This is a genomic window from Stakelama portus, from assembly GCF_003171655.1.
GTDB classification, from domain to species: Bacteria; Pseudomonadota; Alphaproteobacteria; order Sphingomonadales; family Sphingomonadaceae; genus Sphingomonas; species Sphingomonas portus.
Window position 1 is genome coordinate 346,029 of record NZ_QFZL01000002.1, and the last position, 57,671, is coordinate 403,699.

Consider the following 57,671-nt stretch of genomic DNA (forward strand, 5'->3'; position numbering starts at 1 on the left):
CCCCCTGATCGGTGCCGACATCGACGCGACCGGCGAGGCGATACACCAGCCCTTCGATGTTCGGCAGATTGACCGAAACATTGATGCGCGCGGGCAGCGTGCAGATCAGATATTCGCCGGAGGTACCAATGATCGTGCGGTTCGAACCGTCACCTTCGGTCAGGCCCTGCGGATCGGCGATCGTCGGGCAGGCATTTGCCGGCGTGACCACCGGCGTCGGGGTCGGCGTCGGAGTCGGGGTGGGCGTGGCAGGCGGGTTGTTGATGATGACATTGCCGCCGGTTCCCGGCGAAGCGATGTCGCTTGCGCCGTCGCACGCCGAAAGGGCGGCGCCCGCGCAGGTGGTCATCAGGATAAGGCTGAGGCGTTTGATGCTGGCCATAAATTCTCCGTTCCGAGTCGGGGCCGACTGGCTGAAAGACGCATTCGGTCGGATCGACTCGGATGCCCCCGGCCGATCACGGAACCGGCGCCTAGGGGCGGCAGGTGACGCCGCCGTGCGGCTTCAGGGTCTTCTCGGAGACTCTTTGGTTACCGGTTTGTGACACCGGCCCGGGGAATGGCGGAAACGTGCGCGCAATGCCGTTTTGTCCGACGCGGCACGCCGCGCCCTGCGCAAAGGGAAATATCGCTTTCCCGCCGCACGTGCCTTTTGCGTAACAAGCGGCCCAGGCACTCAACCCGATCGGGCGCCCGACCCGGTCAGGCGCGGCGGATGCAGCGAAAACCGATATGGCTGGTCGAGGAATCGACCATCTGCGGATGACGCGCGGCGGGGCGATAACGCTGGCAATAATTGGCCGCGCAAAGATGCGACCCGCCCTTGATCACGCGCCGCGGCACCCGCACGCCCGGCGTAGCGGGGTCGAAACTGTCGCGCCGCCGCCCGCCGCCGGGATTGCGTTCGGGGGCGCAACAGGATCGCGCCGGTTTCCCCGTCCCGCGCACCTGAAACCAGTCGGCGGTGATTTCCCAGACATTGCCGACCATATCGTAGAGGCCATAGCCATTGGCCGGAAAGGTTCCGACCGGCGAGGTTCGTTCCCATCCGTCGAGCATCTGGTTGGCGAAGGGGAACAGCCCCTGCCAGTAATTGGCGAGCATCGCCCCGTCCGGCGCGAGTTCGTCGCCCCAGGCATATTCCGCGCCTTCGATCCCGCCGCGTGCGGCATATTCCCACTCGGCTTCGCTGGGCAGCGCCTTTCCCGCCCATGCGGCATAGGCTTCGGCATCGGGCGCGGTGACATGGACGACGGGATGATCGTCGAGCCCGGTCAGATCGCTGTCGGGCCCCAGCGGATGCCGCCAGTCGGCGCCATAGCAATATTCCCACCATTGCGACGGATCCGACAGGTCGACCGGAGTCGATGTGCGGCGGAAGACAAGCGAACCGGGCCGCGCATCCGCCGGATCGATATCGGCATAGAGCGCCATGTCGAAGCTTTGCTCGGCAGTTGTTACATGCCCGGTTTCATCGACAAAGCGCGCGAACTGGCGATTGGTCACCGGCGTTTCGTCGATCCAGAACGAATCCACTGCGACTTTGCGGACCGGTGCCTCTTCGGGATAGAAACGGGTCGATCCCATGGAGAAACTGCCGCCCGCAATGTGGCGCATCCCCTCAAATCGGCCGGAGATATCTGCGTCGCTGGTCATCGCCTGTTCTATGAACGGCGCGCATCGCCGCGTCACCCCGCAACGGCTTTTGTAATCGTGGCTGAAACCCGTTACATCGCAGGCTGCACGGGCGCCGGGAGCGGAAATGAGCGGATTACGGATAGAAGAGGCGTGCAAGTCCTTCTCCGCTCGGCAGATACTCGACCGAGTGACGCTGGATATCGCCGACGGATCGTTCGCGGTCGTGGTCGGTCCGTCGGGCTGCGGCAAATCCACGCTGCTGCGCACCATCGCCGGGCTCGAACCGCTCGACCAGGGCGCGATCCACCTGGGTGCGCGCGATATCACCCGCCTGCCCCCGGGCCAGCGCGACATCGCGATGGTGTTTCAATCCTATGCGCTATACCCGCATCTGACGGTGCGCGAGAATATGGCGTTCGCGCTGCGCATGCGGCACGAGCCCGCCAACGCCATCGATCGGGCAGTGCGGCAGGTCGCGGAAATGCTCGATCTTGCCGATGTAATCGATCGCAAGCCGGGCCAGCTTTCGGGCGGCCAGCGCCAGCGCGTCGCGATCGGCCGCGCAATCGTCCGCAAACCCGCCGTCTTCCTGTTCGACGAGCCTCTGTCGAACCTCGACGCCGGATTGCGCGCACGCGTCCGGCTCGATTTCGTGACGCGGCATCAGCAATTGCGCACCACGACGCTCTACGTCACGCACGATCAGGTCGAAGCGATGACGATGGCGGACACGCTGATCGTGATGAACCAGGGCCGGATCGAGCAGATCGGCACGCCTTCCGAGCTATATGCCCGCCCCGCCAATCTGTTCGTCGCCCGATTCCTGGGCATGCCGGAGATGAACCTGATCGCCGGCACCATGATCGAGACACGCGGCGGCATCACGAATGTCATGCTGCCTTCGGGCAAGACGCTTGCCGTGCCGCTCACGGGAGCAGCGTCCGGGCGGGGCGCACGGCTGACCCTCGGCATCCGGCCACAGGATCTGATTGCGCATGGCAACGGCGCGATGCGTATCGACGCCAGCGTCCGGCTGGTCGAACGGATGGGCAGCAGGACCAACATCCATGTCGTTGCCGATGGGATCGGCGCACTGGTCTGGCAGCGTCAGGGCGATTGCGCGCCCGAACCCGGCACGCCCGTGCAACTTTCGATCGATGCGTCCGCGCTGCACCTGTTCGGTGAAGACGGATCGCGACTGAACACCGAAACCCTGAAGGAACATGCATGAGCACCATTCGCGACGTAGCACGCGCCGCGGGCGTTTCGGTCGCCTCCGCCTCGCGCGCGCTCAACGGGCATAGCAACGTCACGCCGGCGATGCGCGAACGCGTGCAGCGCGCGGCACAGGAATTGCGCTATGTCCCGCACAGCGGCGCGCGCAGCCTGACACGGCGCAAGACCGATACGATCGGCGTCATCCTGCCCGATCTGTTCGGCGAGTTTTTTTCCGAACTGGTGCGCGGCATCGATCTGATCGCGCACCGTTCGGGACTGCACCTGCTGCTCAGCAACATGCGCGGCAGCGCCTATGAAACGGCCAGCGCGGTTCAGGCGATGCGCGGGCGGATCGACGGCCTGCTCTTCATGCCGCCCAATGCCAATATCGAGGAGCTGAAAACCTGTCTCGACGGCGTCACGCCGACCGTGCTGCTCAATTATCAGGACCCGGCGCTCAACCTTCCCTGCGTCACGATCGACAATTATGCCGGCGCCTATGCGATGACGCGCCACCTGGTCGAACAGGGCTATCAGAAGATCGTCCATATCTGTGGCCCGGCGCATAATTTCGATGCGCGCGAACGGTTGCGGGGCTTTCGCGACGCGCTGCGCGAACATGCGGGGCAGCGCAATCCGATGATCCTGCCGGGCGATTTTACCGAGGAAGGCGGCAAACATGCCGCCGACATGCTGGTCAGCGGCAAGACCGGCTTCGATGCCGTGTTCGCGGCGAACGACGTCATGGCGGTGGGCTGCATCGCCGAACTGGAGGCGCGCGGGTTGCGCGTTCCCCATGATGCGGCGGTTTCCGGTTTCGACGACATCCCGCTCGCCCGCCACATCACGCCGCAGCTGACGACGATGCAGGTGCATATCGACCGGCTGGGATCGACGGCGATGCTGTTGCTGCTGCGCATGCTGGGCGGCGAGGAACTCGATGCGTCGCAATCCAATGTCAGCGTTCCTTCGCTGATCGTGCGCGGATCCACTGGCCGGCGCGACGCGGCAAAGGCGCCCGGCATCATCGGCTGATGGCGCCGCCGCCCCTTTCCCGCGCCACGCGGCGTCAATTTTGCGGTGGTCTGGCCGCGCTGCCGCTGCTCAGCGGCTGTAGCGGTGCCGCACGCGACCCGATCTCGCTATGGGCGATGGGGAACGAGGCGGCGGCGCTGCCCGACATGCTGCGCATGCTCGCCTTTCCCCATGCCGAGACCGCGATCGACGTACAGGCGCTGCCATGGAGCGCCGCGCATGAAAAGCTGCTGACATCCTTTGCGGGCGGATCGCTGCCCAATGTCGGCCAGATCGGCAACAGCTGGCTTGCCGAACTCGATGCGATCGGCGCGCTGGTGCCCGTGCCCAGCGATGTCGCGCGGCTTGCCGAAGACCAGTTTCCCGCCGTGGTGAACACCAATCGGATCGCGGACCGGCTGGTCGCGATCCCCTGGTATGTCGATACGCGCGTCCAATTCTATCGCAGCGACCTGCTGGCGCGCGCAGGCTATGCGCGGCTGCCGCTCGCATGGCCCAGATGGAAACAGGCGCTGCACGCGTTGAAGAAGCATGCGGGAGACAATGGGTTCGCGATCCTGATGCCGCTCGACGAATATGAGCATTTGCTTACCCTGGCGCTTTCGGCCGGAGCCTCGCTGCTGCGCGAGCAGGATACGCGCGGCAATTTCGCCGAGCCGGCGTTCCTGGAGGCGCTGGGTTTCTACAAATCGCTGTTCGACGAACGGCTGGCGCCCCGTATTTCGGGTACCAACATCTCGAACCGGTGGCAGGAATTCGGGCGCGGCACCTATGCCGTCTATATCTCCGGCCCCTGGACGATCGGCGACATGCGCGCGCGCCTCCCCGCCGCGATGCAGGACAAATGGGCGACCACTCCTGTCCCCGGCCCAAATGGCATCGGCTATGCCGCGCCCGGCGGATCGAGCCTGGCGGTGCTTCGCGGGCATCCCGAGCAGGAAGACCGTTCCTGGAAGCTGATTTCGGCATTGCTGCAGCCCGAGGCGCAGGTGGCGTTCCAGCGCGCGACCGGCGACCTGCCCGCGCGCATGTCGGTATGGCAGGCGGCGGGCCTTGCCGACGATCCCATCGTCCAGCCGTTCGAAACGCAGCTCAACCACGCGCGATCGCTGCCCAAGGTGCCCGAATGGGAGCGGATCGTGACCGAGATGCAGTTCGTCGCCGAACGCATGGTGCGCGGCGACTTCACGGTCGCGGCGGCGGCTGCCGAAATGGATCGCCGCGCCGACGCGCTGCTCGAAAAACGCCGCTGGATGATCGAGCGGGATCGCCTGTCATGATCGTTCCGCAACGCGCCGCCGAAACCCGCGCGGGATGGCTGATGAGCGCTCCGGCGCTCGCCGCGATCTTTCTGTTCTTCCTCGTCCCGGCCTTTGCCTCGCTGTTCCTCAGCCTGACCGATTTCGACATTTACGCGCTCGCGGACCTGCGCAACCTGCGTTTCATCGGGCTGCGCAACTATGCCGATCTGCTGCACAATCCGCTGTTCTGGAACGCGTTTCTGAATTCGGCGCGCTATGTATTGTTCGGCACGCCGCTGGTGGTGGGCATGTCCTTTGCCGCCGCGTTGCTGATCAATCACCGCTATCTGCGCTGGCGGCCGGTGTGGCGCGTGATCCTGTTCGCGCCCTATGTCACCACGCTGGTCGCGACCGCAGTGGTTTGGCGATATCTGTTCAATACCGAATATGGGCTGGTGAACTGGATGCTCGGCTGGGTCGCGCTTGGTCCGATCGACTGGCTGGGCAGTCCCACGGCATCGACGCCGGCGATCCTGCTGTTCGTCGCGTGGAAGACGTTCGGGTACAACATGATCATCTTCCTCGCCGCGCTGCAGCTCGTACCGCGCGAGCTGGACGAAGCCGCGCGGCTCGACGGCGCGGGCCGGATCGGCAGGCTGCGCCATGTCATCCTGCCGGCAGTGGCCCCGGCCTTCCTGCTCGTCACAGTGCTGACCATCGCGTCGATGTTCCAGCTGTTCGCCGAACCCTATGTGATGACCGAAGGCGGCCCGGCGCAATCGACCGTCACCATCCTCTATTTCATGTATGAGGAGGGCTTCAAATGGTGGAATCTGGGGTCGGGTGCCGCCGTCGCGGTGCTGCTGTTCCTCTGCATCTGCGCCGTGACGCTGGTCGAGCTGCTGCTCGTGCGCAGGAACCTGCGATGAAGCCGCGCGAGATGCTGGTCACGGGGCTGGCCGCCTGTGTCGCGCTGTTCACCGCACTGCCGCTGCTGTGGATGGTTTCGGCGAGTTTCATGCAGCCGGGCGAAGCGGCGCATGCGCCACCGCCGCTGCTGCCGTCCTCGCCGACGCTGGCCAATTACGCGCAGCTGTTCCGGAACTACGGCATCGGCACTTATCTGTTCAACAGTCTGGTGATTTCGACGCTGGCGACGCTGCTCGCGCTGATCTTTACCGTGCCGGCGGGATATGCGCTGGCAAAGCTGCGCTTTTCGGGACGGGTCACGATCCAATGGATGCTGGTCGTCGCGATCCTGGTGCCGGGGCAGATCGGGATGCTGCCGCTGTTCCTCGAGCTCAAGTTCCTGGGGCTGGTGAACAGCTATGCCGGGGTGCTCGTACCCTGGCTCGCGGGGATTTTCGGCATCTTCCTCGTCCGCCAATATTGCCTCGCCATCCCGCAGGAGATGATCGAGGCCGCGCGGCTCGACGGGGCATCGGAATTCGCGATCCTGCGCCACATTATCCTGCCGACGCTGGCGCCGATCCTGGTCACGCTGGCGCTGTTCGTGTTTCTGGGCTGCTGGAACGACTTTCTCTGGCCGCTGATCATCCTGTCCGATCAGGATCTTTATACCCTGCCGGTCGCGCTCGCCGCGTTCAGCCGCGAACATGCCGAAGATCTCGAAGTGATGATGGCCGGATCGGTCATCACCACCCTGCCCGTGCTGCTGCTTTTTCTGGTGCTGCAGCGCTTCTATCTCGACGGGTTGCTATCCGGCAGCGTAAAGCAGTGAAACCGGTTTCAGAACGCCGCAATGGAGTGTGCCCAAGCCGATGAGTGCCGGAAGCTTTCCAAAGGATTTTCTCTGGGGCGCCGCGACGGCCGCCTATCAGATCGAAGGGTCACCGCTGGCCGATGGCGCGGGGCCGAGCATCTGGCAGCGTTATACCCATGACGGCAGGATGATGGTCGCCCAGGGCGATACCGGCGATATCGCGGCCGATCATTATCGCCGCTGGGAATCCGATGTGGCGCTGATGCGCGATCTGGGGCTTCAGGCCTATCGTTTCAGCACTGCATGGGGGCGTATTCAGCCCGAAGGACGCGGGCCGGTGAATGCCGCCGGGATCGATTTCTACAGCAGGCTGGTCGACCGGCTGCTCGAAAACGGCATTGCGCCGATGCTGACGCTATTTCACTGGGATTTGCCCGTGGCGCTCGACGATCGCGGCGGCTGGCTCAATCCGGACAGTGCCGACTGGTTCGCCGATTATGCGAGCATTCTGTATCGCGCGCTCGGCGACCGGGTGGCGCACTGGGTGACGCTCAACGAACCCTGGGTGGTCGCCGATGGCGGCTATCTGAACGGTACGGTCGCGCCGGGACATCGCAATGTCTTCGAAGCCCCCATCGCCGCGCACAATCTGATGCGCGCGCATGGCAAGGCGGTGCAGGCCTATCGCGCGATCGGCGATGGCGAGATCGGGCTGGTCGTCAATATCGAACCCAAATATCCCGCCAGCGACAGTCCGGCCGATCTGGCCGCAACTGCCCGCGCCGACGCGCAGATGAACCGCCATTATATCGAACCGGCGCTGACCGGCGCCTATCCGCCCGAACTTGCCGATGTCTATGGCGAAGCCTGGCCCGAATGGCCGGCCGACGACCTGCAGCTGATCCACCAGCCGATCGATTTCATCGGCATCAATTATTACACGCGCGCGGTGGTGCGCGACGATCCGCAAAGCTTCCCGACCCGGAGCGCCGTGGTTCCGCAAGCGGGCGCCACCTATACCGAAACCGGATGGGAAGTGGCGCCCGATGCGTTTCGCGACATGCTGATCGCGATGGCGCGGCGCTATCCCGGCATGCCGATCTATGTCACCGAAAATGGTGCGGCCTTTGCCGATCCGGCGGTGGCCGGGCCGGATGGCGTGCAGGACGGCCAGCGCTGCGAGTATCTGCGCAGCCATATCGCGGCGGTGGGCGAAGCGATCGCGGCGGGCGTCGATATTCGCGGCTATATGGCGTGGTCGCTGCTCGACAATCTGGAATGGTCGCTTGGCTATGCCAAGCGTTTCGGCATCGTCCATGTCGATTATGCGACCCAGAGGCGCACGCCCAAGGACAGTGCCGCGCTCTACAGCCGGATCATCGCGAACAACGGAGTAATCGATGCGTAACCTGATTCGTGCCGCGGCGCTTTTGCTCGCGATGCTGAGTGCGCCCGCCAGCGCGGGCATCAGCGGCGACTCGCTCTCGCTGCAGGTGATGAGCTGGAACATGCGGCTCGACCTCGCTTCGGACGGCGACAATGCCTGGCCGCATCGCAAGGATATGTTCGCGTCGGTGCTGCGCTATGAACAGCCCGATCTGATCGGCATGCAGGAAGTGCTCGATCATCAGAAACGCGATGTCGAGGCCGCCCTGCCCGATTATGCCGTGATCGGCGTAGGGCGCGACGACGGCGCGGCGGCGGGTGAATATTCGCCGATCTTCTATCGCCGCGATCGGTTTGAACTGCTCGATTCAGGCACTTTCTGGCTGTCGGAAACGCCCGACACACCGTCCAAGGGGTGGGATGCGGCCTATCCGCGCATCGCCACCTGGGGGCATTTCCGCGACCGCGACAGCGGCCGGACCTTCTGGATGATGAACACCCATTTCGACCATATCGGCGAAGTCGCCCGGCTGAACAGCGCGCGGATGCTGCGCCGCTGGATGGCGGAGCATGGCACGCACGACGAACTGACCTTCCTGACCGGGGATTTCAACGCGACGTCCGATTCCGCGCCGATGCAGGCGCTGACCGGCGAAGGCGACACGACCGCGCTGATCGATGCGCGCGACGTCAGCGAAACGCCGCCGTTCGGGCCGACCGGCACCTTTACCGGTTTCGACATCACGAAGAATGAGGACGCCGCGATCGACCATATCCTGCTCGGGCGGCCCGCACGAATCCTGCGCTATGGCGTCCTGACCTTTCAGGAGGGCGGCCGCGTGCCGTCAGATCACTATCCGGTGCTGGTGACGATCGACTGGGGCGGGCGCTGACACCCCTGCCCGCTATTCCGCCGGAGCCTCGTCCAGCCAGCCGCCGGTAAAGCCGATCCGGCGCAGCCCGCGAATGATGTGCGGGTTCTTCCGAGTCACTTCCCAGATCAGCCCGGAGCGATGATTCTCGATCATCGCCAGGATCGGCCCCTGGTCGATCCCCAGATAATCGCGGGCGACCCAGCCGTCCTGCGCATCGACGGTGCCGGTGGTCACATTGTCCTGGGTGAAAGTGAAGCTGGGGTTGAACGCGTCCTTGAACCCATATTTGGTGTAGATGCGGTCGCCATAGCGTTCGCGCATCGCCATCAGCGCGGGAATGGTGACTTCGGGCGCGAAGGCAACCGATCCGCCGGCTGCGGTCGGCACCACCGTTCCGTCATCGACCACACGGATCGCGCTGACGCCGCGCGCCGAATAGGTCATGAACGTGCGCGGCGCGCCGTTGACGCTGTGCTTGTCGCGCGATCCCTGCGGGCCGTCGCTCGCCGTCCAGCCCCAGATATCGGACGAATAGCCGACCCAGTTATTCGGATTCTCCGCGCCATAATCGCGCTGGGCGAGCGTCGCGAGACGGCTGTTCCTGAAATAATCCGAGCCCTTGGACCGCATGAATTCGTCCTGGATGCCGCGGAAATCGACCCAGACATGCGAATATTGATGCCCGAACAGCGGTTCGAACTGGAGGAAGGTCTTGCCGTAATAAGTCGCCCAATCGGCTTCCAGATTGGCCGCCCAGCCCTGATCCCATGCATCCTTGTTCACTGCATGGGTCGGCGAACCCAATGCCAGCACATAGACCAGCATGCCTTCGTTATAGCCGACCCAGTCATGCGTCGTGAAACCATTCTCCGGACGCCAGCCCATGGCGATGCCATGGCTGTCGGCCAGGTTGCGTGCCTGCGTGCCGGTGGTGTTGCGCTGTGCCCATTGCCAGTCGACACGGGCATAGATTTTCTCGGCCAGATCGCGGATCTCGGCTTCGACCGGATCGTCGCGATCGAAATATCCCTGCGCGAACAAAGCGCCGCCGAGGAACAGCGTCGTATCGACAGTCGACAGCTCGGTATTGCCATAGCGCGTGCCGTCGTCGTTTTTCAGGAAGTGATAGAAAAAGCCCTTATAGCCTGTGACGCCGGATGCTTCCGGCCCCTGGGGCGCATTCCAGTAAAAGGCGAGGCAGTCCCGGGTACGCCGGGCAGCCTCCGCGCGGCTGACATACCCGCGATCGGCGCCGATGGCATAGGCAGTGAGCGCAAAGCCGGTGGCCGCGACGCTGGAAAAGGGATTGCTGGGCCAGCGATCGGGCGCGAGGCAGCGCTGCGTATCGGTGGTGTCCCAGAAATAATCGAAGGTCCGCCGTTCCAGCTCGGCAACGAATTGCTGCTGGGTTTCGACGGGGTCGGCGGGAGTCGAGGTCGTGGGGCTTGGCGAAACCGCCACATTCCCCGGTGCACCTTGCTGCGCGGTACAGGATGTCAGCATCGAACCGACAGCAAGAGCGGCAATCAAGTTACGCAACGACAAAATGAAGATACTCCGACCCAAAAATAAAAATCGCCGCGCGGCCGTTGAAAGGGAGCCGCGCGGCGAGAGGAGACATGCCTTTAGAAAGCCATGCTGGCGGAAAACTTGAACGTCCGCGGCGGGTTGCCGCCAACCGAGCGGCCACTGATGTCACCAAAGAACGGAGCTGTGGTCGCATTCGCATTGCCGTTGTAGCTGACAAAGTTATCCGTATCGAACACGTTCAGAACGTCGACACGGAAGGTAAGACCCGCCTGATCGCCGATGAAGTGGAACGGGATCGTCTTGCTGAGCGCGAGATCGACCTGACGATAGGCCCACAGATCGCCGAGAATGAACGGATTCTTGTTGTTGCCTTCGGTTACCACGGGCACGCGATCGGCGTTGCTGGAGCCCTGGATGCCGTAAATATAGGGCGGCGAACGCAATGCGATCTTGGTCGCCAGCGTGAAGCCCCAGGGAATGTCGGCACTCGCAGCCAGCACGACGCTGTGCTTGGAGACACCAGCCGAACGCAGCACCGGATAATCGTCGAGCGACGGATAATCGAGCGAGAAATACTCGCCGAACTTCCGGTTCTCCTCAGCCAGCGTGAAGGTATAGACGAAGTTGACGCTCCACGGCGAAGCCTCGGTATAGTCCTTGGTCAGCTTGACGTACGCGGAGTCGGCATCGGTGCTGATACCATTGGTACCGATCAGCATGTTGCCAAAGCCGCTCGGCGCGAAGCCCCATGGCGGATTCCATTGTTCACCTGGCGCAAAGAAGCTGCCGTCCGGACGGCGGTTGCCGAGCAGATAGGCAAATCCATTGCGGCTGGCGATGTGCGAATAGCCGACTTCCGGACGGAAGCTGCCCAAACGGCCGCGAATGCCGAGGCTGAACTGATCCGAATAGGGGATCTTCAGGTCGTTGGAGATGAAGCGCAGTTCGCGTCCGCCCCCACCCGTGCTGGTCGCGAGCTGATCGCGGCCGGCCTGAGTCAGATAGATCGGATCCCAGGCAATGCAGTTCGAACCGGAACAGCTATGGTTGGGATCGCCCGTATTGAAGTTGTAGGTGAGCTGTTTGAAGGCACCCGAAGTGATTTCCTGCTGGAGGAAATCGAACTGGTTGCGATCATAGGAACGGCCATAGCCGCCGAACAACTCAAACCGGTGATCTTCGTCAAGCGCATAGGTGAAGCCGATACGCGGCTGGAACGCGCCATAGAAAGGATGCCGGCTGTCTCCAGTCGAGATATAGTCGGCGATGTTATAATTGGCGTTGTTCAGGTTCGGATAGTTAGCGGGAGACACCGCATCCACTGCGTCCTGCGGATGGACGAAGTTGAGATAGGCCGGAGTTTCTTCATAATCCCAACGCAGACCGATGTTGAGCGTCAGCCGGTCGGTGACATCCCAGTCGTCCTGGACATAGATGCCCAGCTGGAAGTTCTTCGACTTGATCGTACCATCGCCGACGCCTGCCACCGGTACGCCGAAGGTGAGTCGATAAGGAGTTTGGTCGTTGAAACCACCGCCAACGGGGAATTGGGCATTATAGGTATATTGTGCGTTGGTGCTGTTGCGCTGAACCGAATTCAGCGTGACCCATTTCGCTTTCACGCCGGCCTTGATCGTGTGGTTCGACCAGCCGGTATAGGTGAAGTCGTTCTGGATGGCCCAGCCCTTCTGACCCTTGTCCTGATAATTGGCGCTGGCACCGGTGCCGAGCAGGAGCGTGCCGTTCGCAGTCTGGAAAGAATAGCCATTCTCGAATGCTGCCGGCGTGGGGCGCCATGCCGACTTTTCGTAGCTGATGCGAAGATCGTTGATCCAGCCATTGCCGGTATGCTCCCAGCGAAGCAGACCACGCGTTTCGTTGTTTTCGACATTGGTCATGCGCGTCATCGCGTTCTGACCGCCGAAACCATCCTGCTGTTCTTCGCGACGAACCTTGACCGAAAGTTCGATCAGATCGTCCACGGTCGGCGAGAAATCGATCTTGCCGAAGAACAGGTCTTCGTTGAAGTCACGACTATAGCCTCCGAACAACCCCTGATATTCATTCGGGAACTGGGCTACGGTGTAGCCGCCACCGGGTTCCACCTCGGTGGGCTTTTGCTGCCTTTTACCTTCATAGGTTACGAAGAAATGCATGCGGTCCTGAATGATCGGTCCGCCCAGCGCGACACCGAACTGCATGTCCTTTGTCCGGGTCTTCTCGCCACCCCTGTCATCTTCGCTCGGCGTGGTCGAACGCAAGCTCTGGTCGGTGTAATCGAAGAACGCTTCGCCATGGAATTCGTTGGTGCCCGAACGCGTCACGGCCGTGATCGCCACAGAACTGACCTGGTCGAACTCCGCCTTATAGTTGGAGCTGATGACGCGATATTCGCCGATCGCCAGCTGCGGGAACGGATTGCCCGGGCTCGAATCCTGGCCGGTCAGACCGCCCTTGAGGACATAGTCCTTCTGGCCGATGCCGTCGATGTACACATTCGACGTGCGGCTTGCCTGCGCACCGCCCTGGATCGACACATTGCCGTTCGAACCGGTCGAAACGGTAACGCCCGGCGCAAGGTCGGCAAACGCAAGGAAGTTGCGGCTGTTCTGCGGCAGCGTCTGGATCAGGCGCTGGCTTACCGTCGCACCGACTTCGCCGCCTTCCAGCGTCTGGATCTGACCGGCGGTGACGACGATTTCATCGCTGCTCGCCAGTTCCGGCGTCGAGAAATCGAAATTCAGCTGCGCGTCCTGCCCGACCGCCAGCGTGAACTCGTCCGTCGAACGCACGCCGTTCGACGTGGTGATTTCCAGGCGATAACGGCCCGGCTGCAGCGAGGCGAAGGAATAACCCCCGTTCGCAGAGACCGTCGCGGTACGGCGGAAACCCGTATTCACTTCGATGATGGTGACTTCGCTGGCGGTCGTGCCCGCATCAAGCGAAATCGTGCCGCGCAGCGACGCGCTCGACACCTGCGCCGATGCCGGCGTTGCGATGCCGACGGCAAGCACTGCCGCCGCACTGCTGAGGACGAGCGACGCAGCAAGTCGCCCCGCGCGCCGCTTCGCGGGCGCACTGGTCACACTACGAGTCATAATTTTCGGAATCCCCATTTTGTTTCCTCCCCGACGCCGGGCACCTAACGCACCTCGGCGAGTACGATTCGCTCACGGATTCTTGCGTCCGTGCGCGAGTCGATCACTTGCTTCATTTTTCGTTGTAACCGGTTTCAATGTGGCTGTATAGACTTTCGACGCTACAAACGTCGGGAACGTCCGGCGGTGCATGGCGGGCCTTGCCCCGTGCGCGAAACAATCATGATTTAGGGGAGTGGAATTCATGCCCGTCACTGGAAAGGCGCCGTTTGCACTATTGGCGTCCATCGCGTTGCTCGGATCGACTGCGGTCATCCCGGTCACGCCCGGATTCGGACAGGATGCCCCTGCCTCGCAAGCGCAGTCCCCTGCCCGTGCCAGCTGGGAAGCCGCCGATCCGGCGATGGAAAAATTCCTCGACGAACTCATCGCGAAGATGACGCTGGAGGAGAAAGTCGGGCAGCTGACACAGCTTACCAGCGACTGGGAATCGACCGGCCCGACGATGCGCGAAGGGTATAAGAACGATATCCGCGCCGGCCGCGTCGGATCGATCTTCAATGCCTATACCGCTGAATATACACGTGAATTACAGCGTATCGCCGTCGAGGAAACCCGGCTCGGCATTCCGTTGCTGTTCGGATATGACGTCATCCACGGCCACCGCACCATCTTCCCCATCTCGCTCGGCGAAGCGGCGAGCTGGGACATGAAGGCGATCGAACTGGCCGCGCGCATTTCGGCACAGGAAGCGTCGGCAGAGGGCATTCACTGGACCTTCGCCCCGATGGTCGACATCGCGCGTGACCCGCGCTGGGGCCGCGTGTCGGAAGGTGCCGGTGAAGACACCTATCTGGGCAGCCGCATCGCCGAAGCCAATGTCCGGGGCTATCAGGGCGATGATCTGTCGCGCCCCGACACGATCCTGGCGACGGCCAAGCATTTCGCCGCCTATGGCGCCGCAGAGGCCGGCCGCGACTATAACACCACCGACATGTCGATGCGTCGGCTGAACGACGTCTATCTGCCGCCGTTCAAGGCCGCGCGCGACGCGGGCGTTGCAACTTTCATGACTGCTTTCAATGAGTTGAATGGTATTCCTGCAACCGGCAGCAAGATGTTGCTGACCGACATCCTGCGCGACCAATGGGGCTTCAACGGCTTCGTGGTAACCGATTACACATCGATTAACGAAATGATTCCGCACGGTTATTCGGTCGATCTGGCGCAAGCCGCCGAACAGGCGATCAATGCCGGCGTCGACATGGACATGCAGGGCGCGGCGTTTCTCGACCATCTGAAGGAACTGGTCGAATCGGGCCGCGTCAGCGAGGAAACGGTCGATACCGCCGTCCGCCGCGTGCTGGAGATGAAGTACCGCCTCGGCCTGTTCGAGGATCCGTATCGCTACAGCGACGAGGCCCGGCAAAAGGCGACTCTCTATCGCCCCGATTTCCTCGAAGCTGCACGCGATATTGCCCGTCGTTCGATGGTGCTGCTCAAGAATGAAGGCGACACGCTGCCGATCGCGGCGACGGCACGCTCGATTGCGGTGATCGGTCCGCTGGCCGACAGCAAGACCGACATGATCGGCAGCTGGTCCGCCGCTGGCGATCGTCAGACGCGCCCGATCACGCCGCTGCAGGGCATTCGCGAGCGCGCCGGCGACGGCGTCACCGTCACCTATGCCAAGGGCGCCAGCTATGCGTTCGAAGATGGCGACAAGACCGATGGCTTTGCCGAAGCACTTGCCGCCGCGCGCAATTCGGATGTCGTCGTCGCGGTGATGGGCGAGCGCTGGGACATGACCGGCGAAGCGGCCAGCCGCACCTCGCTCGACCTGCCGGGCAACCAGCAGGCGCTGCTCGAACAGCTCGTCGCGACCGGCAAGCCGGTGATCCTGGTGCTGATGAGCGGCCGTCCGAACACGATTCCCTGGGCCGCCGATCATGTGCCGGCGATCCTAGAGGCCTGGTATCCGGGCACCCAGGGCGGCTATGCCGTCGCCGACGTCCTGTTCGGTGACTATAACCCGTCGGGCAAGCTGCCGATGACCTTTCCGCGCAATGTCGGACAGGTGCCGATCTATTATAATGCCGACAATACCGGCCGCCCCTACACGCCCGACGTGCATGGTCAGAAATATCGCTCGCGCTATCTGAACACGCCCAACGAGCCGCAATGGGCGTTCGGCCATGGCCTCAGCTATACCAGCTTCGCCTATTCGCCGGTCACGCTGTCGAGCGACACGATCCGCCCGGGCCAGCCGCTCACTGCCAGCGTGACGGTGACCAACACCGGTGCGCGCGATGGCGAGGAAGTGGTGCAGCTCTATATCCGCGATCTGGTCGGATCGGTGGTCCGGCCGGTCCGCCAGCTCAAGGGCTTTGAAAAGATCGCGCTCAAGGCCGGCGAAAGCCGCACCGTCAGCTTCACGCTGACCGATGCCGACCTCGCCTTCACGCGCGCCGACAACAGCTTCGGCAGCGAGCCCGGCGCGTTCAAGCTGTGGATCGGCACGTCTTCGGACGACAATGGTCAGGAGGCGGATTTCACGCTGACGCAATAATCGTCGAACCAGTCAGGGAGAGGGAAGGACATGCGCTATCGTCTGATCCTGTTGAGCGCGCTCGCACCCGCCGTCATTTCGTGCACCCCGCAGGCACGAACGGCCCGCGATGCAGCCCCCTCTCCCGCCCCCCTTGCCGGCCCGCCCCGGCAAACCGCGCAGCAGCAGCGGCCCAATATCCTCTTCATCATGTCGGACGATCACGCCTATCAGGCGATCTCCGCCTATGGATCGCCGGTCTCGCAGCTGGCGCCGACACCCAACATCGACCGAATAGCCCGCAACGGCGCGCGCTTCGATCAGAGCTTCGTCACCAATTCGCTGTGCGGACCCAGCCGCGCCGCGATGCTGACCGGCAAGTTCGGCAATGTGAACGGCTTCAACCAGAACGGCCAGACGTTCGACAACAACCAGTGGACCTGGCCACGCGCCTTTCACCGTGCCGGATATCAGACCGCCTTTTTCGGCAAATGGCATCTGAGCCACACGCCGGTCGGGCTGGAATTCGACGAATGGAAAGTGCTCGACGATCAGGGCGAATATTATAACCCCGATTTCATCACGCCGCAGGGCAAGTCGCGGGTCGAGGGCTATGCGACCGATCTGATCACCGATTTCAGCCTCGACTGGCTGAAACACCGGCGCGATCCGGACAGGCCCTTCGTGCTGATGGTCCATCACAAGGCGCCGCACCGCAATTTCATGCCGCCGTTGCGCTATGTGCAGAAATATGACGGCGTCGAATTTCCGGTGCCGGTCAATTATTTCGACGGCTATGCCGGGCGTCAGGCCGCCGGCGCGCAGGAAATGAACATCTATCGCGACATGTATGAGGGGCACGACCTCAAGATGACGACCGCGGTGGGGTCGACCGAATTGCGCTATAATCGCTGGCCGGCGGCGTTCGACCGGATGACGCCGCAGCAGCGCGCCGAATGGGATCGGCTGCATCAGGCGAGCAACGACGCGATGAACGCGGCGCACCTGACCGGACGCGATCTCGCCGTCTGGAAATATCAGCGCTATATGCGCGAATATCTCGGTACCGTCGCCGCGGTCGACGACAGCGTCGGCGAACTGCTCGACTATCTTCGGGAGACCGGCCTCGATCGCAATACGATCGTCGTCTATACGTCGGATCAGGGTTTCTACCTTGGCGAACATGGCTGGTTCGACAAAAGGTTCATGTACGAAGAGTCATTCCGTACGCCGCTGCTGATACAATATCCGGGGCATATTCCGGCCGGATCGACCGTGTCGGCGATGGTCCAGAATATCGATTATGCGCCGACCTTCCTCGATTATGCCGGCGTGCCCGCCGATCCCGCCATTCAGGGACGATCGCTGCGTCAGGTTGCGCACGGTGACACGCCCGCCGACTGGCGGCGGTCGGTCTATTATCATTATTACGAATATCCCGGCTTCCACAGCGTCCGGGCGCATTATGGCGTGACCGATGGCCGCTATAAGCTGATCCGCTTCTACGGCCCGGACATCAATGCGTGGGAATTCTACGACCTCGCCACCGATCCGCACGAAATGCACAACCGGATCGACGATCCGGCACAGCAGGCGCGCATTGCGCAAATGAAACAGGAGCTGATCCGCCTGCGCCGTCAATATCGCGACAGCGACGGTCCTGCGGTCCACTGACCGCGCAGCCGCTCGCAAACCGACCGGCCATGAAAAAGGCCCCGCATCGAACCGGATGCAGGGCCTTTTTCCTGTGCCGTTCCGGGCCGGTCCTTGCGGAGCCGGCCCGATCGGGTTGGTTTATTCGAACACCGGCCGTTCTTCGGGAATGAACGGCTCTTCGGGTGCCACCTTGTTCCGCCAGCCATAGATGCCGAACGACGCGATCACGCCATAGCAGATCGCCGGGATGACCAGCGCCATGGCAAGGCCCGCCGCGTCCGCCGTGGCACCGGTCGCCAGCGGCACCAGCGCGCCGCCGACAATCGCAGTGCAGAGCAGGCCGGAAGCCTGAGGCGCCTGTTCGTTCAGTCCTTCGGTCGCGAGGCTGAAGATCGTCGGGAACATGATCGAGTTGAACAGGCCGATGGCCACGATCGAATAGCCCGCCATTTCGCCGCTGGTGTTCGCGGAGATCGCGAGCAGCACGATGTTGATGCAGCCGAAGACGGCGAGCAACAGGCCGGGCTTGATGATGCGCAACAGGAACCCGCCGAGCATGCGCCCGATCAGCGCGCCGAGCCAGTAATAGGAAAGCATGACGCCCGCCGAACGCGGGTCGAGACCCAGCGTGCGCGTATCCTCGAGATAGTTGATCATCAGGCTGGCGATGGCGACTTCGGCGCCGACATAGACGAAGATGCCGAGCACGCCGAACGCAAGCCGCGGGCGCTTGAGAAGCGTGAATGTGCCTTCGACCTTGGTCTCTTCCACCTTATGATCGCCCAGCAGACCGCGCTTCCACCAGAAGAAGGCCGCGATCAGCACCAAGACGATCGCAAGCCCGATATAGGTGTGGGCGATGACCGAGGTTTCCTGCGCCTGATAGGCACGCAGCGAAGCGCCGCTGAGCCCTTCGGGCATCGGTGCCGCTTCTTCGCCCAGGATCAGTTCCGCGCCGAAGCGGACCATCAGGAACACGCCGACCGAATTGAAGAACTGCGCGAAGGTCAGGCGGCTGTGCGCAGACTGGGGCGGCCCGAGCGAAATGATGAGCGGGTTCACTGCCACCTGAAGCAGCGTGATGCCGCCGCCCACCATGAACAACGCGGCCAGAAAGCCCCAATAGATGCTGGAATAGGCCGCCGGCAGGAACAACAGGCAACCCGCCGCCATGATCGCGAATCCCAGCACGATGCCCCGGAAATAACCGAGCTTTTTCATCAGCATGCCAGCCGGGATCGAGAAGATCGCATAGCTGGTGAAAAACGCGAACTGCACCAGCATGCTCTGGGCATAGTTAAGGTCGAACAGCCCCTTGAGCTTGGGGATGAGGACGTCGTTCAGATTGGTGATGCCCCCGAACAGGAAGAACACCGCGACGACGATGACCAGCAAGCCGAACGACTGCTTGCCGGCGCCGCCTCCCGCCTGTGGTCCCTGACCTGCTACTGAAACCATTGTCTCTTCCTCCCCCTGGGGTGTTTATTGGACGGGCTGCACCGACATAGCGAAGCCGCCGCCCGCTTTCATTGCAATTATACGCTTGTCTTCGGACGTCACTGTGAACGTTCTCACATCCATCGCGAACCGATCGCCGTCAATCCCGCCTGTCTCGCCATCCTGCCATAGCGTGACGCTATATCGCTTGCCGGACGGCAGGAAGCTGAAATCGACGTCGAAGCTGCGAGCATGTTCGTCGGTAATCCCGCCGACATACCAATTCTCCGCGCCGCGCTCCTGCCGCGCGAAAACGGCGAACTCGCCAATCTCGCCGCCCAGCACGATGCTGCGTTCCCAATCGACCGGGACCTGACGGATGAAGTCCAGCGCGCGCGGCGCCTTTTCATAATTTTCGGGCAGGTCCGCTGCCATCTGCACCGGGCTGTAGAGTACGACATAATAGGCAAGCTGGCGCGCGAGCGTCGAGGGAATGGCGCGCCCTTCCTTGCCGGTCAGGCTGACGATGCCGGGGGTATAGTCCATCGGACCCGACAGCATCCGCGTAAACACCAGAGTGGGTTCATGCGACGGCGGATTGATCGGATCGCCCCATGCGGCATATTCCATGCCACGCGCGCCTTCCCGGCTGAGCAGATTGGGATAGGTGCGGCGCAGGCCGGTGTCCTTGATCGGCTCGTGCGCGTCGATACCGACATGGTAGCGCGCGGCGAGCTCGGCCACGCGGACATGGTGATTGGCCATATATTGGCCGTCATGCCACTCCCAGATATTCTCGCCGTCAGCCCCCTGGCGCAGCACGCCACCGGCATCGGCGACATAGCCGGTCTTCACGACATGCACGCCCAGCCGTTCGTCCAGCGCAAAGGCATCGGCCATCTGGTCTTCATAGCGGCCGACATTGCCGGCGGTTTCGTGGTGGCCGATCAGTTCGACACCCTTTGACCGCGCATAGGCGGCCACGGCCTGGATATCGAAGTCCGGATAGGCGTGCGTGAAATCAAAGTTCCGCCCGCTGTCGCCGATCCAGTTTCCTTCCCAGCCCTTGTTCCATCCTTCGATCAGCACGCCGCCAAAGCCGTTGGCAGCAGCGAAATCGATATAGCGTTTGGCGTGTTCGGTCGTCGCACCGTGGCGCGGCCCGGCCTCCCAGGTCCAGTCGCCGATCTGCATCGCCCACCAGATGCCGATATATTTCATCGGCCTGATCCAGCTGACATCGCCAAGCTTGTTCGGCTCGTTGAGCGCCAGCATCATATCCGACGCGGCATAGAGGCCCGCCGCATCGTCGGCGATCTGGATCGTCCGCCAGGGCGTGTGGAACGGAGCGTTGCGAACCACCGAAGGGCCCGAAGGACCCGGCGCGAGATGCGAGCGAAAGCGCTGGCCATCGATCCGCTGCAGCCACATGCCGGCATAATCGACCAGCGCCGCTTCATGGATCGCGAGATGCAGTCCATCGGCGCGCCGGATCGTGAACGGCGTGTGCGCCGTGCCGACCTGATCGATCGGGGTCTTGTTGTAGATATATTCGTAGCGATTCCATTCGCCCGCCGGGATCCACCACGCATCGCCCTGCCCGGCAATGTTGAATTCGGTCAGTTCGTCGTCGATCGCGATCGGCGCCGAGAACTGAGGCTGTTCGGGAAATTCGAAGCGGAAGCCGATGCCGGTATCGAAGGCGCGAATCACCAGATCGATTCGCCGCTTGTCCTTGACCTGTTCAAGCAGGGGGACCCGCATTTCGCGATAGTCCATCGCGATGTGGCGCTTTTCGCCCCAGGGCTGGTCCCATGCCTCATGCCCGTCGCGATAATCGGGTGCACCGAGGAAAATACCGTGCTCGAACTTGCCCGTCCCGTTGAGCATGAAACCGAGCTTCGAGGGCGCGATCACCGGCTGTCCGTCGCGAAATACGGCATAGCGGGCAATATCGGCCTGGGTATCGACGCGCACTTGCAGCCGCCCGTCGGGCGATTCGACCGTGGCGTCCATCACGCGCTGGGGCGTTTGCGCATGCAGCGTCGCGGGAACCAGCATCAGCAGCGCCAGCATTGCCGCCATCACGAAACGCAATGGCGAATCACAGGCGCCAGCGGGGGCGCGGGCAGCGGCCATTGCGATCCTCTCTCGATTCTGTTGTCGGCAATTTTTGTAACCGGTTACAGAAACCTTGTCCATGCGACGCCTCGGCGGATCGTGCAGACAGCAAAAAGCCCGCCGAACCTTCCGGTCCGACGGGCTTTTGAAATGGTGGGCGCGGCAAGGATTGAACTTGCGACCCCTGCGGTGTGAACACAGTGCTCTACCACTGAGCTACGCGCCCGAACCCATGACGAAGCATCGCCTCGCGCGATGGGAGGCGTGCCTCTAGGCAAGCAACCGGAGCTTGTCCAGCCCCGGTAGCGCACAGATTAGTTGACTGCGTCCTTCAGGCCCTTGCCGGCCTTGAACTTCGGCTGGTTGGAAGCCTTGATGGTCATTTCTTCGCCGGTGCGCGGATTGCGACCAACCGAAGCCTTGCGCTTGCTGACCGAGAAGGTGCCGAAGCCGACCAGACGAACCTCGTCGCCCTTCTTCAGAGCGGTCGAGATCGAATCGAAAACGGCTTCCACGGCCTTGCTGGCATCGCCCTTGCTCAAGCTTGCGGTATCGGCAACCAATCCGATCAGTTCTTGCTTGTTCATTCGCTGGGAACCCCCTGTACTGAATCACTATAAACTTGGAATCGACGAAAGCCGATATGACAGTAAGGCCGCTAAGACACCTACTGTCAAAGGAAATCACGACACAATTTCGCCAAAAATGACGAACGCGCGAGCAACCCTCGGCGGGAAGCGCCCCCATAAACAACTCGCCGCGAAGATCAATGCGGTAATGTGTCGCCGATACCCGAAACGCCCGCCGGAGGCTGTGCGGCAAGTTCATCCGCATCGGTCCAATCGATCGCGGTCAGCGAATCGGTCAGCGCAAGGCGCAGCACCTCATCGACATGCGCGACCGGGACGATCTTCAGCCCTTCCCTGATATTGGCCGGAATCTCGACAAGGTCCTTCTCGTTCTCGGTCGGGATCAGCACCGTCTTGATGCCGCCGCGCAGCGCCGCGAGCAGCTTTTCCTTAAGGCCGCCGATCGGCAGCACGCGGCCGCGCAGCGTGACCTCGCCGGTCATCGCCACATCCTTGCGCACCGCAACACCGGTCAGCGTCGAAACGATCGACGTGACCAGCCCGATGCCGGCCGAGGGCCCGTCCTTGGGCACGGCGCCTTCGGGCAAGTGGACATGGATGTCCTTGCGCGCGAACAGGCTGGGTTTGATGCCATAGCTCGGCGCGCGGGCACGGACGAAGCTGAACGCAGCCTCGACCGATTCCTTCATCACATCGCCCAGCTTGCCGGTCGTCTTGATCGCGCCCTTGCCGGGCACGGTGACGCTTTCGATCGTCAGCAGCTCGCCACCGACTTCGGTCCAGGCAAGCCCGGTGACCGCGCCGATCTGATGCTCTTCCTCGCCCAGGCCGTGACGATATTTGCGCACGCCCGAAAAATCGGCGAGGTTTTCCGGCGTCACCACGACGCCTTCCACCTTGCCTTCCAGAATCTGGCGCAGCGCCTTGCGCGCCAGCTTGGCGATCTCGCGCTCGAGCGTACGCACGCCCGCTTCGCGCGTATAATAGCGGATCAGGTCGCGCAGCCCTTCGGTGGTGAGTTCGAACTCGCCTTCCTTCAGGCCATGCGCTTCGACCTGCTTGGCGATCAGGTGGCGCTCGGCAATCTCTACCTTCTCATCCTCGGTATAGCCTTCGAGCCGGATGATCTCCATGCGGTCGAGCAGCGGCTGTGGCAGGTTGAGCGAATTGGCCGTGCACACGAACATCACGTCCGACAGATCGATGTCGATTTCGAGATAATGGTCGTTGAACTTGTTGTTCTGTTCCGGATCGAGCACTTCGAGCAGCGCCGAAGCCGGATCGCCGCGGAAATCCTGACCCAGCTTGTCGATTTCATCGAGCAGGAACAGCGGGTTCGAGGTACCGGCCTTTTTCAGGTTGGTGACGATCTTGCCCGGCAACGATCCGATATAGGTGCGGCGATGGCCGCGAATCTCGGCCTCGTCGCGCACGCCGCCCAGCGACTGGCGGATGAATTCGCGCCCGGTCGCCTTGGCGATCGATTTGCCGAGGCTGGTCTTGCCGACGCCCGGCGGTCCGACGAGGCACAGGATCGGCCCCTTCAGCTTGTTGGTGCGCGCCTGAACCGCGAGATATTCGACGATCCGGTCCTTGACCTTCTCGAGCGCATAATGATCCTCGTCGAGCACGCCTTCGGCCTCGACCAGATCCTTTTTGAGCTTCGATTTCTTGCCCCAGGGCAGGCCCAGCAGCACGTCGAGATAATTGCGCACGACGGTTGCCTCGGCGCTCATCGGCGCCATCGTCTTGAGCTTCTTGAGCTCGCTCGTCGCCTTGGTGCGCGCTTCCTTGCTGAGCTTGAGCGTCGCGATTTTCTGAGTCAGCTCGGCGATCTCGTCGCCTTCGCCTTCCTCGCCCTCATTGCCCAGCTCGCGCTGAATCGCCTTGAGCTGTTCGTTGAGATAATATTCGCGCTGGGTCTTCTCCATCTGGCGCTTCACGCGGCTGCGGATCTTCTTTTCGACCTGCAGCACGCCCAGCTCGCCTTCCATGAAGGCAAACACCATTTCGAGCCGCTTGACCGGGTCGGCTTCGACCAGCAGCGACTGTTTGTCGGCAACCTTGACTGCGATATTGGCCGCGATCGCATCGGCAAGGCGCGAGGGTTCTTCAAGCTCGCCCAGCTGAACCGCAGTTTCGGCCGGCAGCTTGCGGTTGAGCTTGGCATAATTTTCGAACTGATCGACGACCGAACGCATCAGCGCCTTGACGTCGGGGCTCAGCCGATCGGCTGCACCTTCGACGCTTTCGTCCATGCGATCGGCGCTATCCTCAAGCGTTTGATCGCCGGCTTCGGCGGGCGAGACATCGGCGACAAGATAACCGTCGCGTTCTTCGATCGCGTCGAGCGTGCCACGTTCCTTGCCGGCAACCAGCACGCGGACCGTGCCGTCGGGCAGCTTGAGCAGCTGGAGAACTTCGGCGGAAACACCGACGTCATACAGGTCATCGCGGCTCGGATCATCCTCGGCAGGATCGAGCTGCGCGACCAGGAAAATCTCCTTGTCGTCGGCCATGGCGGCTTCCAGCGCGGCAACCGACTTGTCGCGGCCGACGAACAGGGGCACGATCATATGCGGGAAGACGACGATGTCGCGCAGGGGCAGAACGGGGTAGGATTGCTTCATGGATACTCCAGCCGCGCCAATCACGGCGCCTCTTCCTATTTATATGGTGCTTGCATGCCGGGCATCAATCACCGGGGCAACCAGTCGCCCTTTTCCTCGCTTCTAACCGACCGGAGATCCCGCATGGCCCGCCTTTCCCTGATGCTCGCCGCCTCGATCGCGGCGCTCACGATTCAACCCGTTCAGGCGCAGGATAGTGGCTCGCTTCCGGGGCCCGGCGAACCGGAACTGACGCAGCAGACCGCCAATTCGGGCGGGCCGCTCGATCCGGCACAGGAAAAGGTGCGATTCGATTCGGCGGACCTGGAGTTCGAAATATTTCCGGATCGCCATGCGATCGCGGGCGTCGCGACGCTGCATTTCACGGCAAAGGAAGCGACCGACCGGCTGGTGATCGATCTGGACCGTAATCTGCCGGTATCGGCGATCCGCATCGACGGAACCGCGCTGCCCGAATCGGCATGGAGCAATCCCGAAGGACGCATGACGGTGATGCTGCCCCGACCCCTCGCCGCCGGCGAAAGCGTCACCGCACAGATCAGCTATGCCGGCCAGCCGCATGTCGCGATCCGCGCGCCGTGGATCGGCGGTTTCGTATGGGCAACCACGCCCGACGGCAAACCATGGATAGCGACCGCAGTTCAGATGCAGGGATGCGACATGTTCTGGCCGTGCATCGACTATCCCACCTATGAGCCGGACTTCGTCGATCTGCACATCACCGTGCCGAAAGGGCTGAGCGCGCCGTCCAATGGCGTGTTCAAGGGGATGGACACGCTGCCCGACGGGCGCACGACCTGGAACTGGCATGCCGAACATCCGACGCTGTACGGCGTCGCGTTGAATGTCGGGCCCTATGAAGAGATTTCGGGCACCTATCACAGCCGCTATGGCAACGATATTCCGATGTTTTTCTGGCATCTGCCCAATGAAGGCGACAAGCCCGAACAGCTGTTCGCCGAATTCGCGCCGACGCTCGATTTCTTCGAAAGCGTGATCGGCCCCTACCCCTTTGCGAGCCAGAAGCTGGGCGTGGTCGAAACCGAGCATAAGGGCATGGAGCATCAGTCGATCAATGCCTATGGCAATCACTATGCGAAAACCGCGAACGGGTTCGACGACCTGTTCCAGCATGAATTCGCGCATGAATGGTTCGCCAATCAGCTGACTGCGAGCAACTGGGACGATTTCTGGCTCCATGAAGGCACCGGCAGCTATATGCAGCCGCTCTATGGCGAATGGCGCGAAGGGCATGGCCGCTATATCAAGATGATGCTCGACATGCGTCCGGGCATCCGCAACCAGCATCCGATCGTGTCCGGCACGCCGCAAAGCGCCAGCGACGTCTATTATGACGGCCCGGCCGGCGACATTTATTCCAAGGGCGCATGGGTGCTGCACACGTTGCGCGGGCTGATCGGCGACCAAGCCTTTTTCGATTCGCTGCGGCTCGCAATCTATGGCCGCACCGATCCCAAACCCGGCAATTTCGAGCCGGTCTATCGCAGCACGCCGGAATATATCGCCTTTGTAAATCAAGAGGCTGGCGGCGATTATCAGTGGTTCTTCGACGTCTATCTCTATTCCGCCGCGCTGCCCAAGCTGGTGCAGAGCCGTGACGGCGATCAGCTGACCTTCACCTGGAAGACGGAAGGCAACAAGCCCTTCCCCATGCCGGTCGACATCTCGGTGAACGGCGACGTCACGACATTGCCGATGACGGACGGAACGGCATCGATCACCGTACCCCAGGGCGCGCATGTGATCGTCGATCCGGAATCGAAGATCCTGATGCAGTCCGATCAGGTCGATGCCTTCCAAACCTATATGATGCAGCGCGCTCAGGGAGCCCATTGATGATTGTTACGCGTTTTACCGCCGCCCTGCTTTTCGCGACGGCGCTGGTCCCTGCCGCTGCCGATGCACAGACGCTGCGCCGGGGCGAGCCGCCGATCACCGAGCAAACCCAGATTTCCGGCGGCGAGCGCCCTGCCGAACAGGCGGGGTTGCGGCTCAGGCATCTCGACCTCGCCATCGAAGTCTTTCCCGAGCGCCAGCGGATTGCGGGCGTCGCGACACTGACGCTGACCACCGAGCGCACCGTGCCGCGCCTGCTGATCGATCTCGACAAGAACCTGCCGGTATCGGCGATCAGCATCGACGGGCGCGACCTTGCCGCGTCGCAATGGAGCAATCCGGAAGGACAGCTTGCGATCACGCTGCGCCGTCCGCTCCGCGCAGGCGCTACGGCGCAGGTCAAGATCACCTATGCCGGCACGCCGCATGTCGCGGTGCGCGCGCCATGGGACGACGGCATGGTCTGGGCGCGCACGCAGGACGGCAAGCCATGGGTCGCGTCGACCAGCGAAGGCTATGGCTGCGACCTTCTCTATCCCTGCCTCGATTTCCCGGAGGGCGAAGCCGAAACCGTCGATCTCCATTTCACTGTGCCTGCGGGGCTCAAGGCACCGGCCAATGGCAAGCTGGTCGGCGTCGATGAGCATAGCGACGGGCGGACGACGTGGAACTGGCACGCCAAGAGCCCCAATCCCTATTCGCTGATGCTCAACGTCGCGCCCTACAAGGAGATTTCGGGCAGCTATCACAGCCAGTACGGCAACGATATCGCGCTCTATTTCTGGCATCTGCCCGGCCATGAGGAAGGCGCGCAGGGCGTGTTCGACGAATTCGCGCCGACGCTCGATTTCTTCGAAACGCTGATCGGTCCCTATCCCTGGGGCGACGAGAAGCTGGCGATCGTTGAGACGCCCTATCTCGGCATGGAGCACCAGACGATCAACGCTTACGGCAACAGTTTCGCCAAGAGCTACAATGGCTTCGACGATCTGTTCCAGCATGAGCTGGCGCATGAATGGTTCGGCAATCAGGTAACGGCGGCCAATTGGGACGATTACTGGATCCACGAAGGCTATGCCCAATATATGCAGCCGCTCTATGGCCTGTGGCGCGAGGGCGAAGCGCGATACGACGTGATGATGGACGAATTCCGTCGCGGCATCATGAACCAGCACCCCATTGTTTCGGGTCAGGTTCGCACCGAGGAACAGGTCTATGAGGCCGAAAATGGCGGCCCCGGCAACGATATTTATGTGAAGGGCGCATGGGTGTTGCACACGTTGCGCAACACGATCGGTGACGACGCCTTTTTCGAAGTGACGCGACGGCTGGTCTATGGCCGCCCCGATCCGAAACCTGGCAATTTCGAGCCGCGGTTCAGCTCGACCCGCGAATATATGGACATCGTCAATGACGTGACGGGGCAGAATTACGACTGGTTCTTCAACGTCTATCTCTATCAGGCAGCGCTGCCCAAGATCATCGAAGCGCGGCAAGGCGACACGCTGACGCTCCGCTGGCAGGTTCCGGGCGATGGCCCCTTCCCGCTTCCGATCGAGGTACAGGTCGATGGGGAAAGGCAGCTTGTCGACATGCGCGGCGGTACCGCGACGCTGAACGTGCCGGCTTCGGCGCATGTCCTGATCGATCCCGATGCGCGCATCCTGCGCCAGTCGGATCAGATCGACGCCTATCAGGCCTATGCGATGCGGCGGCAATAGCCCGGGTGCGTCCGGGCCGGGATCAATCCCGCCCCGGACGCGCTTTCGGCTGGCGCGCCGGTTTGACGGGGATGCGCATCATCCCCGCGAGGAACAGCGCGAAAACCATCTGCCACGGCAGATGGACACAAAGGAACCATAGCACCAGCTGGCCGGCATCATCCTGCGGCACCATCGGGTCGGTCCATTCCAGCCCCCACGCCATGCCCCAGGAGCCCACCGCGGCGAGCACGATCGTGCCCCAGAATGCGAACCAGAAACTGCTGCGCCGATAGGGCGCCAGACGCAGCGGGACCAGCAGGGCCAGCGACAATGCCGCCCCGACCGCTCCGCCGATCGCGCCGCTGATCATATGTCGCTGAAACGCCAGCCCATCGGCGACGAACCGGTAATTTTCCGTCGCATAGAGCCATGCCAGATAATTGGCGGCGGCATGCGCGATCGGAAGCAGGATGAGGAAATAGATTGCCCGGCGGATGCGCCCGCGGCGATGCAGGCTCATCACCACCCAGGGCATGCCGAATACCGGAGTCAGCAGCACGCTGGGGCCCACCACCGGCGCCAGCACATTGGCGGGATCGGCATTGAACCAGATCGCGGCCGCAAGCGACACGGCATAGGCGAGCGCGCCAAGCTCCAGCCAGCGCAGAGAGCGGCCGAAATCGCGGCGGCGCTGGCGGCGGACGGGAGCGTCAGCGGTGAGTGCGGTATGCGATGCGGATGCGGTGGCCGTCACGATCCCTGCTGTGTCTCACGGGATCGGCGCGAAGCAAAGCCGTCTTGCGATCAGACGCGATCCGATCTGACGCAGTTCCGCCCGTGGCTTTTGGCGGCATAGAGCGCGCGGTCGGCGCGCAGGATCGCGTCCTCCAGCGCCGGATCATCGAAATTCGCGACTCCGGCGGAGAAAGTGATTGGCGCGCCGTCGAGCAGGCCGATGGGATTGCATTCCATCTGAAAGGTCAGGCGATCGAGAATCAGCATCGCTTCGGCGACATCGGCATCGGCGAACAGCACGACGAATTCCTCGCCGCCCCAGCGCCCGCACAGATCATGGCGCCGCAACCCGGCCTCCAGCGCCGCAGCGAAGGCAGTCAATACGCGATCGCCTTCGCCATGCCCCATGGCGTCGTTGACGCGCTTGAAATGGTCGAGGTCGATCAGCGCGACCGCCGCGCCCTGATCGAGACGGCGTTGCGCCACCGCCTGCAGGAACCCGCGCCGGTTGCGAAGCCCCGTCAGCGGATCGGTATTGGCCCGATCATCGAGCGAGCGGACGAGCCGGTCGGTCGCCTGCGCCGCGCGATTGACGCTCGCCAGCAACCGCCCGATCACATCGCGCCCGCCGACCGGCAAACGCTCGACTGTCCCGCCGTTTTCCAGCTGACCGAGCGCATCGGAAGCGACGTGCAACGGCACGAGCAGCGCATGGATCGCCGCAAGCGCAAAGCCGGTCCCCGCCAATGTCGCCAACAACACGACGATGGCCGACGCCCAGTCCGCCTGACCGCTCCACAATTCCCATCCGATCAGCGAAAGCAGCGGCAGATGCGTCGCAACGAAACAGATGGTGAAGATCCGCAGCCGATAGCTGCCGGGAAACAAGAACGAACTTGCCTGATAAAAACGCACCAAATTCCTCGTCTGGATAATTACGCGATCCGGGTTGGCAAAGGACACATCCCGCACCGGGTGTTACGAGGATCGATCCAGATCAGGTTAATCTGCGGATAACCCGAGTTTATCCACAGATTTCGATGCCAAAAAAGAAAGGGCGGAAAGCAACGCTCTCCGCCCTTATCTATACTTTATTGCAGGTTATTCAGGCGGCGCCGCCAGCCTTTTCCTTTTTCGCATAGACGCGAACCGGTTCCTTGCGGCCTTCGACGACATCCTTGTCGATGATGACTTCGTCGACGCCATCCATGCCGGGCAAGTCGAACATCGTGTCGAGCAGGATCGCTTCGAGAATCGAGCGCAGCCCGCGCGCGCCGGTCTTGCGTTCGATCGCCTTCTTGGCGATCGCCTGAAGCGCGTCGTCGTTGAAGCCGAGCTGGACCGACTCCATGTCGAACAGCTTCTGATATTGCTTCACCAGCGCGTTGCGCGGCTCGGTCAGGATCTTGACCAGCGCCTCGATATCGAGATCCTCGAGCGTCGCGATCACCGGCAGACGGCCGACAAATTCGGGGATCAGACCGAATTTGAGCAGATCCTCCGGCTCGGTCTGACGCAGCACTTCACCGGTCTTGCGCTCTTCGGGCGCAGCGACATAGGCGCCAAACCCGATCGATTTGCCCTGAAGACGATCGCCGATGATCTTTTCAAGGCCCGAGAAAGCACCGCCGCAGATGAACAGGATGTTGGTCGTATCGACCTGAAGGAATTCCTGCTGCGGATGCTTGCGGCCGCCCTGCGGCGGAACGCTGGCAGTGGTGCCTTCCATCAGCTTGAGCAGCGCCTGCTGCACGCCCTCGCCCGACACGTCGCGCGTGATCGAGGGGTTTTCGGCCTTGCGGCTGATCTTGTCGATTTCGTCGATATAGACGATGCCGCGCTGTGCGCGCTCGACATTGTAATCCGATGCCTGGAGCAGCTTGAGGATGATGTTCTCGACATCCTCGCCCACATAACCGGCTTCGGTCAGCGTCGTCGCATCGGCCATGGTGAACGGCACGTCGAGAATGCGCGCCAGCGTCTGCGCGAGCAGCGTCTTGCCGCAGCCGGTGGGGCCGACGAGCAGGATGTTCGACTTGGCAAGCTCGACCTCGGCGCCCTTGGCACCGTGATTGAGCCGCTTGTAATGGTTATGGACCGCGACCGAGAGGACGCGCTTGGCCTGTTTCTGACCGATGACATAATCATCGAGCACGTCGCAGATTTCCTGCGGCGTCGGCACGCCGCCATCCTTTTTCGAAACCAGTGCGGACTTGGTTTCTTCCCGGATGATGTCGTTGCACAGTTCGACGCATTCGTCGCAGATGAAGACGGTCGGCCCGGCAATCAGCTTGCGCACCTCATGCTGGCTCTTGCCGCAGAAGGAGCAATATAGCGTGCTCTTGGAATCGCCGCCTTGAAGATTTGGCATTCAGTTCACCCTTGGCGCCCATCGGGGCGCAACAATCCACCCGCCATCCTACACGCGGGCACGCATCCGGCAATCCAAAATCGGGCGGACAGAGGCTCTGCCCGTCCCGATATCCGCGCATGCCGACCGTACGCGGATTGAAAACCAATAGGCCAGCAACCGTTAAGCAGCGCCTGACGGATCTTCGGAAACGGCGGGACGCTTTTCAAAAACATCGTCGACCAATCCGAAGGTCTTGGCTTCATCGGCCGAAAGGAACGTGTCGCGATCCATCGCCTTTTCGATCTTTTCGAGCGGCTGGCCGGTATATTTTACATATAGGTCATTCATGCGCGCACGGATGCGCAGAATTTCCTTCGCCTGGATCTCGATATCGCTGGCCATGCCCTGCGCACCCCCCGAAGGCTGGTGGATCATGATCCGTGCATTGGTCAGCGCAACGCGCATGCCCGGCTCCCCTGCGGCAAGCAGGAAGCTGCCCATCGAAGCGGCCTGACCCATGCACACCGTGCCGACGCGCGGGCGAATATACTGCATGGTATCGTGGATCGCCATGCCGGCGGTCACCACGCCACCGGGCGAATTGATGTACATCCAGATGTCCTTTTTCGGATTTTCCGATTCGAGGAACAACAGCTGGGCAGTGATCAGCGACGCCATATTGTCTTCGACCGGCCCGGTCACGAACACAATGCGTTCGCGCAGCAAGCGCGAAAAGATGTCGAAGCTGCGTTCGCCGCGGCTCGACTGTTCGATGACGATGGGGACCAGCGCTCCGGTCTCGGGGTCGAAGGTCATTTGGCCGGAAAGGGGATGCATGTAGGGAAATCTCTTATTTCTGTTTTGCCCGCCCTTACATCGGCGCTCGGATCGCGGGGCGCAAGGGGGGATTAGCCCGGTTAGGGATGCTTTGGCACGAATGACGAAAATGGCGGTTTTGCGTACAAAGTTCGCACCGGGTCGCACCACGACGCGCGTACGCCCGCGCGCGCCCGCACGAGGCCGACCAGGATAATCGCAGCATCGCCATCCCCCGGGCGATGGCACAAATTGCGCCTGTAGGACAGGCCCGTCACCGGGACGGTCGGTTTGCTAGCGTTGTTCGTCCCGAACCGCGAGCGGGCCCGGCACGGCGAGATAGGCGAGCCGGCGCACTTCACGCCGGCCGCGCACCACCGTGTCGAGGATCAGGCCGCAAAAGCCGCTGAGAAAGGCGAGCAGCATCAGCCCCGTGCTGAGCACAGCGGTGGGCAGGCGCGGAACCAGCCCGGTTTGCCAATATGTGAGCGCCAGCGGGATGGCGAGAAGGATCGAAAGCGCCGCCAGCGCCGCCGCGATCCAGCCGAAGAACAGAATCGGCCGCTCGACGCGATACAGCGTCGCGATGGTGCGCGCGATGCGCAGACCGTCGCGATAGGTGGACAGTTTCGAATGCGATCCTTCGAGTCGCGCGAAATAACGGGTTTCGACTTCGCCCACCGGCATGCGCAGTTCGAGCGCATGGACGCTGATTTCGGTCTCTGTCTCAAACCCGCGGCTGAGCGCGGGAAAACTTTTCACGAACCGCCGCGAAAACACCCGATAGCCCGAGAAAATATCAGTGAAGCTCCGCCCGAACAGCCCGGCCAGCACGCCGGTCATCATCCGGTTGCCCAGCACATGGCCGCGCCGATAGGCCTGCGCCACTTCATGGACCCGCGCGCCGACGACCATGTCGAGCCCCTCGGTCAGCAATCGTTCGACCATCGCCGGCGCCGCCGACGCGTCATAGGTCGCGTCGCCATCGGCCATCACGTAAATATCGGCATCCACATCGGCGAACATCCGGCGGACGACATGGCCCTTGCCCTGCATGCGTTCGGTCCGGACGGTTGCGCCCGCCTCTGCCGCCACGCGCATCGTGCCGTCGCTGCTGTTATTGTCGTAGACATAGATCGCCGCGCCGGGCAGCGCGGCGCGGAATTCGCCCACTGTCTTCGCGATCGCGGCTTCTTCGTTGTAGCAGGGCAGGATTACGGCAATGCGTGGGCTCATCGCCCAGCCATAGGGTGAGACGGCGGCGGTTTCGATATTTTTCTGCTGTGCCACTGCGGGAGACGGCACCAGTCGCATTGCGCGCGCCAGTTCCCATCTGCGGCGCCGCTGCGCAAGCATGCGGCTATTGCAGTGCCGTGATTTCCCGCCGCTGACACAGGAATTCGCCTGCATGTGTCATTTGCATCGCGCGACTGCATCGCGCGACGGTGCAGACATGGGCCCCTGCCTGCGCAGGGGCGACGGAGATCCTCGTCGCCCCGTGCCCCGAGAAAAAGAAAAAGGCGGGGGGACGCCGCAGCCTCCCCCCGCCCTGATTTGCGTTCACGAACCCGTGAAATCAGCTGTCGGCGTCCGCCTTTTTGGCCGGGGCCTTCTTGGCGGCCGGCTTCTTGGCTGCGGGCTTCTTGGCCGCAGGCTTTTCGTCGCCTTCCGCAGCGTCAGCCTTCTTGGCGGGCGCCTTTTTGGCAGCCGGCTTCTTGGCCGGGGCTTCTTCCTTGGTTTCGGCAGGCTCAGCCTTTTTGGCGGCGGCCTTCTTTGCCGCAGGCTTCTTGGCCGGCTTGTCGTCATGGTCATGGTCGCAGTCCGGACCATGGACGTGCGGGACCGCGCCCTCTTCGCTTTCGATCGCGGCTTCGAGTTCCTCACGGGCGACTTCGCGCTCGGTGATCTCTGCCTTTTCGAACAGGAAGTCGACGACCTTGTCCTCGAACAGCGGCGCGCGCAGCTGCGCGGCGGCCATCGGTTCCTGCTGGACATACTGGAAGAACCGTTCGCGATCTTCCGGACGATATTGCTGTGCCGCCTGCATGATCAGCCGGTTCATTTCCTGCTGGCTCACTTCGACGCCATTGGCATTGCCGATTTCGGAAAGCAGCAGGCCCAGACGGACGCGGCGTTCGGCAATGGCACGATAATCGTCGCGCTCGCCTTCGAGATCGGCCTTGGCCTTCTCGGTGTCTTCCTCATGCTCGGCTTCGTGCTGAAGCTGGTGCCAGATCTGGTCGAATTCGGCATCGACCATCGACGGCGGCACTTCGAAATCATGGCCCGCGGCGAGCTGATCGAGTAGCTTGCGCTTCATATAGGTGCGGGTCAGGCCGTTATGTTCCTGCTCCATCTGGCCCTTGACCAGCCCCTTGAGCTGCTCGAGGCTTTCCAGGCCCATATTCTTGGCGAAATCATCGTCGATCTTGCTTTCGCCCGCGACCTTGATCGTCTTGATGACGAGATCGAACGTCGCCGGCTTTCCGGCCAGATCCGCGACGCCATATTCCTCGGGGAACGTGACTTCGATCGTCTTTTCGTCGCCCGCCTTCACGCCGACCAGCTGGTCTTCGAAGCCGGGGATCAGACGGCCCGAGCCGATTTCGATCGACATGTCCTCGCCGGTGCCGCCGTCAAAGGCGACGCCATTGACCTTGCCCGCGAAATCCATGACGACCATGTCGCCTTCCTTCGCCTTGCGGGTCTTGGGCGCGTCTTCCCAGCTCTTCTGCTGGCTGGCGATCTGCGCGAGCTGTTCGTCGACCTTTTCGTCGGCGACCGGCACGACCAGCCGTTCGAGCTTCAGCCCTTCGATCGAAGGCGCGGGAACATCGGGGAGCACTTCGAGCTCGACCTTCACTTCGGCTTCCTTGCCGGGCTCATAGCCTTCGGCGAGGTTGACCGACGGCGCCATCGCCGGGCGCAGCTTGTGCTCGGCGATCAGCGACTGAACGCCTTCCTGGATCGTGGTGTTGAGCGCATCGGCGGCCAGCGCCTCGCCATGCATCTTGCGAATCAGATTCGCAGGCACCTTGCCGGGGCGGAAACCGGGCATGCGGATCTGCGGTGCAAGGCGCTTCACCTCGGCATCGACGCGCGCGTCGACATCCTTCGGGGTGATGGTCATCGTGTAGGCGCGCTTCAGGCCCTCGTTCAACGTCTCGACAGTCTGCATTTCCACGCTTTCGTGCTTGAATCCGGAAAAAGGCGCCGTCCGCGCCCACATGAAGTGGCGAATCTGGTGCGGGCGAAGGGACTCGAACCCCCACATCTTGCGATACTGGAACCTAAATCCAGCGCGTCTACCAGTTCCGCCACGCCCGCAGGGGACACCGCCGATCGGCGGCGTCTATAGCAGTCATGCGCGCCGTAGCAAGTTCGGCAAGCAACTCGAATGCGGGACAGTTCGTTGTTCAGGCCAAACAGGAGTTGAAAACATGCCCGTAGAGCCCCCTATTCCGCCCGAAACGCCGCCCCGGCCTGAGCCCGCCGAACCGACTCAGCCGCCGCCCGAAACCCCGCCCCAGCCGGCTCAGCCGGGCCAGCCCACCGAGCCGGGGCCGGAAATCACGCCGATCGGCCCCGATATCGATGTTCCCGATCCGGGTCAGCCGGACCCGGGTATCGCCCCGGGCCAGCCGATCGCCTGAACGCGACTTAGGTCGTGAACCCATAAACGGCACCGCCGAGGCGTCGTTTATGGGTTCACGACCTAGTCTTCCTTGCACACCGTGCCGCCGCCATAGCCTTCATACGTCGTGCAGCGGACCACGCCGCTGCGCGGCGGCGGTCGATATCCGCCCGACCGGGAAGAGCCGCTGCCGACATAGGAACCCGCGCTTTGCGCGGCGCGCTGGCGTTCGGACTCGGCGCGGCGGCGCTCGCGTTCGTCGAGCCGCTGGCGCCGCGCCAGTTCGGTACGGGCGAGCTGGCCGGCCTGTTCGCCGCCATAATAATGTTCGATCGTGTAAAGGTCGTTCTGGTTGACGTAGTTCATCCGCCCCAGTTCGGCGACGCGCCGGATGGCGTAGCGAGTCGAGGCCTGGTTGCGCGCCTCGTTGACGGCATAGGCGACCGAACCGCCCCAATTATTGAAGCTGAACCCCTGGTCGACGATGAACATGTGATAGGCATCGTTCGGACCATATTGCCGCACGCGCGCGGCAAGCGTCCGCAGGTTCGGCAGCGAGGCACAGAAATCCTGCGCACCATGGCCGCAGGCTTTTTCCGAGAACCACAGCGCTTCGGCCGAACGTTGCGCAAAGACGGTGGTCGACATGTCGCCGATCAGATTGCTGCCGATCGCGCAGGATGTCGGTTCGCCCATCTCGCAGCTTTTCCGGGCATAGATGACGCCCTGATCGGGATTGCGGAACGGCGATTCGGGATCGGCATAGAGCCGCAGCATGGCATAGCATGCCTCCAGATCGTTCCCACGGCATCCCGGTTCGCCATAGCGGCGCACCTTGCGGTAATCGCTGAACTGGCGATTGGGCACTTCGCCGGAATAGCCCGCCGCGACCAGCGCCGCATCGCCACAGGCATCGGCGTCACCAGCCGCGCATGCCTGATCGTAAATGGCATAGAAGCGGGCACCATCGCGAATGCCATATTGCGCCTGCAGCAACAGCGGCCAAATTTCGCGACACGCATCGCCGATGCCGCGCCGGCAGGCCGGTTCGAGATAATCGGCCGCCGCGCGATATTCGCGCCGCGCCTTCATCGCATTTGCCTTTGCAACGCACGGCCCCATCGCGCGCGCCGAACATTCGGTAGCGGCGGATGTCTGAGCCTGCGCGACAGCGCCGGGGAGGAACAGGGCGGCCGCGGATATCGCAATCGCGACAATCGGCCGGGCGAGCGCATGAACCGGACTATTCATGCCGCAAAACTGACTCGCCCGCGCGGTTCAGGCAACGCGGTAACGATATTTGTAATGATTGGCGAAGACCCGACAGAGCCCCGGGGGACGGCGCGTCCGGAGGTCCGGCGTAACGCCGTGACAGCATGAAAGCCGATGACTATGGGACGGCGAACGCCATTCGGGGCCACAGCTTGTCCACCCTCCTCGTCACGCTTCCGATCTTTGCGATCATTGCCGCCGGCTTTGCATTCGGCCGACTTCGCATTGTTGGCGAAGACGGCGTCGCGCTGCTCAACCAATATGTCGTGTGGCTGGCGTTGCCCGCGCTGATGTTCGATTTCATGGCCGAAGCGGACTGGGCGTTGCTGGGGCAGGCACGCTTCATCGCCGTCTTCGCCGTGGGGATGGCCGTCACATTCGGCCTGTCGATGTTCGCTTCCCGACACAGCCCGCTGGGCGAACGCGCGATTCAGGGATTGGCTGCAGGCTATTCGAATACGGCCTATCTGGGCATCCCGCTGCTGGGCGGCCTGCTCGGCACGCTGGGTGTCGCTGCGGCGATGCTGGCATCAATGCTGACGGTTTTCCTGCTGTTCGCGATTTCGGTCGCGCTGGTGGAGTTCGACATCCATCGCGGTGCGGGAATCGGCAAGACGCTGGGTCGCGTGGGAATCGGCGTTATCCGCAATCCATTGGTGTTCGCGCCGGTCGCGGGGTTGATATGGAACGCGCTGGGGCTCGGCATGCCTGCTCCCGCCAAGACGTTCCTGACGATGCTGGGCGCATCGACTACGCCGGTGGCGCTGGTGACGATCGGCGTGTTCCTGGCGATCCCGCGGCCAAAGGCGCCGGCGATGCCGGTAGCCGTGACGACGGTCCTCAAGCTGTTGGTGCAACCTGCCGTCACGGCGGCGATGCTGCTGATCCTGCCGCTGTCGCGCGAATGGGCCGCCGCTGCGCTGCTGCTCGCCGCCATGCCGACCGGCACCGGGCCGTTCATGGCCGCCCAGCTTTACGAGCGCGACGTGGCACTGACCGCGCGGGTGATCCTGATCTCGACGCTGATATCGGTGGCGACGCTCAGCGTGCTGGCGATGCTGCTGCTGGGGTAGAGGCCCCCCGACGGCTCTCTGTCACAGAATTGCAGAAGCATTTCGGTCAACAAGGTTCGTGCCAGAAGACCCCGTCGGCAATCTCCGAATAGCAGCCACGCGGCATTGGCAACACGTTGCTGTCGCGAGGTATGTGGTACCCCCAGCCCCCGTCCATCCAGCTTTTCGTCACGATGTCGACGCCCCACCACTCGACCGTCACCGAAACCGGATTCAGGCTGGCAATCTCGTGAGGCCACTGATCGGGTGGCAGTTGGTGCCCCGGCTGTTCGGGCGTAACGACGATGCGCGCCATTAGAGATCGGGATTCGGTTCCGATTGCTTCTCGTTTGGCGGCGCTCCAGGTTGGGAATGCGCAGGATGCGATCAGGAAGAGTGCAAGGATAGCCAGCAGCTTGGAATAAGCTGCCGACGCCCCCTTACCCTTCATTGAAACTTTCATTGCCAAAACAGGCGCTAACCCATGTGGGTCACTCCACTCGCTCTGCCTTCAAAATCGTGACCGGTTCCTCGGGCACCTGACCCTGAAACACGCCCTGTATCGTCGCGGTGTCGGAAACCGGCGCGTCGAAGATCGACAGCAGCACGTCCATCCCCTCGACCACGCGGCCGAATGCGGCGTTGCCCAGCTTGTCGCCATCGCCCTCGGCATCGGGATGTGCGTCGAACGAACCGCTCTGATCGCCGAGGACGATCACGAATTCGCCCTGCCCGGTTCCCGGCTCGGCGCGGGCGACGGTGATGGTGCCGTCGCTGTGCGTCAGGCCGGTCTGCGTCGTCGGTTCGTGCGCGATCGGCGGATAGACGCGATTGCGCGCATTCTGGACGCCGAACTGGACGAAGCCCCAATGGGTATCGACCTTCACCACGCGATAGAATTTCACGCCGTCGAGCCGGTGATGATCGACATAGCGCAGGAAATTGGCGGCGGTGACCGGCGCGCGATCGGTTTCGACCTCCAGCACGATGCGGCCCGCGCTGGTATCGAGCGCCACACGCTCGGTCGCGGGCGGCGGCAGCTGCTGGACCACTTCCTGGGCATGCGCCGGAATCGCCGCCAGCATCAGCATCGCTCCGATCGCCGCAATCCACCGCATTTTGGTCTCCCCTATCCGAACATTCCGATCAGTTCCTGCCCGCAGAGTGCCACGAAGAGCAAGGCCGCAGCGCCCAGCACGATATTGGACAGCCATCCGCTGCGCCCCTCCGCAGGCATATCGCCCCGGTTGAGCAACAGCAGCAGCGTCACCGCGAGGAAGGGCATGAAAAACGCCCCGAACGCGCCATAGAGAATGACGAGGAAGAACGGCTTGCCAAGGAACAGCAACAGCATCGGCGGAAAGGTGAGCCAGAGCAGATAGGCGGGATAGGGCAGGCTGCGTTCGGGATCGGGCTCTTCGCGTCCGCCGACATGCGCGACGAAATCGGCGAACATCAGGCTGACCCCCTGCCACACGCCGAGCAACGAGGAAAAGGCGCTGGCGGCAAATCCGATCAGGAACGCGATCGCGATCGGCCGCCCGAATCGCTGGGCGAGGATATCGCTGAGGTCGACCAGCCCCCGCCCGCCCGAAGCCAGCGCCACCTGTGCGCCATGGAGAAGTTCGGCACCGACGATCAGCATCGCGACGACGAATATGCCGGTGATGGCATAGGCAACGCCATTGTCGAGCCGCATGACGCCCAGCCATGCCGGGCCGCGCCACCCCTTGGCATGCGTCCAATAGCCATAGGTGGCGATCGTGATCGTCCCGCCGACGCCGCCGATCAGGCCGAGCGTGTAGAAGAGCGAATGTTCGGGCACGTTCGGCACCAGACCAGCGATGAGTTCGCCCAGATGCGGGACGACGAGAATCGCCAGCCCGACCATCACCACGAACATCACCGCGACCAGCGCCTTCATCACATTTTCGAACGCCTGATAGTGATTGAACCAGACGAAGACGAAGCCGACCAGCCCGGCGATGACCGCCCAGGCCCATAACGGCAGAAACGGCATCAGCGCGGCGAGCGGCAGCGCAGTCGCGCTCATCGCCGTCGCGCCATAGATGAAGCCCCAGACGATGATATAGGCGCCGAAATACCAGCCCGCCCAGCGCCCGAGCGACTGCCACCCCTGAAAGATGGTGCGCCCGCTGACCAGATGATAGCGCCCCACCCCTTCGGCGAGCGCGATCTTGACGATGCAACCGATGATCGCGGCCCAGAGCAGCGCATAGCCAAAGCGCGTGCCCGCGATCAGCGTCGCGACCAGATCGCCCGCACCCACGCCGGTGGCGGCGGCGACGAGCCCCGGCCCGATCAGTTTCCAGCGGCTTCCGGTCGGCGCGGTATTTTCCGTTTCCATTCGCAACCTTTTTGCTGGCACCGGAGGAAATCCGCTGGCAAGGAAGCTGCCATGACGGACGATACTCCTGCCCCATCCCTGCCTGAGCTGATCGCTTCTCTGCCCGATATCGAAACGCCGCGCATCCTTATTCCCGACGGCTGGAAACAGGGGCGCACTGCCTATGGCGGGCTGACCACGGCGTTGGCATTGGCGATGGTCAAGCGGCGCTGGCCCGATCTGCCGCCGCTGCGATCGGCGCAGGTCGCGTTCATAGGCCCGGTTTCGGGCGAGGCGGAGATCCGCACCGAATTGCTGCGGCGCGGACGCACCGCCGCCTATATCCAGGCCGATGTCGTGGCCGATGGCGGGCTGGGCGTGCGGATCGTGTTCATTTTCATGCATGCGCGCGAATCGCATGTGGAAATGCCGCCGCGCGGTATCGATGCGGCGCAGCTGCCGCCGCGCAAACCGGCCACGACGCCGCCCGCCATGGCACCGAGATTCGTCGGCAATTTCGATATCCGGTCGACCGGCGAAGAGGATTCGGCGGTCGCGCATCTTTCGCGCTGGGTGCGGCTGCACGACCGCAGCGGCCTCGACCCGATGGTCGAGCTGGCAGTGATCGGCGACGTATTGCCGCCCGCCGCGATGCGCCTGTTCCGCGAATTCGGGCCGCTCAGTTCGATGAACTGGCAGATCAACCTGCTGGTCGAACAGCCCGAGACCGAAGACGGATGGTGGCTGTTGCGCACCACCAGCGACCATGTCCAGTCGGGATCGAGCGGGCAGCAGATGAGCATCCACAACAGCCGCGGCGACGCAATCGCCACGGCAACGCAATTTGTCGCGCTGTTCGTTTAGGCCGTCAGACGTCGGGGAAGCTGTCGCCGGCAACGCCCGGCGTTCCCTGCGGAGCCTGAACCTGTGGCGTGGGCGGGGTGGCCGATTGACGCGGCGGCGGATCGACCGATGGCGGCTGATCCTCCGACACTTCGCCGACCTGGCGATATTTGCCGATTTCGCTGATCTGTTGCGCGGTCATCCCGGCATAAGCCGCGCGCGCGGCATCGGAGATCGACACCACCACATCGGGGATTTCGGCGGTGCGCACATCATCCTTGCCGCGAATGACATAGGCCGAATTGAAGAAGGGACGCACCTTCACATAGTCGACCATATAGGCCGCGTCATTGGTGACAGGTTTCGGTCCATCGGCCGACATTGCTTCGCCTCCGCATCGCAATCAATCTGGCCCTGGAATGTGCAGGATAGCGCAGCGCGCGGCATCGCGAACCCGCGTATTTAAACGCAGATCCGCGATCAGATTCCGCTAACCATGACGTCGGGTCAGCCGAGCGCTTTCTTCAGCAGTTCGTTGACGACCTGCGGATTGGCCTTGCCCTGCATCGCCTTCATCGTCTGACCGACGAAAAAGCCGAACAGCTTGTCCTTGCCGCCGCGATATTCGACGACCTTGTCCTCGTTTGCGGCCATGATGTCGGCGATCACCTTTTCGATGGCGCCGGTATCGCTGGTCTGTTTGAGGCCCTTTTCCTCGACGATCTTGCCGGGCGTGTCGCCGGTTTCGAGCATGATCTCGAACACCTGCTTGCCGATCGTGTTGGAAATCGTGCCGTCGGCGATCAGCGCGAGCAGTTCGGCGCCTTCTTCGGGCGAGACCGGGCTGGTGTCGATGCTCTTGCCAAGCCGGTTGAGCGCGCCGAACAGATCGGAAATCAGCCAGTTGGCGGCAGCACGGGCAACCTCGGGCTCACCCTTTTTCTGCACGCGCGCGCTTTCGGCGAGCAGTGCCTCGAACCAGCGAGCCGTATCCGCGTCCGCGGTCAGAACGGCGGCGTTATAGGCGGTAAGGCCCAGATCGCCTTCATAGCGGCGACGCTTGGCATCGGGCAGTTCGGGAAGGCTCGCCTTGCATTCGTCGAGAAACGCATCGTCGAGTTCGAGCGGCAGCAGATCGGGATCGGGGAAATAGCGATAGTCATGCGCGTCTTCCTTTGACCGCATCGACCGGGTTTCGCCCTTGTCCGGATCGAACAGGCGGGTTTCCTGAACGATCCGGCCGCCGCTTTCGATCACTTCGACCTGACGCTGGGCTTCGCTCTCGATCGCCTGCATGACGAAACGGACCGAGTTGACGTTCTTCGTTTCGGTACGCGTGCCGAGTTCGCCGCCGGGCTTGCGCACGCTGACATTGACGTCGGCGCGCATCGAGCCCTGATCCATATTGCCGTCGCACGAGCCGACATAGCGCAGGATCGAGCGCAGCTTGGAAAGATAGGCACCGGCTTCCTGCGGCGAACGCATGTCGGGGCGGCTGACGATTTCCATCAGCGCGACGCCCGAGCGATTGAGGTCGACATAGGAACGCGTCGGATGCTGATCGTGCATCAGCTTGCCGGCATCCTGTTCGACGTGAATCCGCTCGATCCCGATCGTCTTGGTCGGCGATTCGGGGTCTTTCTCGTCCAGCTGGACGTCGATCGCGCCCTCGCCGACCAGCGGGTGGTAGAGCTGGCTGATCTGATAGCCCTGCGGCAGATCGGCGTAGAAATAATTCTTGCGGTCGAAGCGCGACCATTTGTTGATCACTGCGCCCAGCGCCATGCCGGTGCGCACCGCCTGACGGATGCACTCGCGATTGGGCACGGGCAGCATGCCGGGCATCGCCGCGTCGACCAGGCTGACCTGGGTGTTCGGCTCCGCCCCGAACGCCGTCGGCGCGCCCGAAAACAGCTTTGCCTGCGTCGTCACCTGCGCATGGACTTCAAGGCCGATCACGACCTCCCATTCGCCAGTGTCGCCATGGATGCGGTAGGTTGATTCCGTCATATTCTCACCGTTCGTCCCGAGCGAAGTCGAGGGACATAGCGTTCCTAAAGCGTGTCGCGACTGCGCGCGACACGAACGGAACCAAATAAATCACCACCAGGCCTCCGGCCGCGCGGTAAACCCGGCGCGTTGCTCGATCGCCAGACCGGCGTTGAGCACGCCCTGCTCGTCGAGCGGCTTGCCGATGATCTGAAGGCCAAGCGGCAGGCCGTTCTTGTCGAGACCGCCGGGCACGCTCATCGCGGGCAGGCCGGCAAGCGAACTGGGCACGGTGAAGACGTCGTTGAGATACATCGCCAGCGGATCGGCCGATTTTTCGCCCAGCGCGAACGCGGCGCTCGGCGCGGTCGGAGTCAGCAGATAATCGCACGCCATCCACGCACTTTCGAAATCGCGCGCGATCAGCGTGCGGACCTTCTGCGCCTGCGTGTAATAGGCGTCGTAAAAGCCCGCCGACAGCACATAGGTGCCGATCATGATGCGGCGCTTCACTTCGTCGCCAAACCCGGCGGCGCGCGTCGCGGCATACATTTCCTGAAGGTTGGCGCCTTCGGGAAGATCGCGCAGGCCATAGCGGACGCCATCATAGCGGGCGAGGTTCGACGAACATTCGGCCGGTGCGATGATGTAATAGGCAGGCAGCGCATATTTGGTGTGCGGCAGCGAAACCTCGACGATTTCGGCACCCGCATCCTTCATCCAGTCGATGCCCTGCTGCCACAGCGCGTCGATTTCGGCGGGCATATTGTCGACGCGATATTCCTTGGGAATACCGATCTTCTTGCCGCGCATGTCCGAATTGAGGCCCGCTTCCCATTTGGGTACGGGCAGGTCGAGCGACGTCGCATCCTTGGGATCGAAGCCCGCCATGGCTTCGAGCATGATCGCGCAATCCTTGACGTCATGCGCCATCGGTCCGGCCTGATCGAGCGAACTGGCGAACGCCACCACGCCCCAGCGCGAACAGCGGCCATAGGTCGGCTTGATCCCCGAAATGCCGGTAAAGGCCGCGGGCTGGCGGATCGAGCCGCCGGTATCGGTGCCGGTCGCCGCCGGGCAGAGCCGCGCCGCGATCGCCGTCGAGCTGCCGCCCGAGCTGCCACCCGGCGCCAGCGCGGCATTGTCGCCGCCGCCGCGCCGCCAGGGCGAGATCACATTGCCGAAATAGCTGGTTTCGTTCGACGAACCCATGGCGAACTGGTCGAGGTTGAGCTTGCCCAGCATCCCCGCGCCCGCTTCCCACAAATGGCGCGAAACGGTCGATTCATACTGGGGGATGAATCCTTCGAGCATGTGGCTGGCGGCAGTGGTCTGCACGCCCTTGGTACAGAACAGGTCCTTCATGCCGATCGGCACGCCGGCCAGCGGCTTGAGCGTTTCGCCCGCCGCGACCGCGTCATCGGCAGCCTTGGCGGCGGCGATGGCGTGATCGGGGGTTTCGACGATGAAGGCGTTGAGCGCCTTTGCCTTGCTCACCTTGACGATGAAGGCGTCGGCGACTTCGCGCGCCGAAAACGCCTTGGTGCGGATGCCGTCACGGATCGCCGCGACGCCGAGATCGGTTACATCGGTCATGCGCGGCCTCCATTGCGCGAAAATGCTCCGCTTGCGCTGAGCCTGTCGAAGCGCGGTTCTGCCTTGCATATCGGCGCGCAGAAGAAGGACGGAGCTTCGACAAGCTCAGCCCCAACGGTGTAGGTGCGGGACGGGTGCGCGACCATCATTCCACCACCTTCGGCACGGTAAAGAAGCCATGTTCGCCCTGCGGCGCGTTGGCCAGCACCGCGTCGCGCTGATCGCCTTCGGTGACGACATCGTCGCGCAGGCGCAGCGTGTTGGGGATGACGGCGGTCATCGGTTCGACCGACGACGTATCCACCTCACCCAGCTGCTCTACCCAGCCGAGGATATTGTTGAGCTCGGGAGTCAGCCGTTCGGCTTCCTCATCGGTGATCGCGATGCGGGCAAGGCTCGCCACCTTGCGCACAATGTTCTGGTCTACGGACATGGATCGGCGGCTAGCACCGCCACGCGCGCCCGCGCAATGCTATTCGCGCATGTCTATTTGAAAGGCTCGCCAACAGGCTCACCGCCGACGAAGATCTGGCGGCTTTCGACCGTGCGGATATCGACGTCGCCCCGTTCGAAGCTTTGGCGCAGCCGCGCCCTTTGTGCGTCGGTATAACGATCAAGGCTCTGATCGACGCGAACCCAGCCATCCTCGCCCTTGCGAAACGCAATCGGATCGCAACCATAAGGCCGCGAACCTTTTACGACCGCGGCAGCCGCAATCTCCGCCGCGGCTTCCACCTCGACCAACGCCGGATAGCAGCTGCCGGAGAACAGAATCGCCTCGCTTCCGCTCTCGCTGAACAGCAACGTACATCCCTCCCCCAGCGAACAGGGCCAAGCTGCGCCGACCAATGGCTGCAGCGCTTCGGGCACGGTAGCGTCCTGCGGCAGGACGCGCAGTTTCGCCATTGCCTGCTGCGTATCTTCGGATGCGGCCTGTGCCTGATCGCCATCCCAGCGATCTTCCCACTTCAGCGCCTCGGCGGCGGCCGTCCGGATTTCGGGCTTGTCGCTCTCCGCCAGCCGAGTCAGCGCGTTGCGACCGGGTTTGCCAAAGTCGAACGCGAGCGCCGTCCAGTCGAAATCGGACGGCGAAACCGCGCCGCTTTGCAGGCGCGCCAGCTGATCGCGAGTCGATAGCGACTGAAATGCAACAAAGGGTGTGGCGAGCAGCAGCGCGAGCACGCAGAGCCCTCCGCCGAGCCACAGGTTGAGCGACCGCACGCGCGCCATCCATGCGGCGCGATCGATCACCACTGCCAGCAGATAGGCGAGGCCATAGGCGCAGGCGACGCCGACGAACACGACCGCCCAGAGCCGTTCGGGCGTGAAACCATATTGCTGGATGCGCACGAAGGTGGAGCAGGCCGCGACGACCGCGAGCGGCAACATCGCCAGCGCCAGCGCCAGCGCACCCCAGCGAAGCACACGCGTCCGCGATTCCTGCCCGGCATCGTTACCAATCACGGCGTTGGCGAGGATCAGCGCGCCGATCACGCAAGTGAGCAGCGTCCCGGTCGGCCAGACGGTCGCATCCCACAGCGCGCCGAGGCCCGCGAACGGCAGCGCGATCAGGAACAGGACCAGCCCCGCCGCCAGCACCGGCGACAATACCGCCAGCACGCGCGCCACCACCTGCTGCACCATCCGCACCACACCGACATGTTCGTGCAGCAATCCCAGGCCAAGCCCGAAATTCAGCCCGATGAACATCGGCGCGAACCAGTTTTCGCGCATCAGATCGCCGATCCATGCGATCCCGATCAGGCGGAACAGCTGATCGAGCAGCGCGATCATCAGATAGACGATGAAAACGAACGCCCAGGCGGCACACCACAGCACCACATTGGTCCAGGCGTGATCGTGCGTTGCGCGATAATCGAAGGTGAGCGACTCCGAATCGCGGGCGACCTGATAAAATGGCGCGGCGATTCCGGCGGCGAGCGCAAGGCTCATCATCCGCCAGCCCGCCAGCGTATCCCAGTCCGCCGGATTGCCGTTCCAATAGGCGACCAGCGCCGCCACCGCGCCCCACAGCAGCGAGAAGATCACCGCAGAGAGAATCGCCCGGCGTTCGAGCGTGAAGCCGACCAGACCGGCAGCGACCACGACGAACGTCGCGATCGTCAGCGCCATCGTCGTCGGCGACGTGCCCAAGTCGCGCCCGACAAGGAAATACACGATGGCGCCTGCGACGAGCCCAAGTATCGCCAGCAGCAACGGTCGCAACGGCCACGACATTTCTGTCGTTTCCACGACTTCGACTTCAGCTTCCTGCATGTTCCCTCTCCCCTGGACACAAGGCATCTCGCGAATTGGAAACAAGGTCAATCGCGATTGCATCGCGCCGTTTCGTCCTGCAGGAGGCTGGTAAAGGCGCGGACGAGCGCTTATGTTGCACTGCACAACGGAGCCGGTTTTGAGCCGCAGGACGGATAAGGCGAGAGGCATTGAGGGCATGACGGGATCGACGGGCAACGCCCGGCGTTCGCGCCATCCGACGCGATACACACGCTGGTTCCTCTATGGGATTGCAGTTCTGGTCATGCTGACGCTCGCCGCAGCCTTTACCTATCGCTTCTGGGGCATGGAGCTGATCCGGCGCTCGATGGTGCCCAGCGCCGGCTTCGCCGCGCAGGCACCGATCGAACCGCAAGGCTATGCCCGCGCCGATATGTGGCTGGCGCGTCCCGACAAGCCGGGTAACCCGGCGCTGTGGACGCCCGCCGGGATGCAGCCCGCATCGGACCCGCCCGCCGCAGTCTTCTTCATCCACCCCACTTCGTACATGAACCGCGCGCAGTGGAACGCGCCGCTTACCGATGTCGAGGCGAACAGCACCGCCGAATTGTTCCTGCGCGGTCAGGCAAGTGCGTTCAACGACGTGGGTGCGATCTGGGCGCCGCGCTATCGCCAGGCGACATTCGGAGCGTTCCTGACCAGCGATGCGGCGGCGCAACAGGCGCTGGACCTTGCCTATGGCGACGTGCTCGCCGCGTTCGACGCGTTTCTGAAGGAAGCGGGCGACCGGCCGATCATCCTGGCCGGACATAGTCAAGGGTCGCTGCACCTCACCCGGCTGCTTATCGATCGGGTTGCCGGCAAGCCGCTCGCGAAGCGTATCGTCGCGGCCTATGTCGTCGGCTGGCCGATTTCGATCCCCGCCGATTTGCCCGCGCTCGGCCTGCCTGCCTGTACCGGTCCCGACGAAGCGGGCTGCATCCTTTCCTGGCAGAGCTTTTCCGAACCCGCCGATCCCAGCCTGATTTTCGACAAGTTCGATGCGACTAACGGCTATACGGGTGCGCCGCGCAAGGATACGCCGCTGCTGTGCACCAATCCCATTACCGGCACACCCGACACCAGCGCCCCGGCGCAGGACAATCTGGGTACGCTGCTGCCCGATGCGAGCTTTTCGAACGCGCAGATGGTGCCCGGCGGGGTGCCCGCATCCTGTCAGGGGCGCGGCATATTGAGCATCGGCAGGACGCCGCCCAATCTTGGCCAGTTCGTGCTGCCGGGCAATAATTACCATGTGTTCGATTACAGCCTGTTCTGGGCGAATGTCCGCGCCGATGCCGCGCGCCGTCTTGCCGCGTTCGAAGCCAGGTGATCACCACCGCCGCCGCCGATTTCCGTGCCGCCCTGCCCGATGCCGGGCGGCTGATCGGGCTGGATGTCGGCACCAAGACGATCGGCACTGCGCTGTGCGATGCGGGCTGGTCCTTTGCCAGCCCGGCGCTGCTGATCCGCCGGGGCAAATTCACCAGGGACAAGGCGGCGATCGCCGATCTGATCGTGGCGCAGCAGGTGAAGGGCATTGTCATCGGCCTGCCGCTCAACATGGACGGGACCGACAGCCCGCGCACGCAATCGACTCGCGCCTTTGCCCGCAACATGGACGATATCGCGCTGCCCATCCTGCTGTGGGACGAACGCTGGTCGACGGTCGCGGTCGAACGGACGCTGATCGAACAGGATGCGAGCCGCGCGAAACGCGCCGAACTGGTCGACAAAATGGCCGCCGCGCACATCCTTCAGGGCGCGATCGACGCGCTGGTCCGGCACTGACGGAGCGCATGCCGATTCCGCGCTGATCGGGCGCAAGGGGTTGGAAATACGGCACCGAACGGGCATGGAGCCGCGCATCATGCTGGCCGCCATGTTTTCCGTGCCGAGCCTGCTCGTGGCCATCTTCACCCTGATGGCGGGAAGCAGTTTTCTCGCGACGCTCGTCAGCCTCCGGCTCGATGCCGGGGGCAGCCATGCGCTGATGATCGGTATTGTCGGCACCGGCTATTTCGCCGGACTTTCGCTGGGATCGCGGCGAGTCGGCGCGCTGATCGCGCGGGTCGGGCATATCCGCACCTTTGCTGCGGTCGCGTCGCTGCTGACAGTGACCACGCTTGCCTTCCCGATCGTTCCGCCGGGGCTGGGCTGGGCCGCGCTGCGCTTCGTCAACGGGCTCGCGATGGCGGGCGTGTTCATCTGCCTTGAAAGCTGGCTCAACGAACGCGCCGAACCGTCGACGCGCGGCGCGATGCTGGCGAGCTATATGATCGCGGTCTATTCGGGACAGGCGCTGGGACAGTTGCTGCTGACACTGGGGATGGACGGGCGCGCCCTGCCCTTCGCCATGGCAGCGATGCTGATCTCGCTCGCGGCGCTGCCGATCGCGCTGACGCGTATTGCCAGCCCCGAAGTGTCCGATGCCACACCGATGGGCGTGAGCGACCTGTACCGTGTCTCGCCGCTCGGATGTGTCGGCACCATTGCCACCGGACTGATCTTCGGCGCCTTTTACGCGCTCGGCGCCGTCTATGTGCTGCGCGAAGGCGGCGGCGTCAGCGACGCGGCGTGGTTCATGACGGCAGTGATCCTGGGCGGGGTAGCGCTGCAAATCCCGCTCGGGCGGCTGTCCGACCGGTTCGACCGGCGCAAGGTGATCGTGTGGCTCTATGGCGGCACCATCCTGTCCAGCCTGGCGCTGGCACTGGCAGGCGCGGAAGGTGTCGCACTAGCGGCATTGGGCGCCGCGTTCGGAGGACTGGGCTTCGCACTCTATCCGCTGTGCGTCGCGCATACCAACGACCATCTGAGGCCGAACCAGCGCGTTGGCGCGAGCGGCGGGCTGGTCCTTCTCTATTCGCTTGGGGCGGCGGCGGGCCCGTTCGTTGCCGGGGGCGCGATGCAGGTGATCGGCCCCGACGGGCTGTTCCTGTTCATCGCCCTGTGCGCCGCCGGCGTGTTCGGTTTCGGCCTCTGGCGCCAATGGCGCACCGACCCCGTGCCCGAAGCGCAGCAACAGGATTTTGCGATCCTGCCGCGGACCACGCCGATGGCCGCTTCGCTCGATCCCCGGACCGGGGACACGCCATGAACGGGCCCTTGCCACATGGGGCGAGCGGAGCTACGCGACCGCTTTAATGTCAGCGTCCGATCATCGCCCCGGTGCCGTCCTGAACGGCAGCGAAGCCTTTCCGCACAGGCACCTTACCGGCATTGCCGGTTTGCAGCCGCACGAAATCATGTTCCTGCTCGACGAAGCGGAACAATGGGTGGAGGCGAACAAGGAACGCGGGCGATTGAGCGACCGGCTGGCCGGGCTGACGCAGATCAACGCCTTTTTCGAAAATTCGACGCGTACGCTGCTCAGCTTCGAAATCGCGGGCAAGCGGCTGGGCGCGGACGTGGTAAACATGCACGCCGCGCAATCGAGCGTGAAGAAGGGCGAAACGCTGATCGACACTGCCGTCACGCTGAACGCGATGCGTGCCGATGTGATCGTGATCCGCCATGGCAGTTCGGGCGCGGTGCAGCTGATCGCGGACAAGGTCGATTGCCCGGTTCTGAATGCCGGCGATGGCTGGCACGAACATCCGACCCAGGCACTGCTCGACGCGCTTACCATCCGCCGTCGCCGGGGCGCGGTTGCCGGACAGCGCGTAGTGATCTGCGGCGACATTCTCCACAGCCGCGTCGCGCGATCGAACATGCTGGCGCTGACCGCGCTCGCCGCCGAAGTGCGCGTCGTGGCCCCCTCGACACTGATGCCCGCCGAAGTCGAGCGGATGGGCGTCACGCCGTTCAGCGATTTCGACGCCGCGCTGGAAGGCGCGGATGTGGTGATGATGCTGCGGCTGCAGAATGAGCGCATGTCGGGCGGGTTCATCCCGTCGACCCGCGAATTTCACATGCGCTATGGGCTGACGCCCGAGCGGCTGGAACGCGCCAGGCCCGATGCGCTGGTGATGCACCCCGGCCCGATGAATCGCGGCGTCGAAATCACCTCGAGCGTCGCCGACGACAAGCAGCGGTCGGCAATCACCGAACAGGTGGCGATGGGCGTCGCGGTGCGTATGGCGTGCCTCGACGTACTGACGCGGCACGAACGCGGCGTGGAGGGTTGGGCATGAAGCGGCTGTTCACCAATGCGCGGCTCGTCCTGTCCGACCATATCGCCGAGGGCAGCCTTTTGGTCGATGGCGACACCATCGCTGCGGTCGGCACGGTCGAAGCGCCGTCCGATGCCGAAACCGTCGATGTCGGCGGGCTGCTGCTCGCCCCCGCGATTGTCGATCTGGGCGTATTCGCGATGGACAAGGCGGCGATGCGCGCAGGCGGCATCGCCCGCATCGGCCTGATGCCCGATCAATCGCCGATCCTCGATGGCCCGGGCATCATTCAGCGCGCCTCCGCGATGGGCAAGCCCGAGCTGTGGGTCCACCCGATTGCCGCCGCCACGGCCGGGCTGGAAGGCAAGGATCTGGGTGAAATGGCGATCAATGCCGAAGCGGGGGCGCGTGCCGTCGCCACCGGGCGCCGCTGGATCGCCGATTCGGGGATGATGCGCAAAGTGCTCGCCTATGCCCGCGATTGCGGGCTGGCGGTAATCGCGCATGCCGAAGATGCGGGACTGACCGGCAATGCGGTCGCGACGTCAGGCGAAACCGCGACGCGGCTAGGCCTGCCCGCCGCGCCTGCCATCGCCGAAGCGCTGGCAATCGCGCGCGACCTGATGCTGGCGGAGGAAACCGGCGCGCAACTCCATTTCCGCAATGTCACCACGGCCGGCGGGTTCGACCTGATCCGTGCGGCCAAGCGGGCGGGCATGCCGGTCACCTGTGGCATCACCCCTGCCCATCTGCTGCTGTCCGACGTGGCGATGACCGATTTCCGGACCTTCGCGCATCTTTCGCCGCCGCTGCGCAGCGAAGCCGATCGTCAGGCGGCGCTGCGGGCGCTGGGCGAAGGTACGATCGATGTCATCGGTTCGGGGCATGATCCGCGCGGGCCCGAGGAAAAGCGCCTGCCCTTCGCCGATGCTTCGCCCGGCATGGCGGGCGCCGAAACGCTGCTCGCGCTATCGCTCGGGCTGGTGCGCGACGAAGTGCTGACGATCGAGCGGCTGTTCGCGTTGCTCGCCGCCAATCCCGCCCGGATATTGGGGCTGTCGACCGGAACGCTGGAGGTGGGTCACCCGGCGGACCTTATTCTGGTCAATGCCGATGCGCCGTGGCAGATTCAGGCGGATCGCATGGCGGCAAAGGCAGGCAATACGCCGTTCGACGGCCTGCCCGTTCAGGGCAAGACCGTCGCCTTGTTCAAGGGCGGGACCGAAGTCCTTTAGGGCAAAGGGATCAGCGCGAAGCGACCTGTTCGTTCGCGCGCGCCCAGCCCGCGACTTCGTCGCCGGCCCTGGTCCGCACGAAGCAGGAACCGCCCCCCGAACGCACCTGACGGCACATCGCATTGGCATCGCTGCGCGAGAAGCCGCCGACCGAGAGGCGGTAGAAATTACCGCGACCGGTGGACACCTGCGCCTGAGACGGGGTGTGGCTGCCGAGCACTGAATAGCGCGCGGAAACGCGACGCCACGCCGAATGCGCATTGGCGGCGCTGGAATAGGCCCCCAGCTGAACGAAATAATTGCCCGAGGAGGCGGCCGTAGCAACCGCGGACGGCCGCGACGCGGCCGGACGCGCGGGTGCAGGGGTAGCGGCGCTGGCAACGGCATAACCGCTCGGCAGCGCCTGAACCACTTCGCGCGACGGGCCGAACACCACCCCGCCCTGCGCGCGCGCCGGAGCGGGAGCAGGCGTTTGAGCGGGCAGATCCGTCACCGGCAGGTCGGCCTGAACCGCCAGCGCCGATGCGGAATCGCCAGTGCCGGGCATATAGGCATCGACCGGATCGATATTCTGCGATGCCGCCGCCACCGGCTGCATCGTTTCGGCAAGCGCCAGCCGCTCGGGCTGACCCGGATCCTGGACCGCGCGGACGCCGAGCAGCGATGCGACCTGATCATAGGCATTGGTCGGGCGCGAAAAGGCCGCCCAGTCGGCCATGCGGCGATCGAGCTGATCGGGCGGCACATCGAGCGCGGCAAGCGACTTGGCTTCCTGCCAGCGGCCCGAAAGCGCGAGCGCGAGTGCCAGATTCTGGCGGACCTTGGGCGTGGCGCCCGGCTGGCGCGCGACCGGCAGCAGCACTTCGACCGCGCCCACCGGATCGCCGGCCAGCGCCATGGCAAGCCCGCGATCGCCCGCCGGAATGATGTTCGAATGCGTGTCGAGCGCCTGACGCGCGCCCGCCCAGTCGCCATTCGCGATCTGCGACAGCGCGAGATGCAGTGCGACCGTGCCGTTGCCCGGATCGAGCGCCAGCGCATCGGTCAGCGCCTGTTGCGCCGACTGGAACCGGCCCGACATCAGATAGGTCTGGCCCAGCAATGCGCGATATTCGGCATTGTGCGGATCGTTCGCCACCGCCGATTCGGCGTAGCGGACGGCGCGTTCGGGCTTGTTCTTGCTCAGCTGCTCGCGCGCCTCTGCGGCATCGCGCGCGGCTTTTCGCGCGTCGTGATCGGCAGACAGAGTCGCTGCATGGGCGAGCATTGCCGTTCCTGCGGCTCCGGCCACCAATGGCCCGCCGATCACCAGCGCCGAAAGGCCGATGGAAAGGAAATTGCGGCTAGTCATTATCTGTCCTTCCGTCGCGGCTGCCGCTCGAGCTGGTGAACCAGCGCATCCACGGCCTGTTGCGAATCGAGAAATGCGTCGAGTGCTTCGGTTACGATCTGTTGCGCCGAACGATTGGTTACCGCCGATGCGAGGCGCAGGCGCAGATGGCGGTCGGAATCGAGGCGCAGGGTGAAGGCCGCGCGCCGTTTCTTGCGATGGATTTCCCGGGCGATGCGCGCCGCCGCATCGGGTGCGATCGCGGGTGATTGCTCGTCGCTTTCGCGCGCCGCCGCCTCGCGGATTTCCTGATCCAGTGCTTCGCGCTGGCGCAGCACTTCGGGTTTGGCGACGGGGGGGGTGGCGACGGGCGCCGGCGCGACCGGTGCAGGTGCAGGCGCGGGAGCGGGCGTCAGGCCATCGATGGGAGCGGCGGCCGTCCCAGAATCCTCGCCCATGTCGTTCCAACCAAGATCGTCCTGCGCGGACAGCGGCGTCAGGCCGACATAGCCCTGGGGTCGCATCGCCGGACGCGCCTGGCCCTTGCGCGCCAGCAGGCCCGAGGAAAGCGAAGCGGTGGGTTTGGGAGCGCCGAGCATCGCCTGCATCTCCCTCAGCTCACCACGCGGCGGCCAAAGCCGCCTGTGGGTCGTGCCATGCCGAAACCGGCCGCCGCGGCAGGCGCGGTAAACACGGTACGGCGGAAATTCTTTTCGAGCCGGTCGGAGACATAGTCCCACAGCGCAGCGACTTCGCCTGCCGATTTGCTGCGCGGATCGATTTCCATGACGGTGCGACCATCGATCATCGACGACGCGAAATCGGTGCGGTGATGGACGATGACCGGCGCCACCGTGCCGTGCTGCGACAATGCGACAGCGGCTTCGGACGTGATTCGCGCCTTGGGCGTGGCGGCATTGACGACGAACACCAGCGGCTTTCCGGCGCGTTCGCACAGATCGACGGTGGCGCCGACGGCGCGCAGATCGTGCGGGCTGGGCCGCGTGGGAATGACGATCAGCTCGGCGACCGTGATAACGCTTTGGATCGCCATGGTAATTGCCGGGGGCGTATCGATCACCGCCAGCTTGAACCCCTGTTGCCGAAGCACTTCCAGATCGGATGCGAGCCGGGCGACCGTGGTCTGGGCATAGGCGGGAAGATCGGTGCTGCGTTCGTTCCACCAGTCGGACAACGAGCCCTGCGGATCGATATCGATCAGCACGACGGGGCCCTGTCCGGCCAGTTCGGCCTGAACCGCCAGATGCCCCGACAGCGTGGTCTTTCCAGACCCGCCTTTCTGCGATGCCATCGCCAGAACGCGCATGTACCCCTCGAAACTCCCGCTGATTTCCCGAAAGGATTGCCATGTCCGGAATAAGAAGAGGTTAATGCGTGCCGTGTAGGGACGTTGAAGCCCCTCGCCGCGCGTAAGGGAATCTTTCACCAACGCTGGTTAATTGCCATTATCCATCGCCGGGTCGGATTGACCCGAATTACGAGCCGAGGCGTTTTGCGCATGAAGTCATTGTGGATCCTTGCAGCAGCCATCGCCGTGCCGATCGCGACACCCGCGGCGGCGCAGCAGGCAGCGGAAGCCTCCGACCCGGTTCGGGAAGGTGTCGAGGCATGGTCGCGCGGCGATTACACGACTGCTATCGCGAAATGGCGTGCGCCCGCCGAAGCGGGCAATGCCGATGCGCAGTTCAACCTGGGTCAGGCCTATAAGCTGGGTCGCGGCGTCCGGCCCGATCTGGCGCAGGCGGAAGAATGGTATCGCCGCGCCGCAATTCAGGGCCACCCGCAGGCAGCGGACAATTACGGGCTCGCCCTGTTCCAGAACGGCAATCAGCGCGAAGCGGTGCAGTGGCTCGAACAATCGGCGCTGCGCGGCGAACCGCGCGCGCAATATGTTCTGGGCACGATGTATTTCAACGGCGACCAGGTCGAGCGCGACTGGGTGCGCGCCTATGCGCTGATGGTCCGCGCTTCGCAGACCGGATTGCCGCAGGCGAGCCAGGCGCTGGCGCAGATGGATCAATATGTCTCGATCGACGACCGGCAACAGGGGCTGACCCTCGCCCGCCGGTACGAAGAGGAATCGAACCGTTCCCAGCTGCCGGTGGATTTTGCCGGGCCGGTGACGGAGCCGCCCGCGGGCGGCAACCCGCCCGTCCAGACGGCGACGAACGAACCGGCACCCGATCCCAATCGCATCCAGACGATCGATTTGCCCCCGTCACAGGTGGCCCAGCGCCCGATCGAAACCGCCCGCGCGCCGGAGCCGGAACCCGAAACGCCCTCGCCCTTCGTTCCGACGCCGCAGCCGCAGCCCCAGCCTCAGCCGGTGCCCGTCGCACAGCGCCCGGCACCGCCGCCGCGTCCGGCCGCAATGGTCGACAGCGGCTGGCGCGTCCAGCTGGGCGCGTTCAGCGATCCCGACAATGCCACCGACATGTGGCGCAATGTCTCACGCCTGTCCGCCGCACAGGGGCTCCAGCCCTATTATGTGCGGTCGGGACGGCTGACCAAGCTGCTGATCGGCCCCTATGCCTCGCGCGCCGAAGCGCTGCGCAGCTGCAACGCGATCAAGGCCAGCGGCCGCGATTGCCTGCTGGTCGCGCCGTAAGGCGATAACGGTACGAACCGTCGCCCCTGCGCGACGGTTCAGGCGGCGACCCAATCCTTGCGCGCTATGCCTTGTGCGGTGAGCAGCGCGGTGAGCGGCGTATGGTCGATCCGCGCACCGGCGGCTGCTGCGACGATCGGCTTGGCACGATAGGCGACGCCGAGGCCGGCACGCTTGATCATCGCAAGATCATTGGCGCCGTCGCCCACCGCGAGCGTCTGGGCGAAATCGAGGCCGAGTTGCGCCGCAGTCTCGCGCAATGTCGTTTCCTTGGTCGAGCTGTCGACGATCGGCTTGGTCACTTCGCCGGTCAGCTTCCCGCCCGCGACCAGCAATGTATTGGCGATCACGCGGTTGAATCCGAGCCGATCGCCGACCGGTCCGGCGAAGCGCGTAAAGCCGCCCGACACCAGCACCGCCGTGGCACCGCGCGCACGCATCGTCTTCACCAGCGTTTCGGCACCCGGCGACAGCCGCACGCGTTCGGCAAGGCAGCGGTCGATCGCGCTTTCCTCAAGCCCCCTCAGCAGCGCGACACGCGCGTCGAGCGCGTCGGCAAAGTCGAGTTCGCCGCGCATCGCGCGTTCGGTCACCTCGGCGATCTGCGCCTTGATCCCCGCATAATCGGCGAGTTCGTCGATGCATTCGACAGTGATCATCGTCGAATCCATATCGGCGATCAGCAGCTTTTTTTCCCGATTCTGTGCGGGCTGGACGATCACGTCAACGCCCGGAAACACGTCCTCCAGCGCCAGCCGCGCCGCAGCAGGATCGGTGGAAAAGGGCAGATCCGCCGCTTCATCCGCGTCGATCCAGCACGCCTCGCCCGGCGCACATCCCGCATTGGCAAGCCGATCGGCGGCAGACGAAATGTCGCCCGCGGTCAGGCTTTCGGATGCTATAAGCGTGGCGATGAACATATGGCCCCTTGCCGGATCGGTATCAGAAACACCCGTTTGCCCTGAGCTTGTCGAAGGGCCGTACTTCTTCGTGCCGCGTGGCGAAGGACAGAACGGCGCTTCGACAAGCTCAGCGCAAACGGTGGTGGGGGCGGGTCGGTGAGCGTCCCTCCCCCGCTGGCGCTCATCGCAGGGCCGACCGCGAGCGGCAAGTCCGCTCTGGCGGTGGCGCTGGCCGAAAAGCATCGCGGCGTCGTGATCAA

Annotated in this window: 48 protein-coding genes and 2 tRNA genes (2 of these 50 cut by a window edge); 21 read left to right on the forward strand and 29 right to left on the reverse strand. The window is 63.5% G+C overall.

Translation table 11 applies throughout. The features are described from left to right. Together DKB74_RS06935 and DKB74_RS06940 are read right to left on the reverse strand one after the other, a co-directional pair. Window positions 1-382, reverse strand: the beginning of a protein-coding gene (locus tag DKB74_RS06935; RefSeq protein WP_109807404.1) for a hypothetical protein. Its footprint begins 1,196 nt before the window's first position; the window shows 382 of its 1,578 coding nt (coding positions 1-382); it begins with the start codon at window positions 380-382; the stop codon falls past the left edge of the window. Window positions 383-702: 320 nt separating this feature from the next. Continuing rightward, complete coding sequence (locus DKB74_RS06940; RefSeq protein ID WP_109807405.1) at window positions 703-1,617, reverse strand: formylglycine-generating enzyme family protein; 915 nt, start codon at window positions 1,615-1,617, stop codon at window positions 703-705. A gap of 145 nt (window positions 1,618-1,762) precedes the next feature. On the opposite strand from DKB74_RS06940, the gene DKB74_RS06945 reads away from it, so the two are divergent. From DKB74_RS06945 to DKB74_RS06975, 7 genes are read left to right on the forward strand one after another with little or no spacing between them, the layout of a single operon-like run. After that, window positions 1,763-2,869, forward strand: coding sequence for an ABC transporter ATP-binding protein (locus tag DKB74_RS06945; protein ID WP_109807406.1), 1,107 nt, complete (start codon window positions 1,763-1,765; stop codon window positions 2,867-2,869). Then, window positions 2,866-3,891, forward strand: a complete 1,026-nt coding sequence (locus tag DKB74_RS06950) for a LacI family DNA-binding transcriptional regulator (protein ID WP_109807407.1) — start codon at window positions 2,866-2,868, stop codon at window positions 3,889-3,891. Before DKB74_RS06945 ends, DKB74_RS06950 begins: the two co-directional genes overlap by 4 nt. Then, the gene (locus DKB74_RS06955) at window positions 3,891-5,171 is read left to right on the forward strand and encodes an extracellular solute-binding protein (protein ID WP_109807408.1); all 1,281 of its coding nucleotides are present in this window, start codon (window positions 3,891-3,893) and stop codon (window positions 5,169-5,171) included. Before DKB74_RS06950 ends, DKB74_RS06955 begins: the two co-directional genes overlap by 1 nt. After that, window positions 5,168-6,061, forward strand: a complete 894-nt coding sequence (locus DKB74_RS06960) for a carbohydrate ABC transporter permease (RefSeq protein WP_109807409.1) — start codon at window positions 5,168-5,170, stop codon at window positions 6,059-6,061. The genes DKB74_RS06955 and DKB74_RS06960 overlap by 4 nt, the downstream gene beginning before the upstream one ends. Continuing rightward, entirely contained in the window at window positions 6,058-6,873 is an 816-nt protein-coding gene (locus DKB74_RS06965; protein ID WP_109807410.1) for a carbohydrate ABC transporter permease, read from the forward strand. The genes DKB74_RS06960 and DKB74_RS06965 overlap by 4 nt, the downstream gene beginning before the upstream one ends. Before the next feature lie 40 nt (window positions 6,874-6,913). Beyond that, window positions 6,914-8,263 carry a GH1 family beta-glucosidase gene (locus tag DKB74_RS06970; protein WP_109807411.1) on the forward strand — a complete coding sequence of 450 codons (1,350 nt, stop codon included), beginning with the start codon at window positions 6,914-6,916 and terminating at the stop codon, window positions 8,261-8,263. Further along, a complete protein-coding gene (locus tag DKB74_RS06975) occupies window positions 8,256-9,134 on the forward strand; it encodes an endonuclease/exonuclease/phosphatase family protein (RefSeq protein ID WP_109807412.1) in 879 nt (292 codons plus the stop codon). The genes DKB74_RS06970 and DKB74_RS06975 overlap by 8 nt, the downstream gene beginning before the upstream one ends. A gap of 12 nt (window positions 9,135-9,146) precedes the next feature. Here DKB74_RS06975 and DKB74_RS06980 read toward each other — a convergent pair whose 3' ends face one another. After that, the gene (locus DKB74_RS06980; RefSeq protein ID WP_239987415.1) at window positions 9,147-10,577 is read right to left on the reverse strand and encodes a glucoamylase family protein; all 1,431 of its coding nucleotides are present in this window, start codon (window positions 10,575-10,577) and stop codon (window positions 9,147-9,149) included. A 164-nt stretch (window positions 10,578-10,741) separates the two neighbouring features. Then, window positions 10,742-13,744, reverse strand: a complete 3,003-nt coding sequence (locus DKB74_RS06985) for a TonB-dependent receptor domain-containing protein (protein WP_109807413.1) — start codon at window positions 13,742-13,744, stop codon at window positions 10,742-10,744. Between the two features lie 244 nt (window positions 13,745-13,988). Between DKB74_RS06985 and bglX the strand changes: the two genes are divergently transcribed. Together bglX and DKB74_RS06995 are read left to right on the forward strand one after the other, a co-directional pair. Next, on the forward strand, window positions 13,989-16,313 hold the full coding sequence (gene bglX, locus DKB74_RS06990; protein ID WP_109807679.1) for a beta-glucosidase BglX: 2,325 nt from the start codon (window positions 13,989-13,991) through the stop codon (window positions 16,311-16,313). 30 nt (window positions 16,314-16,343) lie between these two features. Beyond that, window positions 16,344-17,966 carry a sulfatase family protein gene (locus tag DKB74_RS06995; protein WP_109807414.1) on the forward strand — a complete coding sequence of 541 codons (1,623 nt, stop codon included), beginning with the start codon at window positions 16,344-16,346 and terminating at the stop codon, window positions 17,964-17,966. Window positions 17,967-18,086: 120 nt separating this feature from the next. On the opposite strand, the gene DKB74_RS07000 is transcribed toward DKB74_RS06995, so the two are convergent. The 5 genes from DKB74_RS07000 to lon form a co-directional block, all read right to left on the reverse strand. Further along, window positions 18,087-19,406, reverse strand: coding sequence for a sugar MFS transporter (locus DKB74_RS07000; protein WP_109807415.1), 1,320 nt, complete (start codon window positions 19,404-19,406; stop codon window positions 18,087-18,089). A 24-nt stretch (window positions 19,407-19,430) separates the two neighbouring features. Then, window positions 19,431-21,524 carry a glycoside hydrolase family 97 protein gene (locus DKB74_RS07005; protein ID WP_161956825.1) on the reverse strand — a complete coding sequence of 698 codons (2,094 nt, stop codon included), beginning with the start codon at window positions 21,522-21,524 and terminating at the stop codon, window positions 19,431-19,433. A 133-nt stretch (window positions 21,525-21,657) separates the two neighbouring features. After that, window positions 21,658-21,732, reverse strand: a tRNA-Val gene (locus tag DKB74_RS07010). A gap of 88 nt (window positions 21,733-21,820) precedes the next feature. Further along, window positions 21,821-22,093, reverse strand: a complete 273-nt coding sequence (locus tag DKB74_RS07015) for an HU family DNA-binding protein (RefSeq protein WP_109807417.1) — start codon at window positions 22,091-22,093, stop codon at window positions 21,821-21,823. Window positions 22,094-22,272: 179 nt separating this feature from the next. Next, entirely contained in the window at window positions 22,273-24,726 is a 2,454-nt protein-coding gene (lon, locus tag DKB74_RS07020; protein ID WP_109807418.1) for an endopeptidase La, read from the reverse strand. Window positions 24,727-24,849: 123 nt separating this feature from the next. Here lon and DKB74_RS07025 point away from each other — a divergent pair, with 123 nt between their 5' ends. Then, window positions 24,850-26,583: a M1 family metallopeptidase gene (locus DKB74_RS07025; protein ID WP_109807419.1), complete on the forward strand. Its 1,734-nt coding sequence runs from the start codon at window positions 24,850-24,852 to the stop codon at window positions 26,581-26,583. Beyond that, window positions 26,583-28,304: a M1 family metallopeptidase gene (locus DKB74_RS07030; RefSeq protein WP_109807420.1), complete on the forward strand. Its 1,722-nt coding sequence runs from the start codon at window positions 26,583-26,585 to the stop codon at window positions 28,302-28,304. The genes DKB74_RS07025 and DKB74_RS07030 overlap by 1 nt, the downstream gene beginning before the upstream one ends. A 22-nt stretch (window positions 28,305-28,326) precedes the next feature. On the opposite strand, the gene DKB74_RS18815 is transcribed toward DKB74_RS07030, so the two are convergent. The 7 genes from DKB74_RS18815 to DKB74_RS07065 form a co-directional block, all read right to left on the reverse strand. Beyond that, window positions 28,327-29,040, reverse strand: coding sequence for a hypothetical protein (locus DKB74_RS18815; RefSeq protein WP_109807421.1), 714 nt, complete (start codon window positions 29,038-29,040; stop codon window positions 28,327-28,329). A 50-nt stretch (window positions 29,041-29,090) separates the two neighbouring features. Further along, window positions 29,091-29,936 carry a GGDEF domain-containing protein gene (locus tag DKB74_RS07040; protein ID WP_109807422.1) on the reverse strand — a complete coding sequence of 282 codons (846 nt, stop codon included), beginning with the start codon at window positions 29,934-29,936 and terminating at the stop codon, window positions 29,091-29,093. Between the two features lie 190 nt (window positions 29,937-30,126). Next, a complete protein-coding gene (gene clpX / locus DKB74_RS07045) occupies window positions 30,127-31,392 on the reverse strand; it encodes an ATP-dependent Clp protease ATP-binding subunit ClpX (protein WP_109807423.1) in 1,266 nt (421 codons plus the stop codon). A gap of 162 nt (window positions 31,393-31,554) precedes the next feature. Next, window positions 31,555-32,211, reverse strand: coding sequence for an ATP-dependent Clp endopeptidase proteolytic subunit ClpP (gene clpP / locus DKB74_RS07050; RefSeq protein WP_162604166.1), 657 nt, complete (start codon window positions 32,209-32,211; stop codon window positions 31,555-31,557). A 273-nt stretch (window positions 32,212-32,484) separates the two neighbouring features. Next, window positions 32,485-33,426, reverse strand: coding sequence for a glycosyltransferase family 2 protein (locus tag DKB74_RS07055; protein WP_109807680.1), 942 nt, complete (start codon window positions 33,424-33,426; stop codon window positions 32,485-32,487). A gap of 340 nt (window positions 33,427-33,766) precedes the next feature. Beyond that, a complete protein-coding gene (gene tig / locus DKB74_RS07060) occupies window positions 33,767-35,368 on the reverse strand; it encodes a trigger factor (RefSeq protein WP_109807681.1) in 1,602 nt (533 codons plus the stop codon). Window positions 35,369-35,432: 64 nt separating this feature from the next. Continuing rightward, window positions 35,433-35,517 (reverse strand) — tRNA-Leu (locus tag DKB74_RS07065). 113 nt (window positions 35,518-35,630) lie between these two features. On the opposite strand from DKB74_RS07065, the gene DKB74_RS07070 reads away from it, so the two are divergent. After that, window positions 35,631-35,843 carry a hypothetical protein gene (locus DKB74_RS07070; RefSeq protein WP_109807425.1) on the forward strand — a complete coding sequence of 71 codons (213 nt, stop codon included), beginning with the start codon at window positions 35,631-35,633 and terminating at the stop codon, window positions 35,841-35,843. A 62-nt stretch (window positions 35,844-35,905) separates the two neighbouring features. On the opposite strand, the gene DKB74_RS07075 is transcribed toward DKB74_RS07070, so the two are convergent. Then, the gene (locus DKB74_RS07075; protein ID WP_109807426.1) at window positions 35,906-37,075 is read right to left on the reverse strand and encodes a sel1 repeat family protein; all 1,170 of its coding nucleotides are present in this window, start codon (window positions 37,073-37,075) and stop codon (window positions 35,906-35,908) included. A 173-nt stretch (window positions 37,076-37,248) separates the two neighbouring features. Here DKB74_RS07075 and DKB74_RS07080 point away from each other — a divergent pair, with 173 nt between their 5' ends. After that, on the forward strand, window positions 37,249-38,169 hold the full coding sequence (locus DKB74_RS07080) for an AEC family transporter (protein WP_239987416.1): 921 nt from the start codon (window positions 37,249-37,251) through the stop codon (window positions 38,167-38,169). A gap of 46 nt (window positions 38,170-38,215) precedes the next feature. On the opposite strand, the gene DKB74_RS07085 is transcribed toward DKB74_RS07080, so the two are convergent. From DKB74_RS07085 to DKB74_RS07095, 3 genes are read right to left on the reverse strand one after another with little or no spacing between them, the layout of a single operon-like run. Beyond that, window positions 38,216-38,599 carry a hypothetical protein gene (locus tag DKB74_RS07085; RefSeq protein WP_109807428.1) on the reverse strand — a complete coding sequence of 128 codons (384 nt, stop codon included), beginning with the start codon at window positions 38,597-38,599 and terminating at the stop codon, window positions 38,216-38,218. Window positions 38,600-38,639: 40 nt separating this feature from the next. Next, complete coding sequence (locus tag DKB74_RS07090; protein ID WP_193504397.1) at window positions 38,640-39,266, reverse strand: peptidylprolyl isomerase; 627 nt, start codon at window positions 39,264-39,266, stop codon at window positions 38,640-38,642. A gap of 11 nt (window positions 39,267-39,277) precedes the next feature. Beyond that, a complete protein-coding gene (locus DKB74_RS07095) occupies window positions 39,278-40,516 on the reverse strand; it encodes an Nramp family divalent metal transporter (RefSeq protein ID WP_109807429.1) in 1,239 nt (412 codons plus the stop codon). A 51-nt stretch (window positions 40,517-40,567) separates the two neighbouring features. Here DKB74_RS07095 and DKB74_RS07100 point away from each other — a divergent pair, with 51 nt between their 5' ends. Then, a complete protein-coding gene (locus DKB74_RS07100; RefSeq protein WP_109807430.1) occupies window positions 40,568-41,359 on the forward strand; it encodes a thioesterase family protein in 792 nt (263 codons plus the stop codon). 4 nt (window positions 41,360-41,363) lie between these two features. Here the strand turns inward: DKB74_RS07100 and DKB74_RS07105 are convergent, their stop codons facing one another. The 5 genes from DKB74_RS07105 to DKB74_RS07125 all read right to left on the reverse strand — a co-directional run bounded on the left by DKB74_RS07105 (window position 41,364) and on the right by DKB74_RS07125 (window position 47,200). Then, a complete protein-coding gene (locus DKB74_RS07105; protein WP_109807431.1) occupies window positions 41,364-41,720 on the reverse strand; it encodes a hypothetical protein in 357 nt (118 codons plus the stop codon). A 125-nt stretch (window positions 41,721-41,845) separates the two neighbouring features. Next, complete coding sequence (gene gatB / locus DKB74_RS07110; protein WP_109807432.1) at window positions 41,846-43,348, reverse strand: Asp-tRNA(Asn)/Glu-tRNA(Gln) amidotransferase subunit GatB; 1,503 nt, start codon at window positions 43,346-43,348, stop codon at window positions 41,846-41,848. A gap of 90 nt (window positions 43,349-43,438) precedes the next feature. Beyond that, window positions 43,439-44,923 carry an Asp-tRNA(Asn)/Glu-tRNA(Gln) amidotransferase subunit GatA gene (gene gatA, locus DKB74_RS07115; RefSeq protein ID WP_109807433.1) on the reverse strand — a complete coding sequence of 495 codons (1,485 nt, stop codon included), beginning with the start codon at window positions 44,921-44,923 and terminating at the stop codon, window positions 43,439-43,441. Window positions 44,924-45,068: 145 nt separating this feature from the next. Beyond that, window positions 45,069-45,356 (reverse strand): Asp-tRNA(Asn)/Glu-tRNA(Gln) amidotransferase subunit GatC, encoded by a 288-nt coding sequence (gene gatC / locus DKB74_RS07120; protein ID WP_109807434.1) that lies wholly within the window; start codon window positions 45,354-45,356, stop codon window positions 45,069-45,071. Window positions 45,357-45,409: 53 nt separating this feature from the next. Beyond that, the gene (locus tag DKB74_RS07125) at window positions 45,410-47,200 is read right to left on the reverse strand and encodes a DUF4153 domain-containing protein (RefSeq protein WP_161956826.1); all 1,791 of its coding nucleotides are present in this window, start codon (window positions 47,198-47,200) and stop codon (window positions 45,410-45,412) included. Between the two features lie 178 nt (window positions 47,201-47,378). On the opposite strand from DKB74_RS07125, the gene DKB74_RS07130 reads away from it, so the two are divergent. The 5 genes from DKB74_RS07130 to DKB74_RS07150 all read left to right on the forward strand — a co-directional run bounded on the left by DKB74_RS07130 (window position 47,379) and on the right by DKB74_RS07150 (window position 52,550). Continuing rightward, window positions 47,379-48,533, forward strand: a complete 1,155-nt coding sequence (locus tag DKB74_RS07130; RefSeq protein ID WP_109807436.1) for a DUF3089 domain-containing protein — start codon at window positions 47,379-47,381, stop codon at window positions 48,531-48,533. Next, on the forward strand, window positions 48,530-48,991 hold the full coding sequence (gene ruvX, locus DKB74_RS07135) for a Holliday junction resolvase RuvX (protein WP_109807437.1): 462 nt from the start codon (window positions 48,530-48,532) through the stop codon (window positions 48,989-48,991). The genes DKB74_RS07130 and ruvX overlap by 4 nt, the downstream gene beginning before the upstream one ends. A gap of 79 nt (window positions 48,992-49,070) precedes the next feature. Beyond that, window positions 49,071-50,300 (forward strand): MFS transporter, encoded by a 1,230-nt coding sequence (locus DKB74_RS07140; protein ID WP_109807683.1) that lies wholly within the window; start codon window positions 49,071-49,073, stop codon window positions 50,298-50,300. A 46-nt stretch (window positions 50,301-50,346) separates the two neighbouring features. After that, window positions 50,347-51,336 carry an aspartate carbamoyltransferase catalytic subunit gene (locus tag DKB74_RS07145; RefSeq protein ID WP_109807438.1) on the forward strand — a complete coding sequence of 330 codons (990 nt, stop codon included), beginning with the start codon at window positions 50,347-50,349 and terminating at the stop codon, window positions 51,334-51,336. Next, window positions 51,333-52,550: a dihydroorotase gene (locus DKB74_RS07150; RefSeq protein ID WP_109807439.1), complete on the forward strand. Its 1,218-nt coding sequence runs from the start codon at window positions 51,333-51,335 to the stop codon at window positions 52,548-52,550. Before DKB74_RS07145 ends, DKB74_RS07150 begins: the two co-directional genes overlap by 4 nt. Window positions 52,551-52,560: 10 nt before the next feature. Here the strand turns inward: DKB74_RS07150 and DKB74_RS07155 are convergent, their stop codons facing one another. From DKB74_RS07155 to DKB74_RS07165, 3 genes are read right to left on the reverse strand one after another with little or no spacing between them, the layout of a single operon-like run. Further along, window positions 52,561-53,901, reverse strand: a complete 1,341-nt coding sequence (locus DKB74_RS07155; protein WP_109807440.1) for an SPOR domain-containing protein — start codon at window positions 53,899-53,901, stop codon at window positions 52,561-52,563. Further along, window positions 53,901-54,479, reverse strand: coding sequence for a hypothetical protein (locus DKB74_RS07160; protein ID WP_109807684.1), 579 nt, complete (start codon window positions 54,477-54,479; stop codon window positions 53,901-53,903). Before DKB74_RS07160 ends, DKB74_RS07155 begins: the two co-directional genes overlap by 1 nt. Before the next feature lie 14 nt (window positions 54,480-54,493). Continuing rightward, on the reverse strand, window positions 54,494-55,207 hold the full coding sequence (locus DKB74_RS07165) for a ParA family protein (protein ID WP_109807441.1): 714 nt from the start codon (window positions 55,205-55,207) through the stop codon (window positions 54,494-54,496). Window positions 55,208-55,399: 192 nt separating this feature from the next. Between DKB74_RS07165 and DKB74_RS07170 the strand changes: the two genes are divergently transcribed. Continuing rightward, the gene (locus DKB74_RS07170) at window positions 55,400-56,509 is read left to right on the forward strand and encodes an SPOR domain-containing protein (protein WP_109807442.1); all 1,110 of its coding nucleotides are present in this window, start codon (window positions 55,400-55,402) and stop codon (window positions 56,507-56,509) included. A gap of 38 nt (window positions 56,510-56,547) precedes the next feature. Here the strand turns inward: DKB74_RS07170 and serB are convergent, their stop codons facing one another. Further along, the gene (gene serB / locus DKB74_RS07175) at window positions 56,548-57,429 is read right to left on the reverse strand and encodes a phosphoserine phosphatase SerB (RefSeq protein WP_109807443.1); all 882 of its coding nucleotides are present in this window, start codon (window positions 57,427-57,429) and stop codon (window positions 56,548-56,550) included. A gap of 138 nt (window positions 57,430-57,567) precedes the next feature. Here serB and miaA point away from each other — a divergent pair, with 138 nt between their 5' ends. Continuing rightward, window positions 57,568-57,671: the 5' portion of a tRNA (adenosine(37)-N6)-dimethylallyltransferase MiaA gene (miaA, locus tag DKB74_RS07180; protein ID WP_239987417.1), read on the forward strand. Its footprint extends 820 nt past the window's final position; only the first 104 of its 924 coding nucleotides appear in the window; its start codon is at window positions 57,568-57,570; its stop codon lies off the right edge, out of view.

Coding starts and splice junctions, on each gene's coding strand:
- DKB74_RS06945 (WP_109807406.1), top strand. CDS start 1,763: ATGAGCGGATTACGGATAGAAGAGGCGTGCAAGTCCTTCTCCGCTCGG.
- clpP (WP_162604166.1), bottom strand. CDS start 32,211: ATGCATCCCCTTTCCGGCCAAATGACCTTCGACCCCGAGACCGGAGCG.
- DKB74_RS06970 (WP_109807411.1), top strand. CDS start 6,914: ATGAGTGCCGGAAGCTTTCCAAAGGATTTTCTCTGGGGCGCCGCGACG.
- clpX (WP_109807423.1), bottom strand. CDS start 31,392: ATGCCAAATCTTCAAGGCGGCGATTCCAAGAGCACGCTATATTGCTCC.
- DKB74_RS06975 (WP_109807412.1), top strand. CDS start 8,256: ATGCGTAACCTGATTCGTGCCGCGGCGCTTTTGCTCGCGATGCTGAGT.
- lon (WP_109807418.1), bottom strand. CDS start 24,726: ATGAAGCAATCCTACCCCGTTCTGCCCCTGCGCGACATCGTCGTCTTC.
- DKB74_RS07155 (WP_109807440.1), bottom strand. CDS start 53,901: ATGACTAGCCGCAATTTCCTTTCCATCGGCCTTTCGGCGCTGGTGATC.
- DKB74_RS07105 (WP_109807431.1), bottom strand. CDS start 41,720: ATGTCGGCCGATGGACCGAAACCTGTCACCAATGACGCGGCCTATATG.
- DKB74_RS06955 (WP_109807408.1), top strand. CDS start 3,891: ATGGCGCCGCCGCCCCTTTCCCGCGCCACGCGGCGTCAATTTTGCGGT.
- bglX (WP_109807679.1), top strand. CDS start 13,989: ATGCCCGTCACTGGAAAGGCGCCGTTTGCACTATTGGCGTCCATCGCG.
- DKB74_RS06965 (WP_109807410.1), top strand. CDS start 6,058: ATGAAGCCGCGCGAGATGCTGGTCACGGGGCTGGCCGCCTGTGTCGCG.
- DKB74_RS06940 (WP_109807405.1), bottom strand. CDS start 1,617: ATGCGCCACATTGCGGGCGGCAGTTTCTCCATGGGATCGACCCGTTTC.
- DKB74_RS07090 (WP_193504397.1), bottom strand. CDS start 39,266: ATGCGGTGGATTGCGGCGATCGGAGCGATGCTGATGCTGGCGGCGATT.
- DKB74_RS07030 (WP_109807420.1), top strand. CDS start 26,583: ATGATTGTTACGCGTTTTACCGCCGCCCTGCTTTTCGCGACGGCGCTG.
- DKB74_RS07005 (WP_161956825.1), bottom strand. CDS start 21,524: ATGGCCGCTGCCCGCGCCCCCGCTGGCGCCTGTGATTCGCCATTGCGT.
- DKB74_RS07075 (WP_109807426.1), bottom strand. CDS start 37,075: ATGAATAGTCCGGTTCATGCGCTCGCCCGGCCGATTGTCGCGATTGCG.
- DKB74_RS07015 (WP_109807417.1), bottom strand. CDS start 22,093: ATGAACAAGCAAGAACTGATCGGATTGGTTGCCGATACCGCAAGCTTG.
- DKB74_RS07125 (WP_161956826.1), bottom strand. CDS start 47,200: ATGCAGGAAGCTGAAGTCGAAGTCGTGGAAACGACAGAAATGTCGTGG.
- tig (WP_109807681.1), bottom strand. CDS start 35,368: ATGCAGACTGTCGAGACGTTGAACGAGGGCCTGAAGCGCGCCTACACG.
- DKB74_RS07150 (WP_109807439.1), top strand. CDS start 51,333: ATGAAGCGGCTGTTCACCAATGCGCGGCTCGTCCTGTCCGACCATATC.
- DKB74_RS07145 (WP_109807438.1), top strand. CDS start 50,347: ATGTCAGCGTCCGATCATCGCCCCGGTGCCGTCCTGAACGGCAGCGAA.
- gatA (WP_109807433.1), bottom strand. CDS start 44,923: ATGACCGATGTAACCGATCTCGGCGTCGCGGCGATCCGTGACGGCATC.
- DKB74_RS07130 (WP_109807436.1), top strand. CDS start 47,379: ATGACGGGATCGACGGGCAACGCCCGGCGTTCGCGCCATCCGACGCGA.
- DKB74_RS07140 (WP_109807683.1), top strand. CDS start 49,071: ATGCTGGCCGCCATGTTTTCCGTGCCGAGCCTGCTCGTGGCCATCTTC.
- DKB74_RS07160 (WP_109807684.1), bottom strand. CDS start 54,479: ATGCTCGGCGCTCCCAAACCCACCGCTTCGCTTTCCTCGGGCCTGCTG.
- DKB74_RS07000 (WP_109807415.1), bottom strand. CDS start 19,406: ATGGTTTCAGTAGCAGGTCAGGGACCACAGGCGGGAGGCGGCGCCGGC.
- DKB74_RS07165 (WP_109807441.1), bottom strand. CDS start 55,207: ATGCGCGTTCTGGCGATGGCATCGCAGAAAGGCGGGTCTGGAAAGACC.
- serB (WP_109807443.1), bottom strand. CDS start 57,429: ATGTTCATCGCCACGCTTATAGCATCCGAAAGCCTGACCGCGGGCGAC.
- DKB74_RS06960 (WP_109807409.1), top strand. CDS start 5,168: ATGATCGTTCCGCAACGCGCCGCCGAAACCCGCGCGGGATGGCTGATG.
- DKB74_RS06985 (WP_109807413.1), bottom strand. CDS start 13,744: ATGACTCGTAGTGTGACCAGTGCGCCCGCGAAGCGGCGCGCGGGGCGA.
- DKB74_RS07070 (WP_109807425.1), top strand. CDS start 35,631: ATGCCCGTAGAGCCCCCTATTCCGCCCGAAACGCCGCCCCGGCCTGAG.
- DKB74_RS06995 (WP_109807414.1), top strand. CDS start 16,344: ATGCGCTATCGTCTGATCCTGTTGAGCGCGCTCGCACCCGCCGTCATT.
- DKB74_RS07100 (WP_109807430.1), top strand. CDS start 40,568: ATGACGGACGATACTCCTGCCCCATCCCTGCCTGAGCTGATCGCTTCT.
- DKB74_RS06950 (WP_109807407.1), top strand. CDS start 2,866: ATGAGCACCATTCGCGACGTAGCACGCGCCGCGGGCGTTTCGGTCGCC.
- DKB74_RS07085 (WP_109807428.1), bottom strand. CDS start 38,599: ATGAAGGGTAAGGGGGCGTCGGCAGCTTATTCCAAGCTGCTGGCTATC.
- DKB74_RS07055 (WP_109807680.1), bottom strand. CDS start 33,426: ATGAGCCCACGCATTGCCGTAATCCTGCCCTGCTACAACGAAGAAGCC.
- DKB74_RS07025 (WP_109807419.1), top strand. CDS start 24,850: ATGGCCCGCCTTTCCCTGATGCTCGCCGCCTCGATCGCGGCGCTCACG.
- gatC (WP_109807434.1), bottom strand. CDS start 45,356: ATGTCCGTAGACCAGAACATTGTGCGCAAGGTGGCGAGCCTTGCCCGC.
- DKB74_RS07095 (WP_109807429.1), bottom strand. CDS start 40,516: ATGGAAACGGAAAATACCGCGCCGACCGGAAGCCGCTGGAAACTGATC.
- gatB (WP_109807432.1), bottom strand. CDS start 43,348: ATGACGGAATCAACCTACCGCATCCATGGCGACACTGGCGAATGGGAG.
- DKB74_RS07170 (WP_109807442.1), top strand. CDS start 55,400: ATGAAGTCATTGTGGATCCTTGCAGCAGCCATCGCCGTGCCGATCGCG.